Origin of the sequence: Klebsiella sp. 2680 (assembly GCF_900198535.1) — a bacterium.
In the GTDB taxonomy this organism is placed as follows: Bacteria; Pseudomonadota; Gammaproteobacteria; order Enterobacterales; family Enterobacteriaceae; genus Klebsiella; species Klebsiella indica.
The window spans coordinates 1-57,671 of record NZ_FZNJ01000007.1 but is presented as its reverse complement, the minus strand read 5'-3'; the positions used below and the strand labels follow the sequence as shown (position 1 = coordinate 57,671).

Here is a 57,671-nt window from a genome sequence, read left to right as displayed (position 1 = left end):
GCCGCTTCGCTTGCCGCCGGAAACAGTCTGGTGCAGGCCGCAACCTGGGCCTCCGCCTTCGCCTCTCTGGCCGTTGAGCTGGAAGGGGCATCCAACATGCCTGACTTCGAACAGGCAAATGCACGACTTCGGACCCTCTGAATCCAGGAAAAATAAGATGAAAACGATCAACGGTATTGTTCCAGTAATGCTGACGCCATTTACAGCTGACGAACGGATTGATTATCCGGCGCTGGCGAAATTAATCGACTGGTATCTGGAGAAGGGGGTTGATGCGCTGTTTGCCGTCTGCCAGTCCAGTGAAATGCAGTTCCTCTCCTTAGCGGAGCGCGTCGAACTGGCGCGCTTTGTGGTACAGCACGTTAATGGCCGTATTCCGGTTATCGCCTCTGGTCATATCAGCGACGATCTTGAAGCGCAAAAAACCGAACTGCTGGCAATGGCGCAGACCGGCATTGATGCTCTGGTGCTGGTGACCAATCACCTCGATCCGCGTAATGAGGGCAGCGAGGTCTTCCACGCCACGCTCAATGCGCTGCTGGAAACGCTGCCAGCCTCTCTGCCGCTCGGCCTTTACGAGTGTCCGGCACCGTATCGCCGCCTGCTTAGCGATGATGAATTTTCCTGGTGCGCTAACAGCGGCCGCTTCATTGTACTGAAGGATGTGAGCTGCGATCTGCCGACCGTTGAACGTCGCGTACGTCTGGCGCAGGGTACGCCGCTCAACGTCATTAACGCCAACGCGGCCATTGCGTGGCCAGCGATGCTCGCAGGTTCCCAGGGCTTTAGCGGCGTGTTTACCAACTTTCATCCTGAACTGTACAGCTGGTTGTGGCGGGAAGGAAAAAACCAGCGCGCGCTCGCCGATGAACTGGCGATTTTCCTCTCGCTGGGGGCTGTGACCGAAACGCTGGGTTATCCGAAAAACGCCAAAATTTATCATCAGCGGCTGGGGACTTTTGATGGCATTACCTGCCGGGTCAACAAAGATGATGTGCTGAATAAGTTCTGGGGACTGACGGTGATCCTTGACCAGATCCGCGCCGGAACCGAACAGTGGCGTCAGCGTATCGCGGGCTAAGCGGAGGATACCATTATGATAGTAACCAGCCTGCAGGCATGGCCCGCGCAAGAGTCGGCTTACCATCCGGTCATTCGTCAGGCGCTGGCTTTTCTTGCGCAGCACGACTTTCAGGACTTCGCGCCGGGCAAAATCGACCTGATCCCCGGCAAACTGTTCTGCCTGTTGCAGGAGATGGACAGCGTTCCCTTTGCGGCGTCGCGCCCGGAGTCGCACCGCCAGTTTATTGATATCCAGTATTTGATTTCAGGCCATGAACGGATGGGGGTCAGCCGTGTCGAAAGCGGCTTGCATACCCTTGTTGATGACCATACGCCGCAGCAGGACATTATGTTCTGGCAGGTTAAAGAAGAAGAGACCCAGGTGACGCTGACGCCCGGCATGTTTGCGATTTTCTTTCCGCAGGATATCCATCGCCCATGCTGTCATCCACAGGGCGGCGGAGTGAACTTACTGCGCAAAGCGGTGATTAAAATCGATCGTACATTACTGGAGGAGGCGGTATGAGCACCGTGAATCCGACTTCCGCCACGGCAATTTCGCCGCCGACGCTTTCCCGACGTCGCTGGGGGATTATTTTAATTCTGCTGCTGGCCGCGGTGGTGAACTACCTTGACCGCGCCAACCTGAGTATCGCCAATACCACTATCTCCAGGGAGTTTGGTTTCTCCGGCACCGAAATGGGTCTGCTGTTGTCGGCATTCCTCTGGCCTTATGCGCTGGCTAACCTGCCTGCCGGATGGCTGGTGGACCGTTTTGGCCCGAAGAAGATGTTTACCAGCGCGCTGACGCTGTGGTCCGCCGTGACCTTCCTGATGGGATTTGTGAACACCTATAGCTTTTTCTACGGCTTGCGGGTATTGCTGGGGATAGCGGAATCACCGTTCTTTACCTCGGGGATCAAAATTACCCAAAGCTGGTTTGCGGAGAAAGAACGCGGTTTGCCGACGGCAATCATCAATACGGGTTCGCAAATCGCTAACGCCGTTGCGCCGCCGCTGCTGACTATCCTCTTGCTGTGGGTTGGCTGGCGCGGGATGTTTATCACCATCGGTCTGTTGGGGATTCCGTTAGCGCTGGCATGGCTGAAGTTTTATCGCGATCCAGACGCACGGGAAGCGATGCTTATCCATACCGGGCAGGTCGCCGGGAACGCAATGGATAAACCGCAGGTCAGTTGGGGCCAACTGTTCCGCAACAAAACCACCTGGTTCATGATTTCCGGCAACTTCTGCATCATGTTTACCATCTGGGTGTATCTGACATGGCTGCCGGGTTATCTGGAAACGTCGCTGGGATTCAGCCTGAAGCAGACGGGTTTTATTGCATCCATTCCGTTCTTCGCCGGTATTCTTGGCGTGCTATGCGGCGGGATGATTTCTGACCGTCTGATTCGCAGAGGAGTGAATGCGGTGACGGCGCGTAAGGTGCCAATTGTTCTGGGCGCGGTAATGGCGGCCTGTTTCGTGATGCCAATTCCGTTTGTAAGCAACAGCGGTACGGCGATTACGTTGCTGACGCTGGGCTATTTCTGTTCGCAGATGCCGTCCGGGGTGATCTGGGCGCTGGCCGCGGATATGGCACCTAAAGAACAGGTTGCTTCTCTCGGCGCGATCCAGAACTTTGGCGGTTTCCTTGGCGCGGCGCTGGCGCCGGTGATCACCGGGATTATTCTGGATGTGACCGGGCACTTTACCAACGTCTTTATTCTCGGCGGCTGCCTGCTGTTCCTTGGCGCCTGTTTCTATGGCTTCTTTGTGCGCAAACCGTTAGCACAGTAGTTCTCTCCCCAGACAGAGCGCCGACTGGCGCTTTGTCTCTCATATTGCGGGCTATTCGCCGCACTCTTCCACGCAAACTGAGAGACTTATTGCCGCTTATGTTTATTTCGCGCCGTGGATGATTAACCGTGGATGGTTTGATGGCACAGGGGAATAATGGCTTCGCTTTAAATCGGTTTTCTTATTCACTGCAAAGTTGCCCCGCCAGGTTCAGCGGGGCAATTATGGGGTTAATCCAGATAAAACACGCCTTTTAGCTCTGCGCTTACCGGACTGTTGTCCGGGTTGGCAGGCATCACATCGCGCATATGTTTCCACCAGCGCTGGCATACCTCGGTACTGGCGACGGCGTCCCAGCGCGCTTCTGATTCAATCTCCACCGTCGCAAACAGCAGGTTGCGCTCTTTATCGAGATAAATCGCGTAGTGGTGCGCGCCGTGGGCTTTCAGCACCGCTTCCAGTTCCGGCCAGATCGGATTGTGGCGGCGCTGATACTCTTCATGAGCGTCCGGATTTACCTGCATAACAAAAGCTTTACGGATCATAATGCCTCCAGATAGAGTTCGCGGACTTCATCGCGGCTGGCGGTGCGCGGGTTACATGGTGCGCATGGGTCGGCCAGCGCTTTGTCCAGCCAGCCTTCGATATCCTCTTTATTAACGCCAAGCTGGCTGAAGCCTTGCGGAATACCGACGCGTTTGCTCAGAGCGCGGATGGCGTTGATCGCCTCTATGCTGGCGGCTTCATCGCTCATGCCGCGGGTATCGACGCCCATTGCCTGCGCCACGCGGGCAAAGCGAGAGACCGCGTTCGGGCGGTTAAAGTTTTCGATGATCGGCAGCAGGATCGCGTTGCATACGCCGTGCGGCAGATTGTGGGTCGCGCCCGGCTGGTGGGCGAGGGCGTGAACCAGGCCAAGACCGGCGCTGTTAAACGCCATGCCCGCCAGATACTGACCGAATGCCATCTGCTCGCGGGCTTCCAGGTCGTGCCCGTCGTCCACGGCTTTTGGCAGCCACAGATTGATCAGGCGAATAGCTTCCAGAGCGTTGGCATCGGTCAGCGGGTGCGCGCCAATGGAAACGAAGGCTTCGATCGCGTGAGTCAGCGCATCCATACCGGTGGCGGCGGTAATGGCTGCAGGAATATCCAGCATCACGCTGGCGTCATCGACGGCGATATCCGGGATGATATTCGGGTCGATAATCACCTCTTTCACCTGGCGTGCGGAGTCGATGATCACCGCGTTACTGGTCATTTCTGCGGCCGTCCCGGCGGTGGTGTTGATCGCCACCAGCGGCACCCCGGCGTTTTTCACTTTGCCGACGCCGGAGTAGGCAGTTGATGGCGCCGGGTTGGCGGTCAGTATTTTTACCGCTTTGGCGGTATCAATCGGGCTGCCGCCGCCAAAGGCGATAAGGTAGTCGCAGCCCGCGTTCTGATACGCCGCGTAACCTTTTTGCACCAGCGCTTCGGTTGGGTTAGGGAACACGTCGTCAAACAGATGATAAGGCATTTGCTGCGCATCCAGCGCGGTGAACAGGCTGTCGAGCAGGCCCAGTTTCACCAGTTGACCATCGGTGACGATCAGCGCTTTACCCCACTGTTTACCCGCCACCAGCTTGACCATATCGCCGATTGCGCCGGCGCCGTGGAGGCTGATTTTGGGAAGTGCCAACATAAAACTCATGATAATTCTCCTTAAATATCTATTTTGGGAAATCCGTTCCCCTCACCCTGCTCCTCTCCCCAAAGGAGAGGAAGAAAGGCCGCACCGTACAGTTCCCTCTCCCCGAGGGGAGAGGGTCAGGGTGAGGGGGAAATTAAATGCGTCTTCGTTGCATAATCCGCTTTGTAATAATCGGCAGCGAAATCACCACAATCAGCATCGCGCCGATAATGATCGACATCACGATGCCCGGCACGTTGAGCAGGCTCAGGCCGAACGTTACCAGCCCCATCAGAAAGGCGGCGATAATCACCCCTGGCATGCTGCCGGAACCGCCGAGAATATTGACGCCGCCGAGTACCGCCATGGTGACCACCGCCAGCTCCCAGCCCATCGCCAGCGTCGGGCGGGTACTGCCGAGCCTTGAGGTCAGCAATACCGCCGCCAGTCCCGACATCAGTCCGACCAGCGCAAACAGCGCCAGGTTGTGGCGCTTGACGTTGATGCCGGAGAACCAGGCGCCGGTGGGGTTATTGCCGATGGCGTAAGTCCGGCGGCCAAAGTTGGTCTTATGCAGCAGAAAGGTAAAGGCGACGGCGAGGAGGATAAACAGCGCGAACTCGAAAGAGAGCGCGCCCCACACGTAGCCCTGACCGAACCAGGCGAAGCTATCCGGGTAGTGATTCAGCGCCTTGTCACCCAGCAGGATGTAGGTGATCCCGCGATACAGGCTCATGGTGCCGATGGTGATGACAATCGACGACAGATTAAAGCGCGTTACCAGGATGCCGTTAAACAGGCCGCACAGCAGCCCGACGCCCAGGCTGACGGCCACCAGCAGCGGCGTATCCATGCCCGCTGTCGCGCAGAATCCCATCACCGTGGAACTGAGCGCCATCGTCGACGCCACCGAGAGATCGATTTCTCTGGCGATAATCAGCATCGCCATCGGCAGCACGATGATCGCTTTTTCGGTGAAGTTAAACGTGGCGTCCGACAGGTTCCAGATATCGAGGAACCAGGGGGAAGCGAGGGCGTTGCCGATAAATACCGCCAGGGTCACCGCCAGCAGAAATCCTTCCCAGCACAGCAGGCGGCGCAGCGGCGACGGCGCGTCCGTAGCGTTTTTCATCTCTGCAGATAGCATCATTTTGCTCATGATTTCACCGCCTGTTTCTGTCGGGCTAACGCCGCGTTGCGCAGAATTAATCGTCCATGTCCCTTATTGCTGCGTTCGTTAAGTAGCACCGCAATCACGATAACCGCGCCGGAAATGGCCATCTGCCAGAATGGCGAGATCCCGATCACCGGCAGCGCGTTATTGATCACCCCAAGGAACAATGCGCCGCACAGGCAGCCGAGCACCCGGCCGGTTCCGCCCATGGTGCTGATGCCGCCGATGACGCAGGCGGCGACCACCTGTAATTCAAAACCGTTGGCGACATCGACGTAGGCGACGGCAAAGCGCGAAATCCACAGGTAGCCGCAGAATCCGGCCAGCGCGCCGGAAAGGCAGAAGCTGACGAACTGCATTTTCCCGGCGTTAATTCCGGTGTAATACGCCGCCGTAGCGTTACCGCCTGCGGTGTACAGCGCTCGTCCGCTACGGCTGTAGCGTAAGAAATAGCCGACCAGCAGTAGCGCGGCGATGGCGTACCAGCTCAGCAGCGGCAGGCCCAACAACGAGGCGCGCGGCAGGCCGAGAAAGCTGGCGCTCATCTGGTGCGAATTGACCCAACTGCCGTCGGAGAGCAGGAAGATAATGCCGCGATAAATACTCATGGTGCCGAGCGTCACCACAATGGCCGGAATCCCGAGCCGCCAGACCAGCAGGCCGTTAATCGCCCCCATCAGCAGACCCAGCAGGGTTGCCAGCGCCAGCAGTGCCAACACGGGAATCCCTGGATAGTGGGCGTTGAGCAGCGCGACAATCATGCCGGTCAACGCCAGGTTGGCGGCCATCGACAGGTCGATACCTTTGGTGAGCAGCACCATCATCTGGCCGAGAGCAAGGATGATCAGAATGGCGGTGTCGTTAAACATCTCCACCAGATTACCCGGCGAGACAAACGACGGCGTCCGGCTGCCGATAGCGGCGATCATCACCACGATGACCGTCGCCAGCAGCGCTTCGCGGTGTTTAAACAGTTGTCGTCCCATTACGCCGCCTCCTGACTTGTGCCGCTGGCGGCGCTGACGATGGTTTCCGCCGTCGCCTCACCGGCGCGGTATTCCGCGACCATCAGCCCTTCATGCATGACGATAATCCGGTCGGCCATGCCCATCACTTCCGGCAGTTCCGAAGAGACCATAATGACCGCCAGCCCCTGGCTGACCAGTTCGGACATAAACTGATGCACCGCCGCTTTGGAACCGATGTCGATACCTTTGGTCGGCTCGTCGAGGATAATGACTTCCGGGTGGGTCGCCAGCCATTTGCCGATCACCACTTTTTGCTGATTACCGCCGGAGAGGGTCTCCACCGCCTGACGCCAGCTAAAGGCTTTGACCTGCAAGCGCGAGGCGTACTCATCCGCCAGCCGCCATTCGCGGGCGTCGTTAAGCACCCCATTGGGGTTCAGTTTGCTGAGCTGCGGCAGGCTGATGTTCTGGGCGATCGGCAGGGCGATAATCGCCCCTTGCTTCTGTCGTTCTTCCGGCACGCAGACGATACCGGCGCGGATAGCGTCGGCAGGCTGGCGAAAGTGGACGGTTTCGCCCTTCAGCACGATCTCGCCGCAGGAGGGATGCGAAACGCCGGAGAGCGCTTGCATCAGCTCGGTACGTCCGGCGCCCACCAGGCCGTAAAAACCGAGGATTTCACCTTTGCGCAGGCTGAAGTTGATATGGGCGAACTCGGTAGGATGACAGAGATCTTTTACCTCCAGCACTGTTTCCCCCGGGACACAGTCGACTTTCGGGTAGGTTTGGGTAATCGCGCGGCCTACCATCATCGCCACCATCCGCTCCTCGGTGATGTCGTTAATTGCCCCGGAGTTGACGTAAACGCCATCGCGCAGAATGGTGTAGTAATCCGCCAGTTCGAAAATCTCATCGAACTTATGTGAGATAAACAGAATCGCTTTGCCGTCCTGCTTCAGGCGTTCAACGATCTGATAAAACTCCAGAATTTCGTGTTGTGAGAGCGCGGCGGTGGGTTCATCGAGGATCACCACCTGGGCATCAAAGGAGAGCGCTCTGGCAATCGCCACCATATGTCGCTGGGCGATGCTGAGGGTTTTTAGCGTCGCGCGCGGGTCGATCTGCACTTCAAGGCGGTTGAGAATTTCGCTGGCTTTGCGGTGCATCGCGGGCCAGTCGAGCTTCTTCAGCAAGCCGGTATAGAGATAATGGCCGACGAAAATATTTTCGCTGACCGAGAGTTCGTCAAACAGCACCGTTTCCTGATGGATCGCGGTGATCCCCACCTTATGGGCTGATTCCGGATTGGGCAGGTGGATTGGAATCGCTTTATAGAGAATATCGCCCTCTTCAGGCTGATAAATACCGGTCATCACTTTGACCAGCGTGGATTTGCCGGCACCGTTTTCGCCAATTAAGGCGGTCACTTTGCCGGGCCAGAGATCGAGCTGTACGTTCTCAAGGGCGCGCACACCGGGAAAGACCTTGGTGATGCCCTTAAGAGACAGCAGAGGCGTGGATGCGGACATGATAATTCTCCGTAAAAATCACCCCTTACCCGAACCCTCTCCCGGAAGGGGGAGCGAATTGTGCGGCGCGCCCTGCATCATTGCGCAGAGGGCATCGCTTTCTTCCTCTCCCTTTGCGAGAAGGCCGGAGTGGGGGCTCAGGGATTAGAAAATTTTTGAGAACTTATCAATGTTGCTGGCATCGTAGATGAACGGTTTGCCCATCGCGCCGTTACCATTGGCATCCAGCTTCACTTTACCCAGTTTGCCCATACTGGCTTCGGTTTTGCTCGCCGTGCCTTTGACTAAATCGTCGGCGAGGTAAGTGGCGGCGTAGCCAAGATCAATGGGGTTCCAGATGGCGAAGCTTTTGCTGGCGCCGGACTTAATCGCTCCGGCCATTTCTGACGGTAGCCCCAGCCCGGTCACGTACACTTTGCCGATTTTGCCCTGGTCTTTTACCGCCTGCGCGGCGGCAACGATCCCTACCGACGAAGGCGAAACGATCACTTTCAGATCCGGATATGACTTCAGCAGCCCTACCGCTTCGCGGTAGCTTTTATCGGACAGGTCATCTCCATAGGCAACGGTCACCAGATGGACCGACGGGTACTTCGGCAGCACCTTTTTCATCTCCTCAATCCAGATGTTCTGGTTAGTGGAGGTCGGGGTGGCGCTTAAAATCGCCACATCGCCTTTTTCAACGTTCAGCGCTTTTAGCGCATCGGCGGCGAGCCTGACGTTGGTTTCGCCAATTAAGGCGTTATTGGACGGATTAAGGTGGATCTGGCGGCCCGCAGGGGCGACGCCGGAGTCCCATGAAACCACTTTAATACCGCGTTGCATTGCTTTTTTCAGCACCGGCACCACGGCGTCGGGATCGTTAGCGGAAATGGCGATCGCATCGACTCTTTGAGCGATCAAGCCATTCAGCACTTCGATCTGCGCTTCGGCGGTAGTGGTGGTCGGGCCGGTATAGATAACATTTACATCGCCTAACTCTTTGGCCGCCTCCTGGGCACCAACGTTTGCCGCTTCGAAGAAGCCATTTCCCAGTGATTTCGCCACAAGGGCGATTTTAACTTCCGCTAAAGCAGAACCGGACAACGCCAGGGCGGCAACGGTGAGGATCAAGCTTGTCTTTGTTTTCATTGCTTTTACTCCACATGATTGAGTTAGATTCCCGTCGTTTTCCGCCTTTGCAGCGTTGTCGCTTGATTCCGTGACTTACGCGTGTAAGCGCCGGAGGAGTTACTGCGACACCTACTTTCTGCATGGCGAAATACTCAGAGAATATTTTGCAGGTGACAGAGTTCGCCCCATCTCAGTGAGCGGGGCGCGATGTTGTTATTGATAAAGGTCTAACGCGGACTGCATTGGTTGAACATTAAAGCGTTTGCCGAGGGCAATCAGCTCTTCGCGAGTGATGGTTTGTTTCATTCCTCCCATTGAATAGACTTTCACCAGAACTTCAGCAGATTTTTCGGCGGTATCGATCAGGCCGAAGGTTTCGTCCAGATTGGGGCCGCTGCCGAAGACACCGTGGAACGGCCACAGCACCAGCGAGTGTTTTTGCATTGCCTCGGCGGTGGCCTGACCGATTTCGTCAGTACCTGGCACCATCCACGGCAGAATGCCGACGCCGTCCGGGAACACCACCAGACATTCGGTGCTGCCTTCCCACAGTTTGCGGGTGAACAGCTCGCTGCTGTTTTCCAGCACGTAGGTCAGGGCGATCAGGTTGGTAGCGTGGCAGTGCATGATCACGCGGTCTTTGCCGTTGGTCAGTTTGATGCGCTCGCTGTGCGACAGGAAGTGCGCCGGTAGCTCGGAAGTGGGCACCGCATCGTGAGTCAGTCCCCACAAAATATGGTATCCCGCGCCGTCACTGTCGACTTTCACGACCCCGAGATTCGCGGCAGGGTCGAGCTGGACGTTGCGGAAGAATTTACCGGAGCCGGTGACAATAAATGGCTGATTGGCCAGCGTTGGCATCGGCTGGCTCAGGGCGATATAGCGCGGTTTAGCGTGGAAATCTGCCGCGTAGGGTTCGATATCCGCTTCGTCGAGACGCAATGTCAGGTTGCCGCCGTTGCGCTCGTCCCAGCCTTTGAGCCAGGCGTCGGAAGTGGCTTTAATCATGCCCTGGACGAACCAGGCGTCGAGAATGGTCTGCATAGTCTAGTGTTTCCTGTTGATTCGGCGCGGGTCAATCACCCGCCATGTGCCGCTTATGGTTATCCGCGCTGGCTCAGAACCGCATTTTCGTAAGCCCGTACGTTATCCAGCCACTGGCTGCCTGCCGGCGTATCGTGACGCTGGCAGTACATCTCCCAGATAGCCTGCCACGGCAGAGATTTCTGCTCTTCCAGCAGCGCCAGACGGGCGGTGTAATCGCCGTCGATTTCCAGCTGGCGCAGTTGTTCGGTTGGTTCCAGCAGGGCGCGCAGCAGCGCTTTTTTCATATTGCGGGTACCGATAACCCATGCCGCGATGCGGTTAATCGACGCATCGAAGAAATCGAGGCCGATATGCACGCGGTCGAACAGGTTGTGGCGGATGATTTCGCTGGCGATAGCCTGGGTTTCATCATCCAGCAGCACCACATGGTCGCTGTCCCAGCGTACCGGGCGGCTGACGTGCAGCAGCAGATGCGGGATATAGAGCATCGCGGCGGAAATTTTGTCAGAGATGACTTCTGTCGGGTGGAAGTGGCCGGCATCCAGGCACAGTGCGGTCTGACGGCTGGTGGCGTAGCCCATATAGAACTCATTGGAGCCGACGGTGTAGCTTTCCGCGCCGATACCGAACAGTTTGCTCTCCACGGCATCAATGTGGTGAGCCGGGTTGAATTTCTCGCTGATGACTTCATCAAGCGCATTCAGCAGACGCTGGCGCGGAGCGAAGCGGTCAACGGTGATATCTTTCATGCCGTCCGGGATCCAGATATTCATGACCGACGCGGTGCCTAACTGTTCGCCGAAATATGCGGAAACCCGGCGGCTGGCTTTACAGTGATCGATCCAGAACTGGCGGATTTCATCGTTCGCGTGCGACAGCGTAAAACCATCGGCGCTTAGCGGATGCGAGAAGCAGGAGGGGTTAAAATCCAGTCCGAGATTGTTGGCTTTCGCCCATTCCACCCAGTTTTTAAAGTGTTCCGGCTTGATTTCATTACGTGGAACCGGAGTATCCGATTCCAGATAGAGCGCGTGCAGGTTCAGGCGTTTTGGCCCTGGGATCAGGCTCAGCGCCTGTTCGAGGTCAGCGCGTAGTTCGGTTGCGTTACGGGCTTTACCCGGATAGTTACCGGTGGCCTGAATGCCGCCGGTGAGACTCCCTTCCGGGTTTTCGAAACCGACGACGTCATCGCCCTGCCAGCAGTGCATGGAAACAGGCAGGCGGTCCAGCTGGCGCAAGGCCTCCTCGACATCCACGCCGATGCTGGCGTAACGCTGTTTGGCAATTTCCCAGGCTTGTTCAAGTTGAGTGGTCATGCGCAAAGCTCCTTGTTCTGTTGTGGCTGAAACTGCGCAACGAAGCGAGCAATTTCATTTTCAGGATTAGGGGTAAACGTGGTGAGGGCATAGTTCTGTCGCACCACCTGACGGAATTCATCGACGTTATTCAGTTCGTCGAGGGTCATGAGCTGGATACCGATATTTCCCAGCGTGGAGGCTTCGATAGGGCCGGCGATCACGGTGATACCGCAGGCGTCGGCGCACAGCTGGTTGAGTAGTTCGTTCTGGCAGCCGCCGCCAACGATATGGAGCTGGCTGAATGGCTGACCGCGAAGGGTTGCCAGTTCATTGAGTACCCGGGCGTACAGCAGCGCCAGACTGTCGAAAATGCAGCGCGCCAGTTCAGCGTCATTATCAGGTATCGGCTGCCCGGATTCGCGGCAGGCGACCTGGATTTCGGCGCTCATATTGGCCGGATTGATAAAGCGATCGTCGTTACAGTCAATGATGGCGCGGCAGGCCGGAAGCGCGGCGGTACGCGCGATCAGTTGCGGCAGATCGCTGACGTTTTGCTCTTTCAGCACCCGTTGCAGTAGCCACAGGCCCATAATATTTTTCAGCACCCGATAGCGGCCTTCAGCGCCGCCTTCGTTGGTGATATTTGCCTTCAGCGCCTCCTCGCTGGTGCAGGGGATTTTGCTTTCAAAGCCCATCAGCGACCAGGTGCCTGAGGAGAGATAAGCGGCGTTTTTACCGGCCAGCGGCGAAGCGATGACCGCGCTGGCGGTATCGTGGCTGGCGACGGCCACCACCGGGATGGGGTTGCCCTGCGGGCAGATCCAGTGGCCGATAACGTTGCCGGGATGCGTCGGCGTACCGAACCATTCGCGCGGCGCGCCGGTCCAGTTCAGCAGCTCTTCGTCCCAGTTATCGTTATTGATATTGACCAGTTGCGTGGTGGTGGCGTTGGTGTATTCCCAGTTCATGTTACCGGTCAGGCGAAAGCTGAAGTAGTCCGGGATCAGCAGCGCGTGCGCGGCCTGGCTGACCAGTTCCGGCTGCTGTTCAACCACCGCGCGGAGCTGATAAAGAGTGTTAAACGGCAGAAACTGAATACCGCTGCGGCGATAAATTTCCTCGCGACCTAATTGCTCTTCGGCATGACGCATCAGCCCCTGGGTACGCGCATCGCGATAGGAAACCGGCAGGCCGACGCGCTGGCCCTGTTTATCCAGCAGGACATAATCCACGCCCCAGGTATCGATACCGATGCTATCGATCAGGATGCCCTGTTCGCATACCTTGTTCAGCCCGAGGCGAATTTCGCCTTCCAGGCTATCGATATCCCAGCAGTCGAATCCATTGACTTTCTGTAAATGATTGGCAAACCGGTGAACCTCACGCAGCGCCAGGGTTTGCTGCCCGGAGGTATAGCTGGCGAGCATCACCCGCCCGCTGGAGGCGCCTAAATCAACGGCGACACAATGACGAAAACGCATAGGAAGTTCCTTGTGAAAATCATTGCATGCAGTCTAAAAAAGTCGCGCCTGGCTCACCTTCTTGTTACTGACAGGTGAAATTCGCCCCTGGCAAGAAAGCAAAGGTGACCGTGAGAGATGTCACAGTTTTGTTTTGTCAACGATGCGTCGGGAGATGTGATGTTGTCCGCAGTTCCCGATCTTTCCCGTCGTTTCTTGAAAAAGCGGCAGGTTTTACGAATTTTGCGGTCAAAAATTGAAGGCTGGATTGCCGCCCCTTGATTACTATTTGCTCCACTGATTGATAAAATTTCTCATTTCGAGGAGCGGCTATGACCATGTTGCACTGTGTGGATTTCTTTAAGTCCGGCGCTTCAACTGTCGCCATTGAACCGCGGCTTCCGCAATCGGCCTTTCCGGAGCATCACCATGATTTTCATGAAATTGTTATCGTGGAGCACGGCACCGGGATTCATGTTTTCAACGGTCAGCCCTATACCATCAGCGGCGGATCGGTTTGCTTTATTCGCGATCACGATCGTCATCTCTATGAGCACACGGACAATTTATGTCTGACCAATGTGCTCTACCGCGCGCCGGACGCGTTTCGTTTTTTGTCCAGCCTGAACGAATTGTTGCCGAAGGAGCAGGAGGGGAATTATCTCTCGCACTGGCGGGTCAACCAGAACGTTTTACAGCAGGTTCGTCAGATTGTGAGCCAGATAGAGAATGTGGGCGTGGACGCGGATATGCATTCCATCGCCAGCCGTGAAATTTATTTTATGCAACTGCTGGTGTTACTGCGTAAAAGCAGCCTGGCGGAAGAGACGACAGACAATGATGCGCGGCTCAATCATCTGATGGCCTGGCTCGAAGACCATTTCGCTGAAGATGTTTGCTGGGAAGAGGTGGCTGCGCAGTTTTCCCTGTCATTGCGCACGCTGCATCGGCAGTTAAAACAGCAAACCGGTCTGACGCCGCAGCGCTATTTGAACCGGGTGCGGTTGATAAAAGCGCGGCATCTGTTGCGGCATAGCGATGACAGCGTGACGGATATCGCCTATCGCTGCGGGTTCGGCGACAGTAACCACTTTTCTACGCTTTTTCGCCGGGAATTTGACTGGTCTCCGCGCGATATTCGCCAGGGGCGTGACGCCATTCTTCAGTAACGCGAGAGCAGTCAACGTTTTAGCAGACATAAACGCGAATAATATGCCCTGAATAATTCGGGTTGCAGACGTTCTGTACAGCGCTTGCGCTGGCAACGCGCAGGCAACCTGAAGTATGACGAGTATCAAACGTTATTCGCCCTGGAGTTGATGCCGTGGTAGGTCAGCTGATTCTTCGCAAAGATGAATTTTTTGCCTCCCCCGCTCAGGCGGTGGCGGTCGCCGATCGCTACCCGCAAAACGTCTTCGCCGAACATACCCATGAATTTTGTGAACTGGTGCTGGTGTGGCGCGGTAACGGTCTGCATGTCCTTAACGATCGTCCGTGGCGTATTACCCGCGGCGACCTGTTTTATATTCGCGCGGAAGATAAACACTCCTACGCCTCAGTTAATGATTTAGTCCTGCAAAACGTGATTTATTGCCCGGATCGTCTGCGGCTCAACTTTGACTGGGCAGCGTATATACCCGGCCTGTTCGGTACTCCGTGGGTCCCGCACTGGCGGATTGGCAGCAGCGGCATGGCGCAGATCAGGCAGGTGATTACTCAACTGGAGCATGAGAGCTGCCGCAGCGATGCGCGGGCTGATGATATGGACGAACTGCTGTTCGCGCAGTTGGTGCTTATGCTTCAACGCTATCGCTACGCCACCGATAATCTGGCGGCGACCCAAAGCGAAGCGCTACTCGATAAACTGCTCACCGAACTGGCCGGCAGCCTGAATCGCCCTTTCTTTCTTGACCGGTTTTGCCAGCGGGAAGGGTGCAGCGAACGTGCGTTACGCCAGCAGTTTCGTCAGCAGACGGGAATGACCGTTAACCATTACCTGCGCCAGTTACGCATCTGCCATGCCCAGTATCTGCTGCAGCACACGGAACGGTTGATTGGCGAAATAGCGATGCAATGCGGGTTTGAAGACAGTAACTACTTTTCGGTGGTGTTTAACCGCGAGATTGGCATGACGCCGGGGCAGTGGCGGCAGCGCAGCCGCACTGCCGCATAACTCCGCTTAGTTCGCCATGCCGAGGCCGACGATATTGGCGGCGATAATAATCACCACGCAGCCGAGGCTCAGTACGCTCACCGGGCGACGACCGGCGTTTTTCCACTCTTTCAGCACCAGACCGACCAGGCCGCCGCACAGAACATAGAAGCTCATATGCAACATCCAGCTCATGTAGTCATACTGCGCCGGAATCCGGGCATGGCCCCAGGCATAGAAGAAGAACTGGAGATACCACATCAGGCCGCCCAACGCGGAAAGCAGAATATTGCTGATGATCAGCGGTCTTGCCAGCGAGAAGTCGGCTTTTATCGACAGATCTTTTACTTTTGCCAGGCGGATAAAGCAGAAGCCGAGATTGATCACCGCGCCACCGCCCATAATCACCACGTAGCTTGGCAGCGCAATGTAGAGCGGGTCAACGCCGAGCGCGGCGGCGGCTTCATGCATCGGTTTGGCGGCATTCATCGCAAATGACATACCGGCAGAGAAGATGCCGCACATCACCGCCAGTATCAGCCCTTTTTTCAGGTTGAACTCCTCTGCTTTGATGCCCATTTTTCGCTCTTTAAGCTGGCCGGCGCGGGTGACGATACCCACGCCAATCACCGCAACCAGCACGCCGAGCAGCGTCAACTGGCCGCCTTTGGTGTTAATTAAGGTATCGAACTGACCATTGATAATCGGAGTCATTAGCGTGCCGACGATCAGCGTAATGCCGATGGCGATGCCGATTCCCATCGACATGCCGAGGTAGCGCATGGTCAGACCATAGTTGATATTGCCGATCCCCCACATTGCGCCGAACAGGAAGACGGGCAGAAGAGTGGAAGCGCTAAAGGAGCTGTAATAAGCCCAAAAATCAGGCAATAGCATGGCACTGATGGCCCAGGGCAGAATCAGCCAGGAGACGACTCCGCCAATAGACCACATGGTTTCCCAGGACCAGTGTTTAACTTTCTTGAACGGGGCATAAAAACAGGCCGCGCTGGCCGCGCCTATTAAATGCCAAAAAATACCCATCGTAATCGCGTGATCCATTGATTTTATCCTCATCTATTTTTTATCGGATAAATCTTCTTCCGACACTGGAGAGTGTAAAAATCGATCACTTTTTCCGCCTTTAAGCTGTTGCCACCAGAAACGTCATTCTGGCAACCATCAACTTAATTAGTTGTTCTGCATCACAAAATCGGTTGTATAACGGACTGTTATAACCTTATTAAAAATACGGCATTGATAAGCGTTTTCAATATCATTTAATTAACTATAATGAACCAACTGCTTACGCGGCATTAACACTCCCGCCGCTCGACAATAATGGAGATGATTATGAGTTATACACTGCCAGACCTGCCGTACGCTTATGATGCCCTGGAACCGCACTTCGACAAGCAGACGATGGAAATCCATCACACTAAACACCACCAGACCTATGTTAATAATGCCAATGCCGCGCTGGAAAGCCTGCCGGAATTCGCCAGCCTGTCCGCTGAAGAACTGATCACCAAACTGGATCAGCTGCCAGCAGACAAAAAAACCGTTCTGCGTAACAACGCGGGCGGTCACGCTAACCACAGTCTGTTCTGGAAAGGGCTGAAAACCGGTACCACGCTGCAGGGCGACCTGAAAGCAGCTATCGAGCGCGATTTCGGTTCCGTTGACAACTTCAAAGCGGAATTTGAAAAAGCCGCAGCCACCCGTTTCGGCTCCGGCTGGGCGTGGCTGGTGCTGCAGGGGGACAAACTGGCGGTGGTTTCTACCGCTAACCAGGATTCCCCGCTGATGGGTGAAGCTATCTCCGGCGTTTCCGGCTTCCCGATTCTGGGCCTGGACGTATGGGAACACGCTTACTACCTGAAATTCCAGAACCGTCGCCCGGACTACATTAAAGCGTTCTGGGACGTGGTGAACTGGGACGAAGCCGCAGCGCGTTTTGCCGCCAAAAAATAAGGTTGCATTGTGCTGAACGAGAAGCGAGTCTGATGGCTCGCTTTTTTTATATTTGCAGCACAAGGAGCAGCGATGCACTATCCGGTGAATGTCTTTGTCGGCAAGGTAAGGGATTATGACGGCAGCCGTCCCAGCGCCATCGGTAAAATTCAGGTTGATGGCGAACTGACTCTCGGCGATTTGGGGCTGGAGGGCGATGAGCAGGCGGAGAAGAAAATTCACGGTGGGCCGGATCGTGCGTTGTGTCACTATCCCCGTGAACATTACCGTCACTGGGCCCGTGACCTGCCACAGCAGGCGGATCTTTTCTGTGCTCCGGCATTTGGCGAGAATCTTTCGACGGAAGGGCTGACGGAAAAAAACGTCTTTATCGGCGATATTTTCCGTTGGGGAGCGGCGCTGATTCAGGTGACGCAGCCGCGTTCCCCTTGCTTTAAACTTAACTATCATTTTGCCGTCAGCGACATGGCGCAATTGGTGCAAAACAGCGGCAAAACCGGCTGGCTGTATCGGGTGCTGGCGGGCGGGCAGGTGTTCAGCGATTCGCCGCTGGAGCGGGTTTCCCGGCTAAGCGATATCAGCGTCCATGAGGCGGGCGTGATTGCCTGGCAAATGCCGTTTGATGATGAGCAGTATCATCGCCTGCTGGCGGCCGCCGGGTTGTCGGTAAGCTGGAGCCGGACCTTGCAAAGACGGCGCTTAAGCGGACAGATTGAAGACAATTCGCGGCGGTTGTGGGGGAAATAATGTTCCCGGCTGGGGCAGCCTCAGCCGGGAGTGATGGCATCAGGTTCGCTTATACAGCGGCAGCCAGATAGTTAAGCGTAAACCGCCCAGCGGGCTGTCATCGGCTTTTACCCAACCGCGATGCTGTTGAATCGCGGTTTCGACAATCGCCAGTCCCAGGCCCGTGCCGCCAGATTCGCGATCGCGCGCTTCATCGGTGCGGTAGAACGGACGGAAAATTTGCTCGCGATCCTCCGGGCTCACGCCTGGGCCATCGTCATCAACGTTAATCGTAATCCCGTCTTTGTCTACCGAGAAGCTGACGGAAATTTTAGTATGCGAGTAGCGCAGCGCGTTACGCACGATGTTCTCCAGCGCGCTTTCCAGCGCATTGGGATTACCGTACAGCGGCCAGGGCCCTGGCGGATACTCCACGGTGAACGATTTCCCTACCTGTTCGGCTTCAAATGTGGCGTTATCCAGCACTTCGCCCCAAAGCTGGTTGGCTTTTACCGTCTCGCTGACCAGCGCGGTTTTCGCTTGATTGCGCGACATTACCAGCAGGTCGTTGATCATGCTATCCAGCCGTTGGGCCTCCATCTCAATACGTTCCAGCTCTTTACTCTCGCCGCTGCGGCGGCGCAGTAGCGCCGTACCTAACTGCAAACGTGTGAGCGGCGTGCGCAGCTCGTGGGAGATATCGGATAGCAGACGATGCTGGCTGGACATCATGCGCTCCAGGGCCGTCACCATCTGGTTAAAGCTGGTTCCGGCGGCTAAAAACTCCTGCGGGCCGGATTCCAGCTCCGGGTGTTGTCGCAGGTTGCCCTGGGCGACTTCATCGGCGGCATTTTTTAGCTTACGTGCCGGTTTTGCCAGACTCCACGCCAGCCATAATAGCAGCGGAGCGCTAACTAACATGGTAACGATCAGCAGCAGTAACGGTCGATCGAAAAGCAGATTGATAAAGTCTGATTGCGAGGTGTTGGCAGGCCGAAGCAGATAGAGCTGGTAATTATCTTCCCCATCTTTGACGGAAAAAGGCCCGACCATTTCCAGGCGGCCATAGCGCTTTTTCTGCGGGTGAGCGGCGTTATCCGCCTGGCCGATAAAATTGCGGATGATCTGCATTTCGTTGCGTTCGGCACCGATAACGCGGCCTTCACTGGTAACCAGCAGTAAACGCTGGCCCGGCGGCGCCCACTTATCAATGGCGCGAAACAGACGACGCCACCACATCAGGTCGTTCGGCGGATCGTTCGCCAGCTCGGCCTCAACGTGTTGTTCGATCATGATGCCCTGACGTTGCTCACTCTCCAGCAGCTCCGTCATCTGGCGCGAATCCAGCTTGGGCAGCATCAAAACCAGCATCAACACCAGTGCCAGCGTCAGCCAGAAAATAGCGAAGATGCGTGCGGTCAAACTACCGATCATGAAGCCGATACCATCAGATAACCGCGTCCACGCAGGGTTTTAAACCAGGGATGGCCATCTTTGCGTTCCGGCAACTTACGTCGCAGGTTGGAGATATGCATGTCGATCGCACGATCGAACGGCGTCAGGCGTTTACCTAATACCTCCTGGCTCAGATGTTCACGCGATACCACCTGGCCAAGATGCTGCGCCAGCAGATAGAGCAGGGTGAATTCGGTACCGGTGAGCTCCAGCGTCTGACCATCGAAACTGGCTTCCTGGCGACCAGGGTTAAGGCTTAGCGCGTCCACTTCCAGCGTAGGCGAGCCGGCCTCGGTCGTTTGCTGCTGCTCGCTCCAGTGCGAACGGCGCAGAATAGCGCGTATACGCGCCACCAGCTCACGATCGTTAAACGGCTTGGGCAAATAGTCGTCCGCGCCCAGCTCAAGGCCGAGAACGCGATCCAGTTCGCTGCCGCGGGCCGTTAGCATGATGACCGGGGTCTGGTGTGTCTGACGCAACTCTTTAAGCGTATCGATACCGTTTTTCTTCGGCATCATCACATCAAGCAAAAGTAAATCAATGCTGTCGTCCAGAAGAGTCAGCGCCTGTTCCCCGTCATGGGCCACGAGCACATTAAAACCTTCCATATCGAGCAGCTCTTTTAACAGGGAGGTGAGCTCCCGGTCATCATCTACTAACAGGATTTTATTCATTGTTTAAATACCTCCGAGGCAGAAATTACGTCATCAAGGCTCGCTAATCCATGACTTTACGTTGTTTTACACCCCCTGACGCATGTTTGCAGCCTGCATCGTAGACTCTCTCTCGTTGAATCGCGACACAAACGTTTTGGGAGTATGTGATGCGCAATGTTCTCGCTGCCGTCATGGCCTCAACGTTGATGCTAAGTGTATCCAGCATGGCCGCTGAAATCGCAGCCAGCGTTAACTGGCTCCCCGGTGATGACGACAGCCAGCGCAACAGTCAGGGCCATATGTTTGACGGCATAAGTTTAACCGAACAGCAACGGCAACAGTTACGTGATCTTATGCAGCAGGCACGCCACGACAGGCCACCTGTTAATGTTAGTGAAATGGAGACAATGCATCGTCTTGTCACCGCAGAAAAATTTGATGAAAACGCTGTGCGCGCTCAGGCAGAAAAGATGGCGCAGGAGCAGGTTGCCCGCCAGGTTGAAATGGCAAAAGTGCGCAATCAAATGTATCACCTGCTAACGCCAGAGCAGCAAGCGATTTTAAATACTAAGTACCAGCAACGAATGGATCAGTTGCGTGAAGTTTCAAGGATGCAACAAGGCTCAGCAATAACGTTTTCGAGTAATAGCAGTACCCTGCAACCCCAGTAACAAACCCTGTTTTCCTTGCCATAGACACCATCCCTGTCTTCCCCCACATGATGTGGGGGTTTTTTTTATCTGTAATTCGGCGTTTTCCTTGTTCCCTGTCCCGGTAAAAGATCGGGTTATACTAAGCGCATTGCGAAGCAAGGAGCGTTTATGAATCAATCCTATGGGCAGTTGGTGAACCGCGCAGCTATTGCGGCGACGGTGATGGCCTCTGCGTTACTTTTGATCAAAATTTTTGCGTGGTGGTATACCGGCTCCGTGAGTATTCTGGCGGCGCTGGTGGATTCGCTGGTGGATATCGCCGCCTCGCTGACTAACCTGCTGGTGGTGCGTTATTCGCTGCAACCGGCTGATGAAGAACATACCTTTGGCCACGGCAAGGCGGAGTCACTGGCGGCGCTGGCGCAAAGCATGTTTATTTCCGGATCGGCGTTATTTCTTTTTTTGACCGGCATTCAGCACATTGTGCGTCCTGAGCCGATGAAGGCTGCCGGCGTTGGGATGGTGGTAACGCTGGTTGCGTTGTTAAGCACGCTGGCGCTGGTGACGTTCCAGCGCTGGGTGGTGAGAAAAACGCAAAGTCAGGCGGTGCGCGCGGATATGCTGCACTATCAGTCCGATGTTATGATGAACGGTGCAATTCTGGTGGCGCTCGCCCTCTCCTGGTACGGCTGGCATCGTGCCGATGCGCTGTTTGCATTAGGCATCGGTGCCTATATTCTATATAGTGCGCTGCGGATGGCTTATGACGCTGTTCAGTCATTGTTAGACCGCGCTCTTCCTGATGAGGAACGCCAGGAAATTATCAATATCGTGACCGGCTGGCCTGGGGTTAGCGGGACGCACGATCTACGAACGCGGCAGTCAGGGCCGACTCGCTTTATTCAGATTCATTTGGAAATGGAAGATAGCCTCCCACTGGTTCAGGCGCATAAGATTGCCGACCAGGTGGAACAGGCGATTCTGCGCCGTTTCCCGGATTCTGATGTCATTATCCATCAGGACCCCAACTCTGTGGTGCCGCTTGCGCAGCAGGGTGTTTTATGAGCTTTAGGTTATAGTCTGTAAACTTGATGTAAAAGTGTGGGGCGGATCGGCATTTTTTGTATAAATTACCGCCATTTGGTCTGACCTGAATCAATTCAGCCAGAAGCGTTTGATATACTATTGCAATTATTGATGTGCACTCCTGGTGAGAGGGCGCTTCAGGCAACAGGATTATTTTTTGCTTCCTAAGTTCAGAGGTAGTCATGATTAAGAAAATCGGTGTGTTGACAAGTGGCGGTGATGCTCCGGGCATGAACGCAGCAATTCGTGGCGTTGTGCGCGCAGCATTAACGGAAGGTCTGGAAGTTTTTGGAATCTATGACGGTTACCTCGGCTTGTATGAAGATCGTATGGTTCAGCTCGACCGCTACAGCGTCTCCGATATGATCAACCGCGGCGGCACTTTCCTGGGGTCAGCGCGCTTTCCGGAATTCCGTGAAGAAAAGGTGCGCGCCGTCGCTATCGAACACATGAGAAAACGCGGTCTGGATGCGTTAGTGGTTATCGGCGGTGATGGTTCCTATATGGGCGCCATGCGTCTGACCGAGATGGGCTTCCCCTGCATCGGCCTGCCAGGCACGATCGACAACGATATTAAAGGCACTGACTACACCATTGGTTTCTTTACCGCGCTGAGCACGGTTGTTGAGGCGATTGACCGCCTGCGCGACACCTCCTCCTCTCACCAGCGCATTTCTGTCGTTGAGGTCATGGGGCGTTACTGCGGCGACCTGACGCTGGCGGCGGCAATCTCCGGTGGCTGTGAATTCATCATGGTTCCTGAGGTTGAATACACGCGTGAAGACCTGGTGGCTGAAATTAAGGCCGGTATCGCCAAAGGCAAAAAGCACGCTATCGTGGCCATCACTGAGCATATGTGCGACATCGATGAACTGGCTCAGTTTATTGAGAAAGAGACAGGCCGTGAAACGCGCGCGACCGTTCTGGGCCACATTCAGCGCGGCGGTTCTCCGGTTCCTTATGACCGTATTCTGGCATCCCGTATGGGGGCGTATGCGATTGAACTGCTGTTGCAGGGCTTCGGTGGCCGCTGCGTCGGTATTCAGAACGAGAAACTGGTGCACCACGACATTATCGACGCCATCGAAAACATGAAGCGTCCGTTCAAAAGCGACTGGCTGGAGTGCGCGAAGAAGCTGTACTAAAGGTTCTGGCGGTAACAACAAGGCCTTCTCTCTGAGAAGGCCTTTTTTACGAGTGGATGTTACTCAATATCCAGGGGATCTTCGGAGAGGATGATCCCGGTATTATCGGCGTACAGATGATCGCCGGAAAAGAAGGTGACGCCGCCGAAGTTGACGCGAATGTCGCTTTCGCCAATACCTTCGCCCGCTGCGCCCACAGGAATAGCAGCCAGTGCCTGGATGCCAATATCCAGGTCTTCCAGATCGTCAACCTGGCGCACCGCGCCATAGATGACTAACCCTTCCCACTCGTTTTGCACGGCCAGGCGCGCCAGGTCTGCGTCAATTAACGCACGCCGAACGGAACCACCGCCATCAACCAACAGGACATGACCTCGGCCGTTCTGTTCGAGCAGATCGTAGAGCAACCCGTTATCCTCGAAACATTTCACCGTGATGATTTGTCCCCCAAACGACGACCGCCCCCCAAAATTGGAGAACAGAGGTTCCACGACGTTGACATCCTCCTGGTAGATGTCACAAAGCTCGGAAGTATCGTATTTCATAGGCTTAACGTTCAGTTGCTGCGAGAATTTCCAGTATATCGCGTGAATCGTGTTGTTGGCAAAATCATCAATTGTTAATTGATATTTGTCAGTTAACCGACAAGCTTATTGCAAATAATTCCGATAACAAACAACAGGTTGGTCAGTAAAGCGCCTTTTACGGTTCTTTCCAGCATCGGACGCATCGCTATCGGATCGCGCTCGCGCATCACAAAACGCGCCTGCTTGACCAGCAGAGGCGTAGCCAACAGGAACAACCAGCCCCAGAGGCTATGAAGGGACATGAGATTAAACAGCGCCAGGCACAGCAGCGAGCCAATCAACAGACAGGCATGATAACGGCGGGCGTTAACGGGCCCCAGACGTACCGCAAGGGTGTTCTTACCGTTGTCGCGGTCACTATCGATATCACGCAGGTTGTTAATATTCAGTACCGCCGTTGCCAGCAGGCCGCAGGCGGTTGCCGGTAAAAAAATGACCGCTTCAACGCTGTGTACCTGGAGGTACCAGCTTCCGACGACGCTGAGCCAGCCGAAAAATACCAGCACCGAAATATCGCCGAGACCGATATATCCGTAAGGACGCGTGCCGACGGTGTAAGTAATGGCCGCGATGATGGCCAGCCCGCCAAGCACCATAAAACCAATAAAGTCGGCCATAGTTTGCCAGGCAAAAAACAGCAGCGCCAGACCGGAGAGACAAATCAGCACCACGGTCAGCATTAACGCGCGTTTCATCTGCGCCTGGGTGATAGCCCCTTTTTGCATGCCGCGCAGGGGGCCAATGCGATCGGGTTTGTCGCTGCCTTTTACCGCGTCGCCATAATCGTTGGCCAGATTGGAGAGTATTTGCAGTAAACCCGCGGTAATAATGGCCAGTAGGGCGATCCAGGGATCGAAACGCCCCTGATGCCAGGCAAGAGCGGAGCCGACAATGATAGCGGCGAAGGCCAGAGGTAATGTTTTCGGGCGCAGGCTTTCCAGCCAGGCCTGGGTGCGAGTGATAGCGTGTTCAGTCATATGTCCCGGCCAATAAAAAATGGGGCTCTACCCATCATACTTCAAGCTGCGGGTGCGTTGGCTACGGATTACCCGGCCCATCCATGGGCTTCGCCCCGGCGGGCGGGCACCAGCGTTGTTCAAAACGGTCAACCGTTTTGTCATGCAACTTGAATTATCAGGGTATCTATAGCCCCATCTATAGTGATGAAATTGTATTGAACCGGATTATAAGATAAAACGACTCAGATCTTCATCTGCCACCAGTACATCCAGATGCTTACCGACATATTCCGCATCAATGGTCACGGTTTGCCCATTCATTTCACTGGCGTCGTAGGAGATGTCTTCGATCAGACGCTCCAACACGGTATGCAGACGACGGGCCCCGATGTTCTCGGTGGTTTCGTTAACCTGCCATGCGGCCTGAGCGATGCGCTTGATGCCATCTTCCGTGAACTCGATATTGACGCCTTCGGTTGCCATCAGCGCTTTATACTGCACAGTGATGGAGGCGTTTGGCTCGGTCAGGATGCGCTCAAAATCGTGTGTGGTTAGCGCTTTCAGTTCAACACGAATCGGCAGACGCCCTTGCAGCTCAGGGATCAGGTCCGATGGACTGGCCACCTGGAACGCCCCGGAGGCGATAAACAGGATGTGATCGGTTTTGACCATTCCGTGTTTGGTGGAGACCGTGCAGCCTTCAACCAGCGGCAGCAGGTCGCGCTGCACGCCTTCGCGTGAAACATCAGGGCCAGAAGTGTTGCCGCCACGCTTACAGATTTTGTCGATTTCGTCGATAAACACGATACCGTGCTGTTCAACGGCCTCAATGGCATCCTGCTTCAGCTCTTCCGGGTTTACCAGTTTCGCCGCTTCTTCTTCAACCAGCAGCTTCATCGCGTCTTTGATTTTCAGCTTACGCGGTTTTTGCTTCTGACCACCGAGGTTCTGGAACATAGACTGCAACTGGCTGGTCATCTCTTCCATGCCCGGAGGGGACATGATTTCAACGCCCATCGGCGCAGCGGCGAGCTCGATCTCAATCTCTTTATCGTCAAGCTGCCCTTCACGCAGTTTTTTGCGGAAAGACTGGCGCGCCGCGGAAGGCTCCTGAGGCTGTTCGGCCTGACCCCAGTTGTTTTTTGGCGGGGGGATCAGTACGTCGAGGATGCGTTCTTCCGCCAGTTCTTCTGCGCGATAGCGGTTTTTATCGATGGACTGCATGCGAACCATTTTGATCGCCGCATCGGTCAGATCGCGGATAATTGAATCCACTTCCTTACCAACATAGCCCACTTCAGTGAATTTCGTCGCTTCGACTTTGATGAACGGCGCGTTGGCGAGCTTTGCCAGACGGCGTGCGATTTCGGTTTTACCGACGCCGGTAGGGCCGATCATCAGGATATTTTTCGGTGTGACTTCGTGACGCAGCTCTTCGTTAAGCTGCATACGACGCCAGCGGTTGCGCAGCGCGATGGCGACGGAACGCTTGGCGGCATCCTGGCCGATAATATGTTTGTCCAGTTCGCTGACAATTTCGCGTGGGGTCATTTCAGACATGGGAGATCCTTACGCTTTAGACGGTAATTCTTCGATGGTATGGAAGTGGTTGGTATAAATGCAGATATCACCTGCAATATTCAACGCTTTCTCTGCGATATCGCGTGCGCTCATATCGGTATTTTCCAGTAAAGCACGCGCCGCAGCCTGGGCGTAAGGACCGCCGGAACCGATGGCAATCAAATCGTTTTCTGGCTGCACCACGTCACCGTTACCGGTGATGATAAGTGATGCGTTTTCGTCAGCTACGGCCAGCAGGGCTTCCAGCTTGCGCAGCATGCGATCGGTTCGCCAGTCTTTCGCCAGTTCAACGGCGGCTTTGACCAGATGTCCCTGATGCATTTCCAGCTTACGTTCAAACAGTTCGAACAGCGTGAAAGCGTCAGCGGTGCCGCCAGCGAAGCCTGCGATCACTTTGTCGTTATACAGACGGCGCACTTTTTTCACGTTGCCTTTCATTACGGTGTTGCCCAGTGTGGCCTGGCCATCACCAGCAATCACGACATGACCGTTACGGCGAACACTTACAATTGTAGTCACGAGCAGACCCCTTGGTTACAAAAGCGAAATAGAGGCCCCGCAGTGATGCGGGGCAGAATGCAATTATAGATGGGGGGGATTTTGCGGGTTTCAACCCCTGACGGCGAGACGAATGCAGTTTGCGTGTCCGGCCATTTTCAGCCGTTCAATCATATTGCTGGCGTTTTCTTTGCCCTTCAGCGGCCCAATCACTACCCGGTTCCAGCCGTTATTGGTGGTGATGTGCGAGGAGAAGCCTTCAAATGCCAGTTGAGCACGAACGGTCTCCGCCTGCTCGGCGCCTTTGAAAGACCCACACTGAATCATCCAGCTACGATCGTCTTTTTTCTCCGTCGCCGCGGCTTTTGGCGCGTCCTCAACGCGGGTCACCGGAGCGGCGGCCTGAGTTTTAGGTTGCGTCGTATTGGTATGCGCAGGCGTTTGCAGCAGATCCTGATACGGCTGCTGATTTGATGCAGTTTGTTTCGGCTGCTGTACCGGTTTGGGCTGCTCCACAACCCGCGGTTGGGTGCGCGGCTGCTGGATCGGTGCCTGCTGCCGGGACTGCGCTAACTGTTGCTGAGCCAGACGCTGACGCTGCAGCGTTTGCTGGCGCTGTGCCGGTGTTTGTTCGTTCCACGGCACTTCGGTCAACTGCGTGGGCTGTTGACGCATATCGGCCTGCATTTGCGCCAGTAGCTGACGCTGCTCGTCCGTCAGTTGCTCCGGCTTCATGACTTCGCCGCCGGCTGTCGGTTCCGTTGGCGCACGTACGCCAGGCTGGCGGCTCTCCAGCTCTTTAATATAGCGCCAGCGCTCTTCCGGCTTTGGCGGTAAACCGTTGCCTGTCGCCTGGCGATTTTGCAATACCGCGGTTTCTTCTTTCTTATGGTGCGTAATGAAGTACAGTCCACCGATAAAGGCCACCAGCACGGCTGCCGCGATTGCGACCATAGCGGGTGACACCGCAGAAATGCCGCTTTGCTTGTTCCTTGAGCTTCGGGTATTGCTCTTTTTGCGCCGCGAAGAAGCCGGTTGGCTGCGGCGTACATAATCTCGTTGTGCCACTATCGTTTCGCTGTCTTATTCGTTTTTCAGCCCGACATGTTACTTAAGTGGCGGGCCTTTGACCAGAAGAGCAGGCCCGAAAGCCTGTGGTTATGTTCGGATATTGCGCGTACTACCGCGAATAATCAGCTCGCAGTCGAGTAGTCGTGAACCGCTGTTGACGTTATGCCCATGCAACTGATCCAGCAAAAGCAGCATCGCTTCGCGGCCAATATCAAAACGTGGTTGCGCAACTGTCGTCAATGGCGGATCGCAAAATTCAGACAAAGAGATGTTATCAAAACCCACAATAGAGAGATCTTCAGGCACTTTCAGACCGCGGCGTTTTGCCAGCGATAGCGCGCCCAGCGCCATAATATCGCTATGACAGAAGAGCGCCGTTGGCGGCACTGGCAGCGCCAGAAGTTGCTCCAGCGCCATGGCGCCGGCTTCATAAGTAAAATTGCCACGGGCGATGTAGTGCGGATCGACGGTTATTCCGCTGCGGCGCAGCGCCTGGACATAGCCTTGCAGGCGATAATGACATAGCGGCATCTCTTCCGGCCCGGCGATACAGGCAATGTGGCGGTGCCCCAGCTCGCGCAGGTAGTTAACGGCATTGAATGCGGCGGTGAGGTTATCAATATGCACTGTCGGCAGCTCCAGCTCGGGAGCAAACTCGTTAGCCATGACCATTGGCGGCAGATTGCGCTGCTCTTCCACGCCAGCATCGAAGGGTAAACGGGAGCCCAGCAGCAGCATCCCGTCGATCTGCTTGGTGATAATCAGATCGATAAAGGTTTTTTCCTGGCGATTCTGGTGGGCGCAATCGCCAATGAGGACCAGATATTCCTGCTTTGCCGCCGTGACTTCAATACCGCGAATAATCTCGCTGAAAAAGGGATCGCAAATATCGGGCACAATCACCAGGATGGTGCGCGATTCATTGCGTTTCATATTGCGTCCGAGCGATTGCGGCAGATAGCCGACTTCAAGTGCGGCCTGCTCTACCCGATTGCGGGTACTCTGCGAAACCTTATCGGGGTTCATTAACGCTCGGGATACGGTTGCCGTGGAGACGTTTGCCTTCTGGGCGACGTCTTTCATGGTGGCGGCAACAGCCTGTTTTTTGGGTTTCACCTGTTTTCTCCTCGCTGACCGGCGCAGACACATCCCTGGCGTTCTGACATCAGCCACATTTTTAACAGATAGTACATCCAGAGAGTTACAGAATTTTCATCAAAAACGTGATGGAGGTTAGATTTTTCGATCCGCCTCGCAATAGACGTCTTAGCTTTCAATAGGATCGACATCCACAATCCATTTCACTTTGCGTGCTTCCGGTAGCGTGTTTATCAATGCCAGCGTCCCGCTGACGATATGCTGCAGATGCATGCGCGACGGGTGCTGGAGAAGAATTTGCCAGCGCCAGCGCCCTCCGCGCTTTGGCGCCAGCGCCGGAACAGGACCGAGTATCCACAGCTTATTGTCGGCCAGCGGGCTGGCCTGTAATAGATTGCGTAACTGCTGTAAAAAGAGCGGGGCCTGCTGATTGGTATGATCTTCCGCGCGAATCAGTACATGGCTGGTCCACGGCGGGAGCTGCATGCTTTGTCGTTCTGCCAGAGCCTGCCCGGCAAAGGCGTCATAGCCTTTATACAGCAGCGTTTGCAGCAACGGGTGTTCCGGGTGATGAGTCTGCAGGATCACCTCGCCCTGTTTACCGGCACGTCCTGCCCGACCTGAAACCTGAGTGTAGAGCTGGGCGAAGCGCTCCGCTGAACGGAAATCAGCGGAAAATAGCGCGCCGTCAACATCCAGAAGGGAAACCAGCGTCACATCCGGGAAGTGATGGCCTTTCGCCAGCATTTGGGTGCCGATAAGAATGCGCGCGCCGCCGCGATTCACGTCGGCAAGATATTGCTCCAGCGCGCCTTTGCGGCTGGTGGTGTCTCTGTCGATACGCGAAATGGGTATACCAGGAAACAGCGGGCCCAGCGCCTGTTCAAGCTGTTCGGTTCCCAGACCTACCGGAACCAGATGCGTCGAACCGCAGGAAGGGCACTGGCGCGGAACCGGACGCTGGCTGTCGCAGTGGTGGCAGCGCAGATGCTGCTGGGCCTGGTGCAACGTATAGTAGCTGTCGCAGCGCGGGCATTCGGCGATCCAGCCGCAGTCGTGACACAGCAGCGCCGGCGCGAAGCCGCGGCGGTTTAAAAACAAAATCACCTGGTTATCGGCCTGTAGATGCTGACGCATGCGACCGATCAGCGCCGGAGAAAGCCCGGCCTGCAACGGCTGACCTTTTAAATCCAGAACATGTTGTTGAGCCGGGCGCGCATTGCCTGCGCGTTTGGTCAGTTTCAACTGGCGATACTTGCCCTGGCGGACGTTATGCAGCGTCTCCAGCGCCGGCGTCGCCGAGCCGAGAATGATCGGAATTTGCTCGCTATGGGCGCGCCAGACCGCGAGGTCCCGTGCGTGATAGCGCCAGCCTTCCTGCTGTTTATAAGAGCTGTCGTGCTCTTCGTCGATCACGATCACTCCGAGATCTTTAAATGGCGTAAACAGTGACGAACGAGTGCCGATCACAATCGCCGCTTCACCGTTTTTGGCTTTCAGCCATGCGGAGAGGCGCTCGCTGTCGTTAAGGCCCGAATGCAGTACTTCTACCGGGGCGTTAAAACGGTGGCGGAACCGGGCGATAGTCTGCGGCGTCAGGCCGATTTCCGGCACCATGACCAGCGCCTGACGCCCCTGCGCCAGTACGTTTTCGAGAACGCTCAGATAAACTTCCGTTTTCCCGGAGCCGGTGATCCCGGCCAGCAGCCAGGCGGAAAAACTGTCTGAGGCGCTGTGAATGGCCCCAACGGCGGTCGCTTGTTCGGTGTTGAGGCGCAGGCGCTCGCCGGGCACCGAAAAGCTTGCCCGCCAGTCGGTAATGGCCGGCGCTTCGCTGGCCAGTTCGGCAAGACCTTTACTCCTCAGTGCCTGTAAAACGGTATCGCTAAATTCCAGCTCGGCAACCTGATGCCGCCAGATTTTTCCCTGACGCAGGGCCGCCAGCGCTTTTTGCTGCTTTGGCGAGCGCTTAAGGCTGTTTATGTCAACCGCTTGCCCCTGTTCGCTGGCAAACCAGTACCATAGCGGGGTCGTGTTGGCAGGTTTCCCCTGGCGGAGCGGAATGGGCAGCGCGTGGAATAACACATCGCCAATGGGATGGTGGTAGTAGTCCGCTGCCCAGAGCAGCAATTGCCAGACTGAAGAGGAGAACACCGGTTCGGTGTCGAGGGCCTCGGCAACCGGCTTGAGGTCGTCGAGCGGTAATTCACTGTGTGTGCCGATCGACACGACAATGCCTGTCCGTTCCTGTTTACCGAACGGGATGCGCACGCGGCAGCCTGCTTTGACCGGCATACCGTCAGGCAGCACATAGTCAAAGGTGCGGGGCAGCGGAACGGGCAGGGCAACGTGAGCGACGAGCATGTAATCTTCCTGACTTGAAATCTGGCGGGTTAGTATACACATTGTGGTAAAGGGGCGCGGATCAGTTTGCATATGCTGGTTAAATTCTGTATGATTCGCCGCCTTTGATGCATGTTGTCCGGCATCAAAATCTATTACCCGGGGATTTCACTTAGCGGGATCGCGCCGGGAAATTATTAACATCGCGTGGTGTCTGGCGTTAGGGCTGGAAGAGCGACGCGGCCTTAACTGAGGTTCTCCCATGAAAAAAGATATTCATCCGAAATACGACGAAGTTACTGCTTCCTGCTCTTGCGGTAACGTCATGAAAATCCGTTCTACCGTAGGTCACGACCTGAACCTCGACGTGTGCGGTAAATGCCACCCGTTCTACACTGGCAAGCAGCGTGATGTTGCGACCGGTGGTCGTGTTGACCGCTTCAACAAGCGCTTCAGCTTACCGGGTTCCAGCAAGTAAGTTGCTGAAGAAGCCGCCTCAGGGCGGCTTTTTTGTGTTTTTCGCAGTGCAATACCGCGAAAGGAAAAGGGCAGAAGCGCACTTTTGCCCTTTTTACTGGCTTAATATTCCCACGTATCCGGGTCGATCCCCATCTCACGCATAATCTGTTTCGCCGCTTCCGGGATTTCATCGCTGCGCTCTTTACGCAGGTCTTCATCGTTAGGTAACGGTTGACCGGTAAAGGCATGCAGGAATGCTTCACACAACAGTTCGCTGTTGGTGGCGTGACGCAGGTTGTTCACCTGACGACGCGTGCGTTCATCGGTGAGGATTTTTAACACCTTCAGAGGAATGGAAACCGTAATTTTTTTTACTTGCTCACTCTTCTTACCGTGCTCAGCGTATGGGCTGATATATTCGCCGCTCCATTCAGCCATGAGTTACCTTAATCCTCTGTTTATTTAGTTAAGGGCCAGAAATGCAAATTCAGGCCATACTTGCGCGTAGTTTACCGTAGAGGGGCGCGTCTGACACCAAACAAGCCGCCATGGATGTGCGCTAATGCATATAATTTTAACGGCTATTTCTCGTTTGCTCAATCTATACGCAAAGAAGTTTAGATGTCCAGATGTATTGACGTCCATTGTAACAATGTTTACTCTGGAACCTGACTTTTCACCGATTCAGCTCAGGAACTCCCCAACATGACGCGTAAACAGGCCACCATCGCAGTGCGTAGCGGTTTAAATGACGACGAGCAGTACGGTTGCGTTGTCCCGCCGATTCACCTCTCCAGCACCTATAACTTCACCGGATTTAACGAACCTCGCGCTCACGACTATTCTCGCCGCGGTAACCCAACCCGTGATGTGGTTCAGCGTGCGCTGGCAGAGCTGGAGGGCGGCGCAGGAGCGGTTCTGACCAATACCGGTATGTCGGCGATTCTGCTGGTTACCACCGTTTTCCTGAAACCTGGCGATCTGCTGGTGGCGCCGCATGACTGCTACGGCGGCAGCTATCGCCTGTTTGATAGCCTGGCAAAACGCGGCAGCTATCGCGTGCGGTTTGTCGATCAGAATGACGAACAGGCGCTGAGCGCCGCGCTGGCGGAAAAACCGAAGCTGGTGCTGGTGGAAAGTCCAAGTAATCCATTGCTGAGGGTGGTGGATATTGCGAAAATCTGCGGGCTGGCGCGTGAGGCTGGCGCGGTGAGCGTCGTGGATAACACTTTCCTGAGCCCGGCATTGCAGAATCCGCTGGCGCTGGGCGCCGATCTGGTGTTGCATTCATGCACCAAATATTTGAACGGCCACTCTGATGTGGTGGCCGGAGTGGTGATCGCCAAAGATCCGGCCACTGTCACCGAACTGGCATGGTGGGCGAATAATATCGGCGTTACCGGCGGCGCATTTGATAGCTACCTGCTGCTGCGTGGTTTACGTACGCTCTCTCCGCGTATGGAGGCGGCGCAACGTAATGCGCTGGCGATTGTCGACTATCTGAAATCGCAACCGCTGGTGAAAAAACTGTACCATCCGTCGCTGCCGGAAAATCAGGGGCATGAGATTGCGGCGCGTCAGCAAAAAGGTTTTGGCGCAATGTTAAGTTTCGAACTGGATGGCGATGAGCAGACGCTGCGTCGTTTCCTGGGTGGACTATCCCTGTTCACGCTGGCGGAATCACTGGGAGGCGTAGAAAGCCTGATTTCCCATGCGGCGACAATGACTCACGCGGGCATGTCGCCTGAAGCGCGTGCGGCAGCGGGGATCTCAGAAACGCTGTTACGTATTTCAACCGGTATTGAAGATGGTGAAGATTTAATTGCCGATCTGGAAAATGGCTTCCGGGCAGCAAACGAGGAATAAACATGAGTGTGATTGCGCAGGCAGGGGCGAAGGGTCGTCAACTGCACAAATTTGGTGGGAGTAGTTTAGCGGATGCGAAATGTTACCTGCGCGTGGCGGGGATCATGACGGAGTATTCGCAGGCGGGCGATATGATGGTCGTCTCTGCAGCAGGCAGTACCACCAACCAGTTGATCAGTTGGCTGAAGCTCAGCCAGACGGATCGCCTCTCTGCGCATCAGGTGCAACAATCGCTTCGTCGTTATCAGATGGATCTGATATGTGGATTATTGTCAGCGGAGGCTGCGGATACGCTGATCGCGATGTTCATTCAGGATCTTGAACGGCTGGCCGCTCTGCTTGATGGCGGCGTTACGGATGCAGTCTACGCCGAGGTGGTCGGTCACGGTGAAGTCTGGTCAGCTCGCCTGATGGCGGCGGTGCTGAATCATTTGGGTATGGACGCCGCCTGGCTGGATGCGCGTAGCTTCTTACGCGCCGAGCGCTCCGCGCAGCCGCAAGTGGATGAGGGGTTGTCTTATCCACTTTTGCAACAACAGATGGCACAGCATCCGAATAAACGCCTGGTGGTGACGGGCTTTATTTCGCGCAACAACGCCGGGGAAACCGTGCTGCTGGGGCGTAACGGTTCCGACTACTCCGCCACGCAAATTGGCGCCCTGGCCGGGGTGTCTCGCGTTACTATCTGGAGCGACGTGGCCGGGGTCTACAGTGCGGACCCGCGTAAGGTGAAAGATGCCTGTCTGCTGCCGCTGCTGCGTCTTGATGAAGCCAGCGAGCTGGCTCGTCTGGCGGCACCGGTGCTGCATGCCCGTACGTTACAGCCGGTATCCGGCAGCGATATCGATTTACAATTACGCTGTAGCTACACCCCGGATCAGGGGTCGACGCGTATCGAACGCGTGCTGGCTTCCGGCACCGGGGCGCGTATTGTCACCAGCCATGATGATGTCTGCCTGATTGAGTTCCAGGTGTCGGCGGGTCAGGATTTCAAACTGACATATAAAGAGCTGGATGCGATTTTAAAACGCGCTCAGCTGCGTCCGCTGGCCGTAGGCGTTCATGCCGATCGTAAGCTGCTGCAGTTTTGCTATACCGCCGAAGTCGCTGACAGCGCGCTGAAACTACTGGATGAGGCTGGCCTGCCGGGCGAGCTGCGCCTGCGTCAAAATCTGGCGCTGGTGGCGATGGTCGGCGCGGGGGTGACCCGTAATCCGCTGCACTGTCACCGCTTCTGGCAGCAACTGAAAGGGCAGCCGGTGGAGTTTACCTGGCAATCAGAAGAGGGGATCAGTCTGGTGGCGGTGCTGCGCGCCGGGCCTACCGAGAGCTTGATTCAGGGCCTGCATCAGTCGCTGTTCCGCGCGGAAAAGCGTATTGGTCTGGTGCTGTTTGGCAAAGGGAATATTGGTTCCCGCTGGCTGGAACTGTTTGCCCGCGAGCAGACCACGCTTTCCGCGCGCACGGGTTTCGAATTCATCCTTGCCGGGGTGGTGGATAGCCGCCGTAGCTTGCTCAATTATGCCGGTCTTGATGCCAGCCGCGCGCTGGCTTTCTTTAATGATGAAGCCGTGGAACAGGATGAAGAGTCGTTGTTCCTGTGGATGCGCGCGCATCCGTACGATGATTTGGTGGTGCTGGACGTGACCGCCAGCGAACAACTGGCCGGTCAGTACCTCGATTTCGCCAGTCATGGTTTCCATGTTATCAGCGCAAATAAGCTGGCGGGCGCCAGTAGCAGCAGTAAGTATCGTCAAATCCGCGATGCGTTTGAGAAAACGGGCCGTCACTGGCTGTATAACGCCACCGTGGGGGCCGGTTTGCCGATAAACCACACGGTGCGCGATTTGATTGATAGCGGCGATACCATTCTGGCGCTGAGCGGCATTTTCTCCGGCACGCTCTCGTGGTTATTTTTGCAGTTTGACGGTACGGTGCCGTTTATTGACCTTGTCGATCAGGCCTGGCAGCAGGGGTTGACTGAGCCGGACCCGCGGGTCGATCTTTCCGGGAAAGATGTCATGCGTAAGCTGGTGATTCTGGCGCGTGAAGCGGGCTATGACATCGAACCGGATCAGGTACGCGTCGAATCGCTGGTGCCAGTTCACTGCGAAGAGGGGTCTGTCGATCATTTCTTCGAGAATGGCGAAGAGCTGAATGACCAGATGCTGCAGCGCCTGGAAGCGGCGCGTGAAATGGGTCTGGTGTTGCGCTACGTGGCGCGTTTTGACGCCAATGGTAAAGCGCGCGTGGGCGTTGAAGCAGTGCGCGAAGATCATCCTCTGGCGTCGCTGCTGCCGTGTGATAACGTTTTTGCTATCGACAGCCGCTGGTATCGTGATAACCCGCTGGTGATCCGCGGGCCGGGCGCCGGCCGCGACGTCACCGCCGGCGCGATTCAGTCCGATATTAATCGACTGGCGCAATTGCTGTAAGATCGCGTAAAAGGTTCGTGTAAGCGCAGGCCATTTTATGCTGTCGCGCCCATCCGCCGTCCTGGCGGCCAGAGGATGGGCGCCTGGGTTCTCAGCAGAACGTCCCATTAACCTGACATAGCGGATCTTTTCAGATTAATGTGCGGCAAAAACTTCTTTGGCGGCAAACAGGCCATTCAGAGCCGCCGGGAATCCGGCGTACACCGCCATCTGCATAATAACTTCCGTCATTTCTTCTCGCGTCAGCCCGACATTTAACCCTGCGGCGAGATGCTCTCATTGCCGTATCACAAGCCGTTAATCGCAGCATTACTCGCATCATTTTCGGCCATTCAGCTTGAATGGGTAGTGTTTCGCCATCTGGACGATGCCAGCCAGCAGCTTCCGCCTGGCCTGGGTGTTGTGACACTGCCTGGCAACAATCGTTTGTCTGATGAGTTGATAGCAGTATTTGAAAAATCATGGGGTTAGTGGACGTGACATGAATCAATTTCATCTTGTCTGAATATTCCTCACTCTTTACGCTGATTTTTCTATTGACGCCTGCATACTTTTCCGTCATTTTTACATCTGGACGTCTAAACGTATAGAAGTTCGCGATACGACAAACAAAAATGCGATTGATGAGGTAAGGTATGAGCTTTTTTCACGCCAATCAGCGGGAAGCCCTGAATCAGAGCCTGGCGGAAGTGCAGGGGCAGATTAATGTCTCCTTTGAATTCTTTCCGCCGCGCACCAGTGAAATGGAGCAAACACTATGGAAATCCATCGATCGCCTGAGTAGCCTGAAGCCGAAATTTGTCTCCGTCACCTATGGGGCTAACTCCGGTGAACGCGATCGTACCCATAGCATTATTAAAGGGATAAAGGAGCGTACTGGCCTGGAAGCGGCGCCGCATCTGACCTGCATTGACGCCAGTCGTGATGAGCTGCGTACCATCGCCCAGGATTACTGGGACAGCGGGATTCGCCATATTGTTGCGCTGCGCGGCGACCTGCCGCCGGGCAGCGGCAAGCCGGATATGTACGCGGTCGACCTGGTCACGCTGTTGAAAGAGGTGGGGGACTTTGATATCTCCGTCGCCGCTTACCCGGAAGTGCATCCGGAAGCTAAAAGCGCGCAGGCAGATCTGTTGAATCTGAAGCATAAAGTGGATGCGGGGGCGAATCGCGCGATTACCCAGTTCTTCTTTGACGTGGAAAGCTACCTGCGTTTTCGCGACCGTTGTGTCTCCGCCGGCATCGACGTAGAGATTATTCCGGGTATTCTGCCCGTTTCGAACTTTAAACAGGCGAAAAAGTTTGCCGATATGACCAATGTCCGTATTCCGGCGTGGATGGCGAAAATGTTCGAAGGCCTGGATAATGACGCCGAAACTCGCCAACTGGTGGGAGCCAACATCGCCATGGATATGGTGAAAATTTTAAGCCGCGAAGGCGTCAAGGATTTCCACTTCTACACGCTAAACCGTGCGGAAATGAGTTACGCGATTTGCCACACCCTGGGCGTGCGTCCGGCATAATTATTTTTCTCAGCGGCGGCGATACTCTCTCGCCGCCGTTTCTGGGTTCCGTGACCCGGCAGAATCGTTAAAACAGGTTTGTTATCCGTCTCATACATACCCGCCAAAGGTGGGCATGTGTGCCTGATGCCGTTCACTTAAGCAAATCATCGGTGTTGTCTTTTGTTTTATTTGTCAGCGGCAATCGCATTATTGGTGGTTATGGCGAATATGGCGCATTTTTCATTTTCGCCCATTCAGATTCCGTGGTCTGTTCCGTTCACGATAAATACGCGGATATTCGTTATATCCACAGCGTGTGAACGGGCAGGGGGACGTTTCGCCCGTCCCCCTGCACCCCCGGCATGGCGCTGAAAACCTGCCGCTGCGCGGTCCGCTCCACTCCGGCTTCATCTGGCGGCCAGTCCTGGATGCGCGCCTGCGTTCCCGCCAGGTTTCCTTGATGCGCCCACCCCCCATGCGGTGAGTCCGTTATTCGTCAGTGGCTTTTCAGAGGCTGAAAATCATAAAAAAAGTTATATCCTTTATATTTCAGCCTGTATCAGCTCAGTTAGTGAATCAACCGAATTAGATTTTCGTTTAAACCACCGATTAGCGGAGCTGCTTACCCACCATAACACCGGATGCATCTCCCTCAATTGACCAGCATTAGGGCATATGTGCCGGGTTCACTCCCACTCTTGCAGGAAGCGTTGACCGTACTGGTCGGCGACCAGTAATGCCGCATAGACCTGATCCGGTGTCGCGCCGCCGGGCATATTGTGGATCGTTTCGCCTTCAGCGCAGGCGGCTTCCGCCACGGTGCGCATTTTTTGTGGAATGTCCACTTTAATATCCAGTTGCGCCAGGGTGACAGGCAACCCTACGCTATGGCACAGCGCCGCTACGGTTTCGATCTCTTCCACTGGCGCATTTTCCAGCACCAGTTGAGTGAGCGTACCAAAGGCCACTTTTTCACCATGATAGTAGCGGTGTGCATCCGGAATGGCGGTCAGGCCGTTGTGGATAGCGTGCGCCGCCGCCAGGCCGCCGCTTTCAAAACCGACGCCGCTCAGGTAGGTATTGGCTTCAATAATGCGCTCCAGCGCCGGGGTGACAACATGCTGTTCCGCTGCCAGCATCGCTTTTTCGCCTTCTTCAATCAGCGTGTTGTAACACAATTCAGCCAGCGCCAGTGCCGCCTGGGTACACTGACCGCCCGCCATGGTGATCGCGCCGCTTCGTGAGCAGGCACGCGCTTCAAACCAGGTGGCCAGCGCATCGCCGATCCCCGCCGCCAGCAGGCGTGCTGGCGCGCCGGCCACAATTTGCGTATCGACAATCACCCTATTTGGATTGTGCGGCAGCATCAGGTAGCTGTCGAATTCACCGTCATCGGAATAGATAACCGACAGGGCGCTGCACGGCGCATCGGTTGAGGCAATCGTCGGCGCAATGACCACTGGCAGATTCATAAAGTGTGCTAATGCTTTTGCGGTATCCAGCGTTTTACCGCCGCCGATACCCAGTACGGCCGTACAGTGTGCCGAAGCGGCGATCTCGCGTAATCGATTGATTTCATTATGTGAGCACTCGCCGCCGAAGGGAGCGATTTCGGCAATCAGGCCAGCATCTGCCAGACTTTTGCGCAGTGTTTCTTCGGCAAAACCGAGTACGAATTTATCGCCAACGATGAGCCAGCGTTCAGCCAGCGGTTTGAGGTATCCGCCCAGGCGAGTCATTACGCCTGCGCCCTGAATATATTTACCGGGTGATTGAATAATGCGATCCATTTCTATTCCTCCTGGATGACCGGATACCGCCCCTCCGGGCGGCTCACCGATCGGGTTACAGGTTCAGCGTTCCAAAAGCGTTATTCCAGTCCAGCTCAAACTTCTCTATGGCCGACTCTACCGCAGGCGTGCCAAGCATTTGTTGCGCGACATCTAACGGAAGGGTGATTGCTTCACAACCGGCCAGCAGGCAATCCAGAGCCTGGCGGGGGGTTTTGAAGCTGGCGGCCAGAACTCTGCTTTCCGGAGCATGCAGTTCCAGCAGGGATTGCAGCTCCTGTACCATACGGATGCCGTCTCCGCCTTGTGCGTCCACGCGGTTGACGTAAGGCGCGACGTATTTTGCTCCCGCCAGAGCGGCCAGCAGGCCCTGGGAGGCGCTGTATACCGCGGTGCCGAGTGTGGAAATGCCTTCTTTTTTCAACAGTTTGATGGCCGCCAGGCCTTCGGCGGTGACCGGGATTTTTACCACGATACCGGGTATGGCGTTGCTCAGGCGTTTAGCTTCTTCCACCATGCCCTGGGCATCGCGACTCATGGTTTGGGCGAACAAAATACCTTCCGGCCCGACGGCTTTTTGCAGTCGCGGCAGAACATCCCAGATCGGCGTTTTACCGGCGGCGATAATACTGGGGTTGGTTGTCACTCCGGCTAGTGGGTAGATACGTGCCAGACGTTCAACTTCTGCTACGTTTGCGGTGTCCAGATAGAGTTCCATAGTGCTTTCCTCAATGCATAATTCAGAGATGTTGAGGTAAGGATAGGGCTTTCACTTGCCGCGTTGCCAGATGACAAATTTGCCAAAAACTGGATAAATGTACGCATTGTCATTAAGGATGATTTAGATCACGTTTACCGGCTTACCTGGTATTACCCGGATACAGGGTGGCAGAAAAGGCGAAAGGTGGAACTTACAAAAATCTAGTTTTCTGTACTGCGAGGCTTTTCTGTCAACTGGCTGTGATACTGGCGGCGATACTCTGAGGGCGAACGTTCGGTGTTTTTACGAAACAGGCGGCAGAAGTAGTTGCTGTCGGCGAAACCGCAGGCGTGAGCGATATCTTTGATTTTCATATCATGGCCTTTGAGAAGCATTCTGGCCTGTTCAAGACGGATATGATTCAGGTATTCGTTAAAGCCCATTGGCCCGCATTTCTGAAACAGATGCGAAAGGTAGTTTGGCGAGAGATAAAATTTCTGCGCCACGGACTCACGGGTGAGGGCGTCAGCAAAGTGGCTATCGATATATTTCCGGATGGCTTCAAAAAGCGCCTGGCTCCGCGAGGACGTTTGCGCCTGGCTGCCTAACAGATCGGCACAGTGGCTGAGCAGGCTGGTGGCAATGCAGCGTGCCGTACGTTGTTCCTGCGGCTGCATCTGCATTTCATTCAGCGCCTGGAGTAGGAATGAGCCAACTCGCGGTCCTCGACGCGGCACCTGCTGTTTTTCCACGATAGTTAGCATACGCCCGTCCCAGCGTTGCAGCACGAATTCCAGCTGCTGCTTACCGAACAAAACACTTAAAAGCGTGGCGGGGGCCTGCCATTGCGGGAAATTCCACCCTCCGGCAGGAACGAACAGCGCATCATACTGTGCCAGCAAAGCGGGTTCTGCTTTGATGGCCGGGTCGTTAAGCTGGCCTTCCAGCAGGATTTCGAGTCGGGGAAAATCAACGCTCCGTACCCGATCGGTAATCGGGCGCGTTTGCGTGGAAAAATGGACTAACCGAATAAGTGACGGGGCTTTAATCAAAGAATCAATAATCTGATTGATGTCGCTATCCATTGTTGCTCCGCAAAACGTACCTTGTCCTCATCATAGCGAACATCATGAGGAGGGTAAAAGGCGGATCAGTCGCCGGCTGGGTGTTGCATAATGTGTTTGATATGTTATATCGTAACATATTATTGCAGAAATTGACTCAGGAGAGAGTGATGAACAGAAAGATTTCCGTCCTTGCGTTTGGTATTGGCATGTTACTGGCGGGGAGCCAGGCCTTTGCCCATGGACACCATAGCCACGGGCCTGCATTGACCGAGGCGGAACAGAAAGCGAGCGAAGGGATTTTTGCCGACCAGGATGTGAAAGATCGGGCGTTAAGCGACTGGGATGGCATCTGGCAGTCGATTAACCCCTATCTGCTGAACGGCGATTTAGATCCGGTGCTGGAGCAGAAAGCCAAAAAAGCCGGCGGCAAAAGCGTAGAGGAGTATCGGGAATATTATAAGAAGGGCTATGCCACCGATGTGGATCAGATTGGCATTGAAGATAACGTGATGGAGTTTCATATCGGGAAAACCGTTAATGCCTGCAAATACGCCTATTCCGGCTATAAAATTCTGACCTACGCATCTGGGAAAAAAGGCGTGCGTTATCTGTTCGAATGCCAGCAGGCGGATTCAAAAGCGCCGAAATTTGTTCAGTTTAGCGATCACATTATTGCGCCGCGTAAGTCGCAGCATTTCCATATTTTTATGGGCAATACGTCGCAAGAGGCGCTGCTGAAAGAGATGGATAACTGGCCAACCTATTATCCTTATGCGCTGCATAAAGAGCAGATTGTCGACGAGATGCTGCATCATTAATAAAAATCGCTCCGGTAAACGTGATGCTTACCGGAGCGACGGGTTTTACCCGGTAATTAGCCGGTGTTGCGCATACCGGCCGCCACGCCAGCGATGGTCACCATCAGGGCTTGTTCAACGCGTGGATCGGGTTTCTCGCCTTTCTCTTCCGCCATACGCGAACGATGCAGCAGTTCGGCCTGGAGCACGTTCAGCGGGTCGGTATAGATGTTGCGTAACTGGATAGACTCGGCGATCCACGGCAGGTCGGCCATCAGGTGGGAGTCGTTAGCGATCGCCAGCACGACGTTGATATCCGCGGACAGCAGTTTGCGCAGTTCTTCACCCAGTTTCCACAGTTCTGGTTTCACCAGACGTTGATCGTAATACTCCGCCAGCCACAGGTCGGCTTTGGAAAAGACCATCTCCAGCATGCCGAGGCGTGTGGAGAAGAATGGCCAGTCCCGGCACATGCTTTCCAGTTCGCTCTGCTTACCGTCTTCAACCACTTTTTGCAGTGCGGCGCCAGCGCCCAGCCAGGCCGGCAACATCAGGCGATTCTGTGTCCAGGCAAAGATCCACGGAATCGCGCGCAGTGACTCGACGCCGCCGGTCGGGCGACGTTTTGCCGGACGGGAGCCCAGCGGCAGTTTACCCAGTTCCTGTTCCGGCGTGGCGGAACGGAAGTAAGGGACGAAATCTTTATTTTCACGCACATAGCCGCGGTACATATCACAGGAGACGTTGGACAGTTCAGCCATGATGTCGCGCCATTGTGGTTTGGGCTCCGGCGGCGGCAGGAGGTTGGCTTCCAGAATCGCGCTGGTGTAGAGCGACAGACTACTGATCGTGACTTCCGGCAGACCGTATTTAAAACGGATCATTTCGCCCTGTTCAGTGACGCGCAGGCCGCCCTTCAGGCTTCCTGGCGGCTGGGAAAGCAGCGCCGCATGCGCAGGCGCGCCGCCACGGCCGATTGAACCGCCGCGACCATGGAATAACGTCAGTTCAATACCGGCTTTTGCACAGGTTTTGATTAATGCGTCCTGCGCCTGATACTGCGCCCACGACGCGGCCATGACCCCCGCGTCTTTGGCTGAATCAGAATAGCCAATCATGACCATCTGCTTGCCCTGGATAAAGCCGCGATACCAGTCGATATTCAGCAACTGGCTCATGACATCGTTGGCGTTGTTCAGGTCATCCAGCGTTTCGAACAGCGGTGCGACCGGCAGCGCGAAGCCAATTCCGGCCTCTTTCAGCAACAGATGTACCGCCAGTACGTCAGACGGCGTTTTCGCCATCGAGATAACGTAAGCGGCAATGGAACCGCGCGGCGCTTCGGCGATCACTTTACAGGTCTCAAGCACTTCACGCGTGTCATCGCTCGGCTCCCATTGGCGAGGCAGCAGAGGACGCTTGGAATTCAGTTCGCGGATCAAGAAGGCCTGCTTATCGGCTTCAGACCAGCTTTCATAGTCGCCAATGCCGAGATAGCGGGTCATCTCACCCAGCGCTTCGGTATGACGGGTGCTCTCCTGGCGGATATCAATACGCACCAGCGGTACGCCAAAGGCTTTTACGCGGCGCAGGGTATCCAGCAGTTCGCCGTTGGCGATGATGCCCATGCCACAGGCTTGTAGCGATTGATAGCACGCATAGAGCGGCTCCCACAGCTGTTCGTTTTGCGTGATAAGACCTGCCGGCTTCGGCAGCTTCTGCCCCTTCAGTCGCGCTTCCAGCCAGCTTTGTGTCTCCATCAACTGGGTGCGCAGTTTTTTCATTAAGAAACGATAGGGTTCTTCCTGCGTGCCCGCCAGTTCGCGCAGTTCGTCGGTGCATTCGACCATCGACAGTTCGGAAATCAGTAACTGGACATCTTTCAGGAACAGGTCAGTTGCTTTCCAGCGGCTGAGCAGCAAAACGTGGCGGGTGATATTGGCAGTTACGTTCGGGTTGCCATCGCGGTCACCGCCCATCCAGGAGGTAAAGCGAACCGGAACGAAGTCCACCGGTAACCGATAGTTGAGATTATCTTCCAGCTGTTCGTTTAGCTCACGAAGGTAGCCAGGCACGCCTTCCCACAGGCTGTTTTCAACGACGGCGAAGCCCCATTTGGCTTCATCAACCGGGGTCGGGCGGTTCTTGCGGATTTCATCGGTGTGCCATGACTGGGCAATCAACTGGCGCAGACGGCGCATGATCTGGTGACGTTCATAGTCAGCGATATCGCTGTTATCGAGCTGCTTCAGACAACTGTTGATTTCCCCCATCTTGTGGATCAGCGTGCGACGCGTGATTTCGGTCGGATGGGCGGTCAATACCAGTTCCAGCGACAGGGATTCAACTGCTTGTTTAATTGTCGTTTCGTTGAGATCGGGTTGGTCTTTGAGCTTTCTCAGGGTTCGGGCAATCACTTCCGGGTTACTGGCGGCTTCCCCTTTCGGCGAAATACTGTGGTATTGCTCAGCGGTATTCGCCAGGTTCAGAAACTGGCTAAAGGCGCGCGCCACCGGCAGCAGTTCGTCGTTTGACAAGTTTTGCAGCGTGGTGAGCAGTTCCTTTCGGTTGGCTTCATTGCCTGCGCGAGAAGATTTGGACAACTTACGGATAGTTTCAACACGATCAAGAATGTTTTCTCCCAGCGCATCCTTGATGGTGTCGCCCAGCACCTTACCGAGCATACTGACATTACTTCGCAAAGCGGAATATTGTTCGTTCATGTTAACCCAGACACCCCATCTCATTTTATTTTGTTATATCCGGCGCTCGATAAGTTTGAGCGGTGGATAAGCAACCGTCTTTTATAAAGCCACGTAAAAACCCCTACGTCAATTGTTGCGAAATCGCTTCAGCAAACGAATAAATTGCGACAATTTGCGAAATTTAACTCAGAGGTCGCTTGATAAGTGTTGCTTATGAGTATGTGCCGATTGTCACCCTCCCGATTGAAGGGAAATAATCGGGAGGGGCATGTTTTAGTGCCAGCAAAAATGGTGGATTACCTGAGTGATAAGCTCACGGGTTGGCTTAATAAAGCGCGTTTCCAGGTACTCATCCGGCTGGTGGGCTTGATTGATCGAGCCAGGGCCTAATACCAGCGTCGGGCAGAGAGTCTGAACAAACGGCGCTTCCGTACAGTAGTTCACCACTTCGGTTTGCGCGCCGAGCAGTTTCTCCACCACCTCAATCAGCTTATGGTCCGGCGGGCATTCGTAGCCAGGGATAGGCGGATGCAGTTCGGAAACGGTCAGACGCCCGGGCCAGCGTTCGCTCACCGGAGCCAGCGCTTCGTTCAACAGTCCATTGAGATCGTTAAGGGTCATACCTGGCAGCGGGCGAATATCCATGTGCAATTCGCAGCAGGCGCAAATGCGGTTGGAGGCGTCGCCGCCGTGAATTGCCCCGAGATTGAGCGTGGGGTATGGAATGGTGAAAGCGGCGTGGTGATAACGCGCTTTTAAATTGTCGCGCAACTGCATAATGCGGCCGATGGCGTCATGCATCAGTTCAATGGCGTTAACGCCGCGTGCCGGATCGCTGGAGTGGCCGGATTGCCCCTGGATGCGAATCGCGTTGGACATATGGCCTTTGTGGGCGCGCACGGGCTGCAGTGAAGTCGGCTCGCCGATAATGGCGCAGTCCGGTCGTAGTTGCGTGGTTTCAGCGAAATAGCGGGCTCCCGCCATGCTGGTTTCTTCATCGGCCGTTGCCAGAATATAGAGCGGCTTCTTTAGTTTAGTAACGTCAACATCGCGCAGTGCGTCGAGAATAAACGCGAAGAAGCCTTTCATGTCCGCAGTACCCAGACCGTATAGCTTATTGTCATGTTCAGTCAGGGTAAAGGGATCGCGGGTCCAGCGACCGTCATCAAACGGGACGGTATCCGTATGCCCGGTAAGTAACAGACCGCCAGCGCCGTGGCCGGTACTGGCCAACAGATTGAATTTATTCCGCGTGTCCGGCACGGGCTGAACTTCAACGTTAAAACCGATGTCGCGGAACCATCCCGCCAGCAAATTGATTAAAGACTCATTGCTTTGGTCCAGCGCCTCTTCGGTTGCGCTGATGGAAGGTGTGGCGATCAACGCGCGATAAATCTCGATAAATGGCGGTAAATTGTTTTTCATTGTTGACACACCTCAGGTCGTGATAGTATCAATATTCATGCATTATTTGTGAATAAAAATACATTATCGTTGAGCGTAAGAAAACCCATCGAATGTAAGGATGATACTTTTACGGCTCAACAGAGCGGGGAAGGCTACGGTCTTCCTGGGCAAATAGACGTAAGCAAGAAAGAAGGTGAAGAGCCCCAATGTTGAACACGCTGATTGTGGGCGCCAGCGGATATGCCGGCGCAGAGCTAGTGGCCTATGTAAATCGCCATCCTCATATGACCATAACCGCTTTAACGGTCTCCGCGCAAAGTAATGATGCCGGAAAATTAGTTTCCGATTTGCATCCGCAGTTGAAAGGTATTGTCGATCTGCCGCTGCAGCCGATGTCCGATATCAGCGAGTTTAGCGCTGGGGTGGATGTGGTTTTCCTCGCCACCGCGCATGAAGTGAGCCATGACCTTGCGCCGCAGTTTCTCGCGGCTGGTTGCGTGGTGTTCGATCTCTCCGGCGCATTCCGCGTGAATGACGGCGCCTTCTATGAAAAATATTACGGTTTTACTCATCAGCATCCTGAACTGCTGGAACAGGCGGTTTACGGCCTGGCCGAGTGGCGCTCTGAGGCGCTGAAAAAGGCGGCATTGATCGCGGTACCCGGCTGTTATCCGACCGCGGCGCAATTGTCGCTGAAACCGTTGATCGATGCAGGCCTTCTGGATCTTAACCAGTGGCCGGTGATCAATGCGACCAGCGGCGTCAGCGGCGCCGGGCGTAAGGCCTCTATCGGTAATAGCTTCTGTGAAGTCAGCCTGCAACCCTATGGCGTTTTCAACCATCGCCATCACCCGGAAATATCCACACACCTCGGCGCAGCGGTGATTTTTACCCCGCATCTGGGTAATTTTAAGCGCGGGATTCTGGAAACCATCACTTGTCGCCTGAAGCCTGGGGTCAGTAACGAGCAGGTCGCAGCAGTGTTCCGGCAGGCTTATGCGGATAAACCACTGGTTCGTTTATATGATAAAGGTGTCCCGGCGTTGAAAAATGTCGTGGGTCTGCCATTCTGTGATATTGGTTTTGCGGTCCAGGATGAACATATCATCATCGTGGCGGCGGAAGACAACCTGCTGAAAGGCGCGGCAGCGCAGGCCGTACAGTGCGCAAATATTCGTTTTGGTTTTGCTGAGACGCAGTCTCTTATTTAAGGTGTGATGATGAATCCTTTAATTATCAAACTCGGCGGCGTCCTGCTGGATAGCGAAGAAGCGCTGGAGCGCCTGTTTACGGCACTGGTGAACTATCGTGAAGCGTATCATCGCCCGCTGATTATTGTGCACGGTGGCGGGTGCGTGGTTGATGAATTGATGAAGCAGCTCAATTTGCCGGTACAAAAGAAAAACGGTCTGCGGGTAACGCCGGCGGATCAGATCGACATGATTACCGGTGCGCTGGCGGGAACCGCTAATAAGACGCTGCTGGCGTGGGCGAAAAAACACGGTCTGGCTTCTGTCGGGCTGTTCCTCGGCGATGGCGACAGCGTTAAGGTGACTCAGCTTGATGAAGAACTGGGCCACGTCGGGTTTGCTCAACCGGGCTCCCCGACGTTGATCAATACGCTGCTGGCGGGAGGGTATTTGCCGGTAGTGAGCTCAATTGGCGTGACTGACGACGGTCAGTTGATGAACGTTAACGCTGACCAGGCGGCGACGGCGCTGGCGGCAACGCTCGGTGCAGACCTGATTCTGCTGTCCGATGTCAGCGGTATTCTTGATGGTAAAGGCCAGCGCATTGCTGAAATGACGGCGGCGAAGGCTGAACAGCTGATCGAGCAGGGTATTATCACCGACGGGATGATCGTCAAGGTGAACGCCGCGCTGGATGCGGCTCGTACTTTAGGTCGCCCTGTGGATATCGCTTCCTGGCGTCATGCCGAGCAGCTCCCGGCGTTGTTTAACGGTACGCCAATCGGCACGCGTATTCTGGCATAATTAATTTATCATTTTTGTCGGCCCGGTAAGCGCAGCCCACCGGGCAGTAAAATTCAAAGATATTAAGGAAGCATGTTATGGCACTTTGGGGTGGGCGTTTTACTCAGGCAGCGGATCAGCGGTTCAAACAGTTCAATGACTCTTTGCGCTTTGACTATCGCCTGGCGGAGCAGGATATCGTTGGCTCTGTTGCCTGGTCTAAAGCGCTGGTGACGGTCGGTGTATTAACCGCCGATGAACAGCAGCAACTGGAAGCGGCGCTGAATATTTTACTGGAAGAGGTGCGGGCTAATCCTCAGCAAATCCTCGCAAGCGATGCCGAAGATATTCACAGCTGGGTAGAAGGCAAGCTGATCGATAAAGTCGGCCAGTTGGGGAAAAAGCTGCATACCGGACGTAGCCGTAATGACCAGGTCGCCACTGACCTGAAGCTCTGGTGCAAGGATACGGTTGTGGAGCTGCTGTCGGCGAATCGTCAGTTGCAAAGCGCGCTGGTCGAAACCGCGCAGAATAATCAGGACGCGGTGATGCCGGGTTATACTCACCTGCAGCGCGCGCAGCCGGTGACTTTTGCGCACTGGTGTCTGGCTTATGTTGAAATGCTGGCCCGTGATGAAAGCCGCCTGCTGGACACGCTGAAGCGTCTGGACGTCAGCCCGCTGGGCTGCGGTGCGCTGGCGGGTACGGCCTATGAAATCGATCGTGAGCAGCTTGCAGGCTGGCTGGGATTCTCTTCGGCGACCCGTAACAGCCTGGATAGCGTGTCCGATCGTGACCATGTCGTGGAACTGCTGTCCGATGCCGCCATCGGTATGGTGCACCTGTCGCGTTTTGCGGAAGACCTGATTTTCTTTAATACCGGCGAAGCGAACTTTGTTGAGCTCTCCGATCGCGTAACGTCCGGCTCTTCCTTGATGCCGCAAAAGAAAAACCCGGATGCGTTAGAACTGATCCGCGGCAAATGCGGTCGCGTGCAGGGTGCGCTGACGGGGATGATGATGACCCTCAAAGGGCTGCCGCTGGCTTACAACAAAGATATGCAGGAAGATAAAGAAGGGCTGTTTGACGCGCTCGACACCTGGCTCGACTGTCTGCATATGGCGGCGCTGGTGCTGGACGGTATCCAGGTGAAACGTCCGCGTTGTGAAGAAGCGGCGCAGCAGGGTTATGCGAACGCGACCGAGCTGGCGGATTATCTGGTCGCTAAAGGCGTTCCGTTCCGTGAGGCGCACCATATTGTTGGTGAAGCGGTGGTTGAAGCCATCGCCCAGGGTAAGCCGCTGGAAGACCTTTCTCTGGCCGATCTGCAAAAATTTAGCGGCGTTATCGCGGATGACGTCTATCCGATTCTGTCGCTGAAGTCGTGCCTTGATAAGCGCGCGGCTAAAGGCGGCGTTTCGCCGCAGCAGGTTGCGCAGGCGATTGCCGACGCTAAACAGCGCCTGGTTTGAGTTATCAGTTCTCTGGCTGACAGGCGGTAAATAAAGGAGGCTCGGGCAATCCCCGGGCTTTTTTATGCAAAAAAAAAGCGGACGCAAGGTCCGCAAAAGTTCACGTTGGCTTTAATTATCCGGGAGATAATCGATGAGGGGACTTAATGATGTTATAAAGTTTCCCTGATTTATCGATTTATTCTTGAACAGAAAACTTGATAGGGATAATCGTTCATTGCTATTCTATCTATCGCCATGAACTATCGTGGCGATGGAGGATGAATAATGAATATTCGCGATCTTGAATATCTGGTAGCGCTAGCCGAACACCGCCACTTCCGCCGTGCGGCGGACTCTTGTCATGTGAGCCAACCTACGCTCAGTGGGCAAATCCGGAAACTGGAGGATGAGCTTGGCGTGATGTTGCTGGAGCGCACCAGCCGTAAGGTTCTGTTCACCCAGGCGGGGTTACTGCTGGTCGATCAGGCGCGTACCGTGTTACGCGAAGTGAAAGTGCTCAAGGAAATGGCAAGCCAGCAGGGGGAAACGATGTCCGGGCCATTGCATATCGGCCTGATCCCGACGATTGGCCCTTATCTGTTGCCACTGATTATCCCAATGTTGCACCAGACCTTTCCGAAGCTGGAAATGTATTTGCATGAGGCGCAAACGCACCAACTGCTGGCTCAGCTTGACAGCGGTAAGCTGGACTGTGCGATTCTGGCGCTGGTCAAAGAGAGCGAAGCCTTTATTGAGGTGCCGCTGTTTGATGAGCCGATGATACTTGCTATCAATGAAGATCATCCGTGGGAGAACCGTGACCGCGTACCGATGTCGGACCTCGCCGGGGAAAAGCTGCTGATGCTCGAAGACGGCCATTGTCTGCGCGATCAGGCGATGGGTTTTTGTTTTGAAGCCGGTGCAGATGAAGACACACATTTCCGGGCGACCAGTCTCGAAACGCTGCGCAATATGGTAGCCGCCGGTAGTGGCATCACGCTGTTACCCGCTTTAGCCGTGCCGCAGGAGAAAAAACGCGATGGCGTAGTCTATGTGCCGTGTATTAAGCCAGAGCCGAAACGTACCGTCGGGTTGGTTTATCGCCCGGGCTCGCCGCTGCGTAGCCGCTATGAGCATCTAGCGGAGGCCATCCGCGGTAAGATGGATGGCCATTTCGATGCAGCGTTAAAACAGGCGGTTTAAGCCATTTAACGCAGCGACCCGATAGGCTTCCGCCATGGTTGGGTAGTTGAAGGTGGTGTTAACGAAGTACTCAATGGTGTTACCGCCACCTTTCTGCTCCATAATCGCCTGGCCGATATGAATAATTTCGGCCGCGCGTTCGCCAAAGCAATGTATACCGAGGATCTCTTTCGTTTCGCGATGAAACAGGATCTTTAACGTCCCGACGCTCATGCCGACAATCTGCGCCCGCGCCAGATGTTTGAACTGTGCGCGCCCCACCTCATAAGGCACTTTCATCGCGGTGAGCTGTTGCTCAGTTTTACCGACGGAGCTGATTTCCGGAATGGTGTAGATCCCTGTCGGGATGTCTTCAATCAGATGGGCTGAAGCTTCACCTTTTACCAGCGCCTGGGCGGCAATACGCCCCTGATCGTAGGCGGCGGAAGCCAGGCTTGGATAACCAATTACATCGCCGACGGCATAAATATGTGGCAGGGCGGTCTGATACATACTGTTGACCTTCAACTGGCCACGGCTGTCTGTTTGCAGGCCGATATTTTCCAGTGCCAGGGAGTCGGTATTTCCGGTGCGGCCGTTGGCGTATAGCAGGCAGTCCGCTTTCAGTTTTTTGCCGGATTGCAGGTGCATGATGACGCCGTCATCCACGCCTTCAATTTTCTCATACTCTTCATTGTGACGGATCACCACGCCGCTGTTCCAGAAGTGATAGGAGAGCGAATCTGACATCTCCTGATCGAGAAATGCCAGCAGGCGATCGCGGGTGTTGATCAGATCAACCTTCACCTCCATACCGCGGAAGATCGAGGCATATTCGCAACCGATTACCCCGGCTCCGTAGATAATCACATGGCGCGGCTCGTGGTGCAGGCTGAGAATAGAGTCGCTGTCATAAATGCGCGGGTGATGAAAATCGACATCGGCCGGATGATAAGGGCGCGACCCGCAGGCAATCACGAACTTTTCCGCCGTTACGGTTTCAACGGTGCCATCGTGGCATTCCAGCGCGAGAGTGTGTTCATCAACGAAGTGGGCGTTACCCTGTAAAATTTCACAGTGGTTACGCTCATAGAACCCCTGGCGCATATGGGTTTGTTGGTTAATAACGCTGTCGGCATGATTCAGAATGTCGGCGAAGGAAGAACGGAGAAGGCGGGAGTGGTCGCTGTAGAGGGGGTTTTGATTAAACTCGATAATACGGCTGACGGCATGGCGAAGGGCTTTCGACGGGATGGTGCCCCAGTGGGTACAACCGCCGCCGACGTTATGGTAGCGTTCGATGACGGCAACGCGCGCTCCTTGTTTCACCAGTCCCATGGCGGCGCCTTCTCCGCCAGGGCCGGAACCGATCACAATTGCATCATAATCCCAAGAGTGTGTCATGGCATTACTCACCTGTTTTATACATAAAATAAACACGATGATAACATTTGCCGCACTTTAACCCAATTATCGTTGTGCTTTTTTGCGGCATAAAAGTAGAAACAACTCGTAAACAATCATTCACAATCCAGTGTAACCAGATTAGATCTGATCTCTGGTATAGTGCCAGCAGGACATGTGGAAGGATTCAGATAACGTGATGGGCGTAAGAGCGCAACAAAAAGAAAAAACCCGGCGTTCGCTGGTGGAGGCAGCATTTAGCCAGCTAAGTGCTGAGCGGAGTTTTGCCAGTTTGAGCCTGCGTGAAGTTGCGCGGGAAGCAGGGATCGCCCCAACGTCCTTTTACCGACATTTCCGTGATGTTGATGAGCTTGGTTTGACCATGGTTGATGAAAGTGGTCTGATGTTGCGTCAGCTCATGCGCCAGGCACGTCAGCGTATCGCTAAAGGCGGCAGCGTAATCCGTACTTCTGTTTCTACTTTTATGGAATTTATTGGTAATAACCCGAACGCTTTCCGTCTGTTACTGCGTGAGCGTTCCGGTACTTCTTCGGCGTTTCGTGCCGCAGTCGCCCGTGAAATTCAGCATTTTATCGCGGAACTTGCCGACTATTTAGAAATCGAAAACCATATGCCGCGAGCGTTTACCGAAGCGCAGGCTGAAGCGATGGTCACCATCGTGTTTAGCGCCGGCGCCGAGGCTCTGGATGTGAGCCCCGAACAGCGTCGGCAGCTGGAAGAGCGGCTGGTACTGCAGCTCAGAATGATCTCGAAAGGCGCGTACTACTGGTATCGCCGTGAACAAGAAAAAATATCAAATCATTCCGCATAACGTGAAGGACGATCAATGAAACACTCAATACAAGATAGAGGTACACTGCTGCTGGCGTTGATCGCAGGCCTGTCCATTAATGGAACTTTCGCTGCGCTATTCAGCTCAATTGTCCCTTTTTCCATCTTCCCGATTTTGTCGCTGGTGCTGACGGTTTACTGCCTGCATCAGCGTTATCGCAATTGCAGTATGCCGGTCGGTTTACCGGGCCTGGCCGCCGCCTGTTTTATCCTCGGCGTTCTGGTTTACAGCACCGTGGTGCGTGCGGAATATCCGGATATTGGCTCTAATTTCTTCCCGGCGGTACTGTCGGTGATTATGGTGTTCTGGATTGGCTATAAAGTGCGTAACCGCAAGAGTACGGCAACTGAATAATCTCTCGCCCGGCAACACTGCGGTTGCCGGGTTTTCTCCGGATCTTTATTTTTTCGTTAGCAGTACACCGCATTCCATATGGTGGGTATAGGGGAACTGGTCGAATAGCGCCAGGCGGGTGACCTCGTGCGTTTTACTTAGCGTTTCCAGATTCTGGCACAGGGTCTCCGGGTTACAGGAGATATACAGAATACGCGAGTATGCCTGCACCATCTTTTCCGTTTCGCTATCCAGACCGCTGCGCGGCGGATCGACGAAAATCGTCTCACACTGGTAGCTTTTGAGGTCGATCCCCTGCAAGCGGTTAAACTCCCGCACGCCGTTCATCGCCTGAGTAAACTCTTCCGCTGACATACGGATAATTTGTACATTATCAATATGGTTGGCGGCAATGTTGTATTGCGCCGCCGCCACGGACGGTTTAGCGATTTCTGTTGCCAGCACGCGGTCGAAATTTCGCGCCAGCGCCAGCGAAAAGTTGCCGTTACCGCAGTACAGTTCCAGCAGATCGCCAGTTGCGTCTTTTGTGGTATCGATCGCCCATTCCAGCATCTGAATGTTCATCGCCGCGTTCGGCTGAGTGAAGCTATTCTCCACCTGGCGATAGACCATTTCACGTCCGCCAACCGGTAAACGCTCATCGATATAGTCGTGATCCAGCTCTATTTTAGTCTTAGTTGCACGGCCAACCAGATGCACGTTCAGATTTTGTGCCCGCAGTGCATCGCGAAAGCGTTCCGCCTGCTGACGCCACTCATCGTCGAGTTTTTTATGATACAGCAGTGATATCACTGCCTGGTTGCTCAGCGTGGTCAGGTAATCGACCTGAAACAGTTTATGACGCAGTACCGGGTTATTGCGCACGCCCTCAATTACGGCGGTCATTAACTGATTGATCAGTTCGCTGGCGGCCGGGAAAGTATTCACCCTGATGCGGGATTTTGTCTGCTGGTCAAATATAATGTGATACAGGTCATCGCCATCGTGCCACAGGCGGAATTCCGCGCGCATGCGATAATGGTTGACCGGCGAACGAAACACTTCCGCAACCGGTGCGGCAAAAGGCGCCATCATTTTCTGCAAGCGGACGACTTTTTCTGCCAGCTGCGCTTCATATTGTTCGGTAGGAAGGTGTTCGGGGGTCATGATGCATCCTGAATAAAATAAGTACGCGGGGATTGTAGGGAAAGTGCCGGGGATGTCCAGCCATTGATGATATAAGGAAATATAACCGTAGAAGTCTGGACTTCTATATGTTTCTAATTATAGCATCGTGTTACCGGTCCTGTGAGTTAATAGGGAATCCAGTGTAAATCTGGAGCTGACGCGCAGCGGTAAGGAAAGGTGGGATGAGCGCATTGTGCAGACACTGCGATTTTTTTGCGGGAAGTCCTCATCCATTAAACACCCCGAGCCCGAAGACCTGCCGGAACACGTCGCATTTGGCTTCTATCATCGCGTGCTATTGATAGTCGTCGGCGGCATCCTTCGTTTATTACGGATGCTTTTAAAATGATTAAAAAAGCTTCGCTGATGACGGCGCTCTCCGTCACGGCTTTTTCTGGCTGGGCGCAAGACAGCAATTCAGATACGTTAGTGGTGACAGCAAATCGTTTTCAACAGCCGGTCAATACGGTCCTTGCGCCGACGGATGTTGTTACGCGGGAAGATATTGAGCGCTGGCAGTCAAAAGATCTTAACGATGTGCTGCGTCGCCTGCCTGGGGTGGATATCGCGCAGAATGGTGGGCTGGGGCAGAGTTCATCCCTCTTTATTCGTGGTACCGAAGCGCGTCATGTACTGGTGCTGGTTGATGGCGTGCCGATGGCGCGTGCCGGTATTTCTAATGCAATTGATATTGGGCAAATTCCGGTATCTCTGGTGCAACGTATTGAATACATCCGTGGCCCACGCTCAGCCGTTTATGGTTCTGGCGCGATTGGCGGCGTGGTTAACATCATTACGATGAGCGACGACGAGCATACGCAAGTTAATGCCGGGATAGGTTCGAATGGCTATCAAACTTATGACGGTACGGTGAATAAACGCTTTGGCGATACGCTGGTGACTGCTGCGGGAGCTTACCAGACCACGAAAGGCTTTAACGTTCAGCCGAATTCAACTTACAGTGACGATAGCGATCGCGACGGTTATCGTAACAAGCTGTTCTGGGGGGGCGTGCAGCATAAGTTTAATGATAACCTTTCTGGTTTCTTCCGTGGCTATGGTTATTCTTCGAATACCGACTACGATCAGGGCAGTAGCGGTTATGCTGGCGGCGGTGATGAAAGTCAGAATTACACTCAGTCATGGGATACTGGTTTTAGCTTCAATTCGGGGATCTATTCGTCCCAGTTGATCGCTAATTATCAGCATCTTAAAGATTATAACTACAATGGTCAGGATGGTCGCTACGCGTCCAGCGCTAGCCTGGATGATATGGAACAACGTTATATCCAGTGGGGCAATAATGTTGAAGTAGGGCATGGTTCAGTCAGTGGCGGTATAGACTGGAAACAAGAGAAGCTTAAATCCAGCGGTACGACGAGCACCGATGTCTATAAGCGCGATACCACAGGATTGTATCTGACCGGCCAACAACAGATAGATAGCGTGACTCTGGAAGCCTCCGGACGCGAAGACTACGACGAACAGTTTGGCTGGCACGGCACTTGGCAAACGGCGGCGGGCTGGGAGTTTGTTGAAGGCTATAAGGTCATACTCTCTTATGGTACTGGCTTCCTGGCACCATCTCTCGGCCAACAGTATGGTGCAGAACGTTTTGGTATCGCTTCTAACAGAAATCTGAAGCCTGAAGAGTCTAAGCAATGGGAAGCCGGGCTTGAAGGACTGACGGGGCCTCTGGACTGGCGTCTTTCAACGTACCGTTATGAAATTCAAAACCTGATCGATTACGACAATAATGCTTACTACAACATCGACTCGGCAACTATCAAGGGTCTGGAATGGACGGGGAACATTACAACTGGTCCAGTTGAACACCATTTAACGTTGCAATATATCGATCCGCGTGATGATGAAACCAATAAGATTCTTGCCCGTCGCGCGAAACAGCAGGTGAAATACGAACTAACAGGACAGGTTTACGATCTTGGCTGGAATGTTGCCTATCAGTATATGGGACAGCGATATGACAGCGCTTATGATTCAACAACATATTCCTCCCATACGGTCAAATTGGGCGGTGTTAGCGTTTGGGATATTGGATTATCATATCCGGTCACCTCACACCTGACAGTTCGTGGTAAAATAGCCAATCTGTTCGATAAAGATTACGAGACAGTATATGGCTACCAAACTGCAGGACGAGAATACACCTTGTCTGGCAGCTACACCTTCTGATCCACGTCCCACCGTGCTGGTGTTTGATTCCGGCGTCGGTGGGCTGTCGGTTTACAATGAGATTCGGCAGCTTTTGCCGAATCTGCACTATATCTATACTTTCGACAATGCCGCTTTCCCCTACGGTGAAAAGAGCGAAGCGTTTATTGTTGAACGCGTTCTGGACGTCGTTACCGCTGTCCAACAGCGCTATCCTCTGGCGCTGGCGGTTATTGCCTGTAACACCGCAAGTACCGTTTCACTTCCTGCACTGCGCGAAAAGTTCGCCTTCCCGGTTGTCGGCGTCGTTCCGGCGATAAAGCCAGCCGCTCGCTTAACGGCGAATGGTATTGTTGGACTGCTGGCGACGCGTGGGACGGTAAAGCGCCCTTATACGCGCGAACTTATCGCTCGTTTTGCAAATGAATGTCGTATAGAAATGCTGGGTTCTGCAGAGCTGGTGGAACTGGCGGAAGCGAAGCTGCATGGCGAAGAGGTGCCGCTCGACGAGTTGCGCCGGATTCTGCGTCCGTGGCTGCGAATGCAGGAATCACCCGATACAGTAGTATTAGGTTGTACGCACTTCCCGTTGCTCACAGAAGAGTTGCAGCAGGTGATGCCGGAAGGAACACGCCTGATTGATTCTGGCGCAGCGATTGCGCGTCGAACAGTCTGGTTGCTGGAACATGAAGCGCCTGATGCAAAATCCGGCGATGCGAATATTGCATACTGTATGGCGTTGACGGCAGAGACTGAAAAGCTTTTGCCCGTTTTACAGCGTTATGGCTTCGCATCACTGGAAAAATTGCCGCTTTAAGCGCGTTTTGCACAAAAAAGAGACGCTTGAAATAATTTTTGAAAACAGGGCTTGTCAACGTCTCAGAACTCCCTATAATGCGCCTCCACTGACACGGAACAACGGCACGCAAGCCGCCGGGTCAGCGGGGCTCAGCGGTGAAAAGTCACCGTGAAAACCGACAGGGAAAAGCAAAATAATTGCTTGACTCTGTAGCGGGAAAGCGTAATATGCACACCCCGCGCCGCAGCGAAAACGAAGCGGCACTGCTCTTTAACAATTTATCAGACAATCTGTGTGGGCACTCAAAGTGACATGGATTCTTAATGTCTTCGGACAATAAATGAATACCAAGTCTCTGAGTGAACACGTAATTCATTACGAAGTTTAATTCACGAGCATCAAACTTAAATTGAAGAGTTTGATCATGGCTCAGATTGAACGCTGGCGGCAGGCCTAACACATGCAAGTCGAACGG

52 protein-coding genes, 1 rRNA gene, 1 pseudogene and 1 riboswitch (1 of these 55 running past the window's edge) are annotated in these 57,671 nt (G+C 54.6%); of the genes and pseudogenes, 26 read left to right on the top strand and 28 right to left on the bottom strand.

Annotation, left to right across the window (positions count from 1 at the left end):
- The 4 genes in view from FN037_RS22325 to FN037_RS22310 are tightly spaced (at most 16 nt apart) and all read left to right on the top strand, a layout consistent with a single transcriptional unit that may run on beyond the window.
- Positions 1–141: the end of a PfkB family carbohydrate kinase gene (locus FN037_RS22325; protein ID WP_142503186.1), read on the top strand. 1,071 nt of this gene lie to the left of the window's left edge; the window shows 141 of its 1,212 coding nt (coding positions 1,072–1,212); the start codon falls outside the window, past its left edge; the stop codon is at positions 139–141.
- A 16-nt stretch (positions 142–157) separates the two neighbouring features.
- Complete coding sequence (locus FN037_RS22320; RefSeq protein ID WP_138362820.1) at positions 158–1,081, top strand: dihydrodipicolinate synthase family protein; 924 nt, start codon at positions 158–160, stop codon at positions 1,079–1,081.
- Between the two features lie 15 nt (positions 1,082–1,096).
- A complete protein-coding gene (locus FN037_RS22315) occupies positions 1,097–1,588 on the top strand; it encodes a YhcH/YjgK/YiaL family protein (protein ID WP_142503185.1) in 492 nt (163 codons plus the stop codon).
- Positions 1,585–2,862 (top strand): MFS transporter, encoded by a 1,278-nt coding sequence (locus tag FN037_RS22310; RefSeq protein WP_138362822.1) that lies wholly within the window; start codon positions 1,585–1,587, stop codon positions 2,860–2,862. The genes FN037_RS22315 and FN037_RS22310 overlap by 4 nt, the downstream gene beginning before the upstream one ends.
- A gap of 230 nt (positions 2,863–3,092) precedes the next feature.
- Here FN037_RS22310 and rhaM read toward each other — a convergent pair whose 3' ends face one another.
- The 9 genes from rhaM to rhaB all read right to left on the bottom strand — a co-directional run bounded on the left by rhaM (position 3,093) and on the right by rhaB (position 13,141).
- The gene (gene rhaM, locus FN037_RS22305; protein ID WP_138362823.1) at positions 3,093–3,407 is read right to left on the bottom strand and encodes an L-rhamnose mutarotase; all 315 of its coding nucleotides are present in this window, start codon (positions 3,405–3,407) and stop codon (positions 3,093–3,095) included.
- Positions 3,404–4,552 (bottom strand): lactaldehyde reductase, encoded by a 1,149-nt coding sequence (gene fucO, locus FN037_RS22300; protein ID WP_138362824.1) that lies wholly within the window; start codon positions 4,550–4,552, stop codon positions 3,404–3,406. Before fucO ends, rhaM begins: the two co-directional genes overlap by 4 nt.
- 133 nt (positions 4,553–4,685) lie before the next feature.
- A complete protein-coding gene (locus FN037_RS22295; protein ID WP_142503184.1) occupies positions 4,686–5,690 on the bottom strand; it encodes an ABC transporter permease in 1,005 nt (334 codons plus the stop codon).
- The gene (locus FN037_RS22290) at positions 5,687–6,691 is read right to left on the bottom strand and encodes an ABC transporter permease (protein WP_142503183.1); all 1,005 of its coding nucleotides are present in this window, start codon (positions 6,689–6,691) and stop codon (positions 5,687–5,689) included. Before FN037_RS22290 ends, FN037_RS22295 begins: the two co-directional genes overlap by 4 nt.
- Entirely contained in the window at positions 6,691–8,202 is a 1,512-nt protein-coding gene (locus FN037_RS22285; protein WP_138362827.1) for a sugar ABC transporter ATP-binding protein, read from the bottom strand. Before FN037_RS22285 ends, FN037_RS22290 begins: the two co-directional genes overlap by 1 nt.
- 144 nt (positions 8,203–8,346) lie before the next feature.
- The gene (gene rhaS, locus FN037_RS22280) at positions 8,347–9,333 is read right to left on the bottom strand and encodes a rhamnose ABC transporter substrate-binding protein (protein ID WP_138362828.1); all 987 of its coding nucleotides are present in this window, start codon (positions 9,331–9,333) and stop codon (positions 8,347–8,349) included.
- Between the two features lie 195 nt (positions 9,334–9,528).
- Entirely contained in the window at positions 9,529–10,359 is an 831-nt protein-coding gene (rhaD, locus tag FN037_RS22275; protein WP_142503182.1) for a rhamnulose-1-phosphate aldolase, read from the bottom strand.
- Positions 10,360–10,418: 59 nt separating this feature from the next.
- Positions 10,419–11,678: an L-rhamnose isomerase gene (gene rhaA, locus FN037_RS22270; protein ID WP_138362830.1), complete on the bottom strand. Its 1,260-nt coding sequence runs from the start codon at positions 11,676–11,678 to the stop codon at positions 10,419–10,421.
- Positions 11,675–13,141 (bottom strand): rhamnulokinase, encoded by a 1,467-nt coding sequence (gene rhaB / locus FN037_RS22265; protein ID WP_142503181.1) that lies wholly within the window; start codon positions 13,139–13,141, stop codon positions 11,675–11,677. Before rhaB ends, rhaA begins: the two co-directional genes overlap by 4 nt.
- Positions 13,142–13,452: 311 nt before the next feature.
- On the opposite strand from rhaB, the gene rhaS (FN037_RS22255) reads away from it, so the two are divergent.
- Both rhaS (FN037_RS22255) and rhaR read left to right on the top strand, forming a co-directional pair.
- Positions 13,453–14,289: an HTH-type transcriptional activator RhaS gene (rhaS, locus tag FN037_RS22255; protein ID WP_142503180.1), complete on the top strand. Its 837-nt coding sequence runs from the start codon at positions 13,453–13,455 to the stop codon at positions 14,287–14,289.
- Positions 14,290–14,444: 155 nt separating this feature from the next.
- Complete coding sequence (gene rhaR / locus FN037_RS22250) at positions 14,445–15,293, top strand: HTH-type transcriptional activator RhaR (RefSeq protein ID WP_142503179.1); 849 nt, start codon at positions 14,445–14,447, stop codon at positions 15,291–15,293.
- Between the two features lie 6 nt (positions 15,294–15,299).
- On the opposite strand, the gene rhaT is transcribed toward rhaR, so the two are convergent.
- The gene (gene rhaT, locus FN037_RS22245) at positions 15,300–16,334 is read right to left on the bottom strand and encodes an L-rhamnose/proton symporter RhaT (protein ID WP_138362834.1); all 1,035 of its coding nucleotides are present in this window, start codon (positions 16,332–16,334) and stop codon (positions 15,300–15,302) included.
- A gap of 291 nt (positions 16,335–16,625) precedes the next feature.
- Between rhaT and sodA the strand changes: the two genes are divergently transcribed.
- Positions 16,626–17,246 (top strand): superoxide dismutase [Mn], encoded by a 621-nt coding sequence (gene sodA / locus FN037_RS22240; RefSeq protein WP_138362835.1) that lies wholly within the window; start codon positions 16,626–16,628, stop codon positions 17,244–17,246.
- A gap of 72 nt (positions 17,247–17,318) precedes the next feature.
- Positions 17,319–17,993: a 6-hydroxyaminopurine reductase gene (gene yiiM, locus FN037_RS22235; protein WP_142503178.1), complete on the top strand. Its 675-nt coding sequence runs from the start codon at positions 17,319–17,321 to the stop codon at positions 17,991–17,993.
- A 39-nt stretch (positions 17,994–18,032) separates the two neighbouring features.
- Here the strand turns inward: yiiM and cpxA are convergent, their stop codons facing one another.
- Together cpxA and cpxR are read right to left on the bottom strand one after the other, a co-directional pair.
- A complete protein-coding gene (gene cpxA, locus FN037_RS22230) occupies positions 18,033–19,406 on the bottom strand; it encodes an envelope stress sensor histidine kinase CpxA (protein ID WP_138362837.1) in 1,374 nt (457 codons plus the stop codon).
- On the bottom strand, positions 19,403–20,101 hold the full coding sequence (gene cpxR / locus FN037_RS22225; RefSeq protein WP_138362838.1) for an envelope stress response regulator transcription factor CpxR: 699 nt from the start codon (positions 20,099–20,101) through the stop codon (positions 19,403–19,405). Before cpxR ends, cpxA begins: the two co-directional genes overlap by 4 nt.
- A gap of 149 nt (positions 20,102–20,250) precedes the next feature.
- Between cpxR and cpxP the strand changes: the two genes are divergently transcribed.
- The 3 genes from cpxP to pfkA all read left to right on the top strand — a co-directional run bounded on the left by cpxP (position 20,251) and on the right by pfkA (position 22,967).
- Positions 20,251–20,754 carry a cell-envelope stress modulator CpxP gene (gene cpxP / locus FN037_RS22220; protein WP_138362839.1) on the top strand — a complete coding sequence of 168 codons (504 nt, stop codon included), beginning with the start codon at positions 20,251–20,253 and terminating at the stop codon, positions 20,752–20,754.
- Positions 20,755–20,904: 150 nt separating this feature from the next.
- The gene (fieF, locus tag FN037_RS22215) at positions 20,905–21,801 is read left to right on the top strand and encodes a CDF family cation-efflux transporter FieF (protein WP_138362840.1); all 897 of its coding nucleotides are present in this window, start codon (positions 20,905–20,907) and stop codon (positions 21,799–21,801) included.
- A gap of 203 nt (positions 21,802–22,004) precedes the next feature.
- Positions 22,005–22,967: a 6-phosphofructokinase gene (gene pfkA / locus FN037_RS22210; RefSeq protein ID WP_138362841.1), complete on the top strand. Its 963-nt coding sequence runs from the start codon at positions 22,005–22,007 to the stop codon at positions 22,965–22,967.
- A gap of 59 nt (positions 22,968–23,026) precedes the next feature.
- Here the strand turns inward: pfkA and rraA are convergent, their stop codons facing one another.
- From rraA to priA, 7 genes are all read right to left on the bottom strand, one after another.
- Complete coding sequence (gene rraA / locus FN037_RS22205) at positions 23,027–23,512, bottom strand: ribonuclease E activity regulator RraA (RefSeq protein WP_138362842.1); 486 nt, start codon at positions 23,510–23,512, stop codon at positions 23,027–23,029.
- Positions 23,513–23,604: 92 nt separating this feature from the next.
- The gene (gene menA / locus FN037_RS22200; RefSeq protein ID WP_138362843.1) at positions 23,605–24,531 is read right to left on the bottom strand and encodes a 1,4-dihydroxy-2-naphthoate polyprenyltransferase; all 927 of its coding nucleotides are present in this window, start codon (positions 24,529–24,531) and stop codon (positions 23,605–23,607) included.
- A gap of 207 nt (positions 24,532–24,738) precedes the next feature.
- Entirely contained in the window at positions 24,739–26,073 is a 1,335-nt protein-coding gene (gene hslU, locus FN037_RS22195; protein WP_138362844.1) for an HslU--HslV peptidase ATPase subunit, read from the bottom strand.
- Positions 26,074–26,082: 9 nt separating this feature from the next.
- A complete protein-coding gene (hslV, locus tag FN037_RS22190; protein ID WP_138362845.1) occupies positions 26,083–26,613 on the bottom strand; it encodes an ATP-dependent protease subunit HslV in 531 nt (176 codons plus the stop codon).
- A gap of 90 nt (positions 26,614–26,703) precedes the next feature.
- The gene (gene ftsN / locus FN037_RS22185; RefSeq protein WP_138362846.1) at positions 26,704–27,660 is read right to left on the bottom strand and encodes a cell division protein FtsN; all 957 of its coding nucleotides are present in this window, start codon (positions 27,658–27,660) and stop codon (positions 26,704–26,706) included.
- A gap of 90 nt (positions 27,661–27,750) precedes the next feature.
- A complete protein-coding gene (gene cytR, locus FN037_RS22180) occupies positions 27,751–28,779 on the bottom strand; it encodes a DNA-binding transcriptional regulator CytR (protein WP_142503177.1) in 1,029 nt (342 codons plus the stop codon).
- A 150-nt stretch (positions 28,780–28,929) separates the two neighbouring features.
- Positions 28,930–31,125, bottom strand: coding sequence for a primosomal protein N' (gene priA / locus FN037_RS22175; protein ID WP_142503176.1), 2,196 nt, complete (start codon positions 31,123–31,125; stop codon positions 28,930–28,932).
- A gap of 241 nt (positions 31,126–31,366) precedes the next feature.
- Here priA and rpmE point away from each other — a divergent pair, with 241 nt between their 5' ends.
- Entirely contained in the window at positions 31,367–31,582 is a 216-nt protein-coding gene (gene rpmE / locus FN037_RS22170) for a 50S ribosomal protein L31 (RefSeq protein ID WP_138362849.1), read from the top strand.
- 101 nt (positions 31,583–31,683) lie between these two features.
- Here rpmE and metJ read toward each other — a convergent pair whose 3' ends face one another.
- Positions 31,684–32,001 (bottom strand): met regulon transcriptional regulator MetJ, encoded by a 318-nt coding sequence (gene metJ, locus FN037_RS22165; protein WP_004869405.1) that lies wholly within the window; start codon positions 31,999–32,001, stop codon positions 31,684–31,686.
- A gap of 267 nt (positions 32,002–32,268) precedes the next feature.
- Between metJ and metB the strand changes: the two genes are divergently transcribed.
- On the top strand, positions 32,269–33,429 hold the full coding sequence (gene metB / locus FN037_RS22160; protein WP_142503175.1) for a cystathionine gamma-synthase: 1,161 nt from the start codon (positions 32,269–32,271) through the stop codon (positions 33,427–33,429).
- Between the two features lie 2 nt (positions 33,430–33,431).
- Positions 33,432–35,864 carry a bifunctional aspartate kinase/homoserine dehydrogenase II gene (locus FN037_RS22155; RefSeq protein ID WP_142503174.1) on the top strand — a complete coding sequence of 811 codons (2,433 nt, stop codon included), beginning with the start codon at positions 33,432–33,434 and terminating at the stop codon, positions 35,862–35,864.
- Positions 35,865–35,999: 135 nt separating this feature from the next.
- Here the strand turns inward: FN037_RS22155 and FN037_RS22150 are convergent.
- A pseudogene (locus FN037_RS22150) lies at positions 36,000–36,137 on the bottom strand (carboxymuconolactone decarboxylase family protein); the annotation flags it as partial.
- 362 nt (positions 36,138–36,499) lie between these two features.
- Here FN037_RS22150 and metF point away from each other — a divergent pair.
- Both metF and FN037_RS22140 read left to right on the top strand, forming a co-directional pair.
- Entirely contained in the window at positions 36,500–37,387 is an 888-nt protein-coding gene (metF, locus tag FN037_RS22145; protein ID WP_142503173.1) for a methylenetetrahydrofolate reductase, read from the top strand.
- Between the two features lie 119 nt (positions 37,388–37,506).
- Positions 37,507–37,689, top strand: a complete 183-nt coding sequence (locus FN037_RS22140; RefSeq protein WP_142503172.1) for a hypothetical protein — start codon at positions 37,507–37,509, stop codon at positions 37,687–37,689.
- 366 nt (positions 37,690–38,055) lie between these two features.
- Here FN037_RS22140 and FN037_RS22135 read toward each other — a convergent pair whose 3' ends face one another.
- The 3 genes from FN037_RS22135 to FN037_RS22125 all read right to left on the bottom strand — a co-directional run bounded on the left by FN037_RS22135 (position 38,056) and on the right by FN037_RS22125 (position 40,944).
- Entirely contained in the window at positions 38,056–39,159 is a 1,104-nt protein-coding gene (locus tag FN037_RS22135) for a glycerol dehydrogenase (protein ID WP_138362853.1), read from the bottom strand.
- 55 nt (positions 39,160–39,214) lie between these two features.
- A complete protein-coding gene (gene fsa, locus FN037_RS22130; protein ID WP_138362854.1) occupies positions 39,215–39,877 on the bottom strand; it encodes a fructose-6-phosphate aldolase in 663 nt (220 codons plus the stop codon).
- A 203-nt stretch (positions 39,878–40,080) separates the two neighbouring features.
- Entirely contained in the window at positions 40,081–40,944 is an 864-nt protein-coding gene (locus FN037_RS22125; protein ID WP_142503171.1) for a helix-turn-helix transcriptional regulator, read from the bottom strand.
- Positions 40,945–41,093: 149 nt separating this feature from the next.
- On the opposite strand from FN037_RS22125, the gene zinT reads away from it, so the two are divergent.
- Positions 41,094–41,744, top strand: coding sequence for a metal-binding protein ZinT (gene zinT / locus FN037_RS22120; RefSeq protein WP_138362856.1), 651 nt, complete (start codon positions 41,094–41,096; stop codon positions 41,742–41,744).
- Positions 41,745–41,800: 56 nt separating this feature from the next.
- Here the strand turns inward: zinT and ppc are convergent, their stop codons facing one another.
- The gene (ppc, locus tag FN037_RS22115; RefSeq protein ID WP_138362857.1) at positions 41,801–44,446 is read right to left on the bottom strand and encodes a phosphoenolpyruvate carboxylase; all 2,646 of its coding nucleotides are present in this window, start codon (positions 44,444–44,446) and stop codon (positions 41,801–41,803) included.
- Positions 44,447–44,701: 255 nt separating this feature from the next.
- Positions 44,702–45,853: an acetylornithine deacetylase gene (argE, locus tag FN037_RS22110; protein ID WP_138362858.1), complete on the bottom strand. Its 1,152-nt coding sequence runs from the start codon at positions 45,851–45,853 to the stop codon at positions 44,702–44,704.
- A gap of 188 nt (positions 45,854–46,041) precedes the next feature.
- Here argE and argC point away from each other — a divergent pair, with 188 nt between their 5' ends.
- The 4 genes from argC to oxyR all read left to right on the top strand — a co-directional run bounded on the left by argC (position 46,042) and on the right by oxyR (position 50,465).
- Positions 46,042–47,046, top strand: a complete 1,005-nt coding sequence (gene argC, locus FN037_RS22105; RefSeq protein ID WP_138362859.1) for an N-acetyl-gamma-glutamyl-phosphate reductase — start codon at positions 46,042–46,044, stop codon at positions 47,044–47,046.
- 6 nt (positions 47,047–47,052) lie between these two features.
- Complete coding sequence (argB, locus tag FN037_RS22100; protein ID WP_142503170.1) at positions 47,053–47,829, top strand: acetylglutamate kinase; 777 nt, start codon at positions 47,053–47,055, stop codon at positions 47,827–47,829.
- A 77-nt stretch (positions 47,830–47,906) separates the two neighbouring features.
- Entirely contained in the window at positions 47,907–49,280 is a 1,374-nt protein-coding gene (gene argH, locus FN037_RS22095) for an argininosuccinate lyase (RefSeq protein WP_138362861.1), read from the top strand.
- Between the two features lie 267 nt (positions 49,281–49,547).
- Positions 49,548–50,465 carry a DNA-binding transcriptional regulator OxyR gene (gene oxyR, locus FN037_RS22090; protein ID WP_138362862.1) on the top strand — a complete coding sequence of 306 codons (918 nt, stop codon included), beginning with the start codon at positions 49,548–49,550 and terminating at the stop codon, positions 50,463–50,465.
- Here oxyR and sthA read toward each other — a convergent pair.
- Positions 50,448–51,848, bottom strand: a complete 1,401-nt coding sequence (gene sthA, locus FN037_RS22085) for a Si-specific NAD(P)(+) transhydrogenase (RefSeq protein WP_142503169.1) — start codon at positions 51,846–51,848, stop codon at positions 50,448–50,450. The two genes, oxyR and sthA, sit on opposite strands and share 18 nt — an antisense overlap.
- Before the next feature lie 196 nt (positions 51,849–52,044).
- On the opposite strand from sthA, the gene fabR reads away from it, so the two are divergent.
- A complete protein-coding gene (gene fabR / locus FN037_RS22080) occupies positions 52,045–52,680 on the top strand; it encodes an HTH-type transcriptional repressor FabR (RefSeq protein ID WP_138362870.1) in 636 nt (211 codons plus the stop codon).
- 15 nt (positions 52,681–52,695) lie between these two features.
- Positions 52,696–53,055, top strand: a complete 360-nt coding sequence (locus FN037_RS22075; protein WP_138362864.1) for a YijD family membrane protein — start codon at positions 52,696–52,698, stop codon at positions 53,053–53,055.
- A 45-nt stretch (positions 53,056–53,100) separates the two neighbouring features.
- Here the strand turns inward: FN037_RS22075 and trmA are convergent, their stop codons facing one another.
- Positions 53,101–54,201, bottom strand: a complete 1,101-nt coding sequence (gene trmA, locus FN037_RS22070; RefSeq protein WP_142503168.1) for a tRNA (uridine(54)-C5)-methyltransferase TrmA — start codon at positions 54,199–54,201, stop codon at positions 53,101–53,103.
- 117 nt (positions 54,202–54,318) lie between these two features.
- Positions 54,319–54,501, top strand: a riboswitch (cobalamin riboswitch).
- Between the two features lie 66 nt (positions 54,502–54,567).
- Here trmA and btuB point away from each other — a divergent pair.
- The 3 genes from btuB to FN037_RS22050 form a co-directional block, all read left to right on the top strand.
- Positions 54,568–56,418 carry a TonB-dependent vitamin B12 receptor BtuB gene (btuB, locus tag FN037_RS22065; RefSeq protein WP_142503167.1) on the top strand — a complete coding sequence of 617 codons (1,851 nt, stop codon included), beginning with the start codon at positions 54,568–54,570 and terminating at the stop codon, positions 56,416–56,418.
- A complete protein-coding gene (gene murI, locus FN037_RS22060) occupies positions 56,363–57,214 on the top strand; it encodes a glutamate racemase (protein WP_142503166.1) in 852 nt (283 codons plus the stop codon). The genes btuB and murI overlap by 56 nt, the downstream gene beginning before the upstream one ends.
- Positions 57,215–57,602: 388 nt before the next feature.
- Positions 57,603–57,671, top strand: a 16S ribosomal RNA gene (locus FN037_RS22050); the annotation flags it as partial.

What these genes read in the sequence shown, in the direction of transcription:
- FN037_RS22320 (WP_138362820.1), top strand. Translation starts at nt 158, where the DNA reads ATGAAAACGATCAACGGTATTGTTCCAGTAATGCTGACGCCATTTACA.
- FN037_RS22315 (WP_142503185.1), top strand. Translation starts at nt 1,097, where the DNA reads ATGATAGTAACCAGCCTGCAGGCATGGCCCGCGCAAGAGTCGGCTTAC.
- FN037_RS22310 (WP_138362822.1), top strand. Translation starts at nt 1,585, where the DNA reads ATGAGCACCGTGAATCCGACTTCCGCCACGGCAATTTCGCCGCCGACG.
- rhaM (WP_138362823.1), bottom strand. Translation starts at nt 3,407, where the DNA reads ATGATCCGTAAAGCTTTTGTTATGCAGGTAAATCCGGACGCTCATGAA.
- fucO (WP_138362824.1), bottom strand. Translation starts at nt 4,552, where the DNA reads ATGAGTTTTATGTTGGCACTTCCCAAAATCAGCCTCCACGGCGCCGGC.
- FN037_RS22295 (WP_142503184.1), bottom strand. Translation starts at nt 5,690, where the DNA reads ATGAGCAAAATGATGCTATCTGCAGAGATGAAAAACGCTACGGACGCG.
- FN037_RS22290 (WP_142503183.1), bottom strand. Translation starts at nt 6,691, where the DNA reads ATGGGACGACAACTGTTTAAACACCGCGAAGCGCTGCTGGCGACGGTC.
- FN037_RS22285 (WP_138362827.1), bottom strand. Translation starts at nt 8,202, where the DNA reads ATGTCCGCATCCACGCCTCTGCTGTCTCTTAAGGGCATCACCAAGGTC.
- rhaS (WP_138362828.1), bottom strand. Translation starts at nt 9,333, where the DNA reads ATGAAAACAAAGACAAGCTTGATCCTCACCGTTGCCGCCCTGGCGTTG.
- rhaD (WP_142503182.1), bottom strand. Translation starts at nt 10,359, where the DNA reads ATGCAGACCATTCTCGACGCCTGGTTCGTCCAGGGCATGATTAAAGCC.
- rhaA (WP_138362830.1), bottom strand. Translation starts at nt 11,678, where the DNA reads ATGACCACTCAACTTGAACAAGCCTGGGAAATTGCCAAACAGCGTTAC.
- rhaB (WP_142503181.1), bottom strand. Translation starts at nt 13,141, where the DNA reads ATGCGTTTTCGTCATTGTGTCGCCGTTGATTTAGGCGCCTCCAGCGGG.
- rhaS (WP_142503180.1), top strand. Translation starts at nt 13,453, where the DNA reads ATGACCATGTTGCACTGTGTGGATTTCTTTAAGTCCGGCGCTTCAACT.
- rhaT (WP_138362834.1), bottom strand. Translation starts at nt 16,334, where the DNA reads ATGGATCACGCGATTACGATGGGTATTTTTTGGCATTTAATAGGCGCG.
- sodA (WP_138362835.1), top strand. Translation starts at nt 16,626, where the DNA reads ATGAGTTATACACTGCCAGACCTGCCGTACGCTTATGATGCCCTGGAA.
- yiiM (WP_142503178.1), top strand. Translation starts at nt 17,319, where the DNA reads ATGCACTATCCGGTGAATGTCTTTGTCGGCAAGGTAAGGGATTATGAC.
- cpxA (WP_138362837.1), bottom strand. Translation starts at nt 19,406, where the DNA reads ATGATCGGTAGTTTGACCGCACGCATCTTCGCTATTTTCTGGCTGACG.
- cpxR (WP_138362838.1), bottom strand. Translation starts at nt 20,101, where the DNA reads ATGAATAAAATCCTGTTAGTAGATGATGACCGGGAGCTCACCTCCCTG.
- cpxP (WP_138362839.1), top strand. Translation starts at nt 20,251, where the DNA reads ATGCGCAATGTTCTCGCTGCCGTCATGGCCTCAACGTTGATGCTAAGT.
- fieF (WP_138362840.1), top strand. Translation starts at nt 20,905, where the DNA reads ATGAATCAATCCTATGGGCAGTTGGTGAACCGCGCAGCTATTGCGGCG.
- pfkA (WP_138362841.1), top strand. Translation starts at nt 22,005, where the DNA reads ATGATTAAGAAAATCGGTGTGTTGACAAGTGGCGGTGATGCTCCGGGC.
- rraA (WP_138362842.1), bottom strand. Translation starts at nt 23,512, where the DNA reads ATGAAATACGATACTTCCGAGCTTTGTGACATCTACCAGGAGGATGTC.
- menA (WP_138362843.1), bottom strand. Translation starts at nt 24,531, where the DNA reads ATGACTGAACACGCTATCACTCGCACCCAGGCCTGGCTGGAAAGCCTG.
- hslU (WP_138362844.1), bottom strand. Translation starts at nt 26,073, where the DNA reads ATGTCTGAAATGACCCCACGCGAAATTGTCAGCGAACTGGACAAACAT.
- priA (WP_142503176.1), bottom strand. Translation starts at nt 31,125, where the DNA reads ATGCTCGTCGCTCACGTTGCCCTGCCCGTTCCGCTGCCCCGCACCTTT.
- rpmE (WP_138362849.1), top strand. Translation starts at nt 31,367, where the DNA reads ATGAAAAAAGATATTCATCCGAAATACGACGAAGTTACTGCTTCCTGC.
- metJ (WP_004869405.1), bottom strand. Translation starts at nt 32,001, where the DNA reads ATGGCTGAATGGAGCGGCGAATATATCAGCCCATACGCTGAGCACGGT.
- metB (WP_142503175.1), top strand. Translation starts at nt 32,269, where the DNA reads ATGACGCGTAAACAGGCCACCATCGCAGTGCGTAGCGGTTTAAATGAC.
- FN037_RS22155 (WP_142503174.1), top strand. Translation starts at nt 33,432, where the DNA reads ATGAGTGTGATTGCGCAGGCAGGGGCGAAGGGTCGTCAACTGCACAAA.
- metF (WP_142503173.1), top strand. Translation starts at nt 36,500, where the DNA reads ATGAGCTTTTTTCACGCCAATCAGCGGGAAGCCCTGAATCAGAGCCTG.
- FN037_RS22135 (WP_138362853.1), bottom strand. Translation starts at nt 39,159, where the DNA reads ATGGATCGCATTATTCAATCACCCGGTAAATATATTCAGGGCGCAGGC.
- fsa (WP_138362854.1), bottom strand. Translation starts at nt 39,877, where the DNA reads ATGGAACTCTATCTGGACACCGCAAACGTAGCAGAAGTTGAACGTCTG.
- FN037_RS22125 (WP_142503171.1), bottom strand. Translation starts at nt 40,944, where the DNA reads ATGGATAGCGACATCAATCAGATTATTGATTCTTTGATTAAAGCCCCG.
- zinT (WP_138362856.1), top strand. Translation starts at nt 41,094, where the DNA reads ATGAACAGAAAGATTTCCGTCCTTGCGTTTGGTATTGGCATGTTACTG.
- ppc (WP_138362857.1), bottom strand. Translation starts at nt 44,446, where the DNA reads ATGAACGAACAATATTCCGCTTTGCGAAGTAATGTCAGTATGCTCGGT.
- argE (WP_138362858.1), bottom strand. Translation starts at nt 45,853, where the DNA reads ATGAAAAACAATTTACCGCCATTTATCGAGATTTATCGCGCGTTGATC.
- argC (WP_138362859.1), top strand. Translation starts at nt 46,042, where the DNA reads ATGTTGAACACGCTGATTGTGGGCGCCAGCGGATATGCCGGCGCAGAG.
- argB (WP_142503170.1), top strand. Translation starts at nt 47,053, where the DNA reads ATGATGAATCCTTTAATTATCAAACTCGGCGGCGTCCTGCTGGATAGC.
- argH (WP_138362861.1), top strand. Translation starts at nt 47,907, where the DNA reads ATGGCACTTTGGGGTGGGCGTTTTACTCAGGCAGCGGATCAGCGGTTC.
- oxyR (WP_138362862.1), top strand. Translation starts at nt 49,548, where the DNA reads ATGAATATTCGCGATCTTGAATATCTGGTAGCGCTAGCCGAACACCGC.
- sthA (WP_142503169.1), bottom strand. Translation starts at nt 51,848, where the DNA reads ATGACACACTCTTGGGATTATGATGCAATTGTGATCGGTTCCGGCCCT.
- FN037_RS22075 (WP_138362864.1), top strand. Translation starts at nt 52,696, where the DNA reads ATGAAACACTCAATACAAGATAGAGGTACACTGCTGCTGGCGTTGATC.
- trmA (WP_142503168.1), bottom strand. Translation starts at nt 54,201, where the DNA reads ATGACCCCCGAACACCTTCCTACCGAACAATATGAAGCGCAGCTGGCA.
- btuB (WP_142503167.1), top strand. Translation starts at nt 54,568, where the DNA reads ATGATTAAAAAAGCTTCGCTGATGACGGCGCTCTCCGTCACGGCTTTT.
- murI (WP_142503166.1), top strand. Translation starts at nt 56,363, where the DNA reads ATGGCTACCAAACTGCAGGACGAGAATACACCTTGTCTGGCAGCTACA.